Annotated in this window: 42 protein-coding genes, 1 tRNA gene and 3 pseudogenes (2 of these 46 cut by a window edge); 30 read left to right on the plus strand and 16 right to left on the minus strand. The window is 37.2% G+C overall.

The window, feature by feature from the left end; translation table 11 throughout:
• Positions 1–723, minus strand: partial view of a hypothetical protein gene (locus tag MSHOH_RS11735; protein WP_162197632.1) — the 5' portion only. The gene continues 372 nt to the left of window position 1, outside the view; only the first 723 of its 1,095 coding nucleotides appear in the window; its start codon is at positions 721–723; its stop codon lies off the left edge, out of view.
• Positions 724–1,222: 499 nt separating this feature from the next.
• Between MSHOH_RS11735 and MSHOH_RS11740 the strand changes: the two are divergent.
• A pseudogene (locus tag MSHOH_RS11740) lies at positions 1,223–2,402 on the plus strand (IS256 family transposase).
• Between the two features lie 103 nt (positions 2,403–2,505).
• Here the strand turns inward: MSHOH_RS11740 and MSHOH_RS22835 are convergent.
• Positions 2,506–2,958, minus strand: a complete 453-nt coding sequence (locus MSHOH_RS22835; RefSeq protein WP_082089335.1) for a Fur family transcriptional regulator — start codon at positions 2,956–2,958, stop codon at positions 2,506–2,508.
• Positions 2,959–3,210: 252 nt separating this feature from the next.
• Between MSHOH_RS22835 and katG the strand changes: the two genes are divergently transcribed.
• The 13 genes from katG to MSHOH_RS11800 all read left to right on the plus strand — a co-directional run bounded on the left by katG (position 3,211) and on the right by MSHOH_RS11800 (position 14,692).
• Positions 3,211–5,406, plus strand: coding sequence for a catalase/peroxidase HPI (gene katG, locus MSHOH_RS11745; RefSeq protein WP_082089490.1), 2,196 nt, complete (start codon positions 3,211–3,213; stop codon positions 5,404–5,406).
• Positions 5,407–5,741: 335 nt separating this feature from the next.
• Complete coding sequence (locus MSHOH_RS11750; protein WP_048139852.1) at positions 5,742–6,026, plus strand: ferritin family protein; 285 nt, start codon at positions 5,742–5,744, stop codon at positions 6,024–6,026.
• Positions 6,027–6,651: 625 nt separating this feature from the next.
• Positions 6,652–7,056 carry a pyridoxamine 5'-phosphate oxidase family protein gene (locus MSHOH_RS11755; protein WP_048139853.1) on the plus strand — a complete coding sequence of 135 codons (405 nt, stop codon included), beginning with the start codon at positions 6,652–6,654 and terminating at the stop codon, positions 7,054–7,056.
• Positions 7,057–7,323: 267 nt separating this feature from the next.
• The gene (locus MSHOH_RS11760; RefSeq protein WP_048139855.1) at positions 7,324–7,533 is read left to right on the plus strand and encodes a hypothetical protein; all 210 of its coding nucleotides are present in this window, start codon (positions 7,324–7,326) and stop codon (positions 7,531–7,533) included.
• Between the two features lie 100 nt (positions 7,534–7,633).
• A complete protein-coding gene (locus tag MSHOH_RS23790) occupies positions 7,634–7,741 on the plus strand; it encodes a CTP-dependent riboflavin kinase (RefSeq protein WP_239450942.1) in 108 nt (35 codons plus the stop codon).
• Positions 7,738–8,478 (plus strand): 3,4-dihydroxy-2-butanone-4-phosphate synthase, encoded by a 741-nt coding sequence (gene ribB / locus MSHOH_RS11765; RefSeq protein WP_048139857.1) that lies wholly within the window; start codon positions 7,738–7,740, stop codon positions 8,476–8,478. The genes MSHOH_RS23790 and ribB overlap by 4 nt, the downstream gene beginning before the upstream one ends.
• 551 nt (positions 8,479–9,029) lie before the next feature.
• On the plus strand, positions 9,030–10,046 hold the full coding sequence (locus MSHOH_RS11770) for an epoxyqueuosine reductase (protein WP_048139859.1): 1,017 nt from the start codon (positions 9,030–9,032) through the stop codon (positions 10,044–10,046).
• A 31-nt stretch (positions 10,047–10,077) separates the two neighbouring features.
• Positions 10,078–10,707, plus strand: a complete 630-nt coding sequence (locus MSHOH_RS11775; protein WP_048139861.1) for a DUF3786 domain-containing protein — start codon at positions 10,078–10,080, stop codon at positions 10,705–10,707.
• A gap of 114 nt (positions 10,708–10,821) precedes the next feature.
• Positions 10,822–11,400 (plus strand): TetR/AcrR family transcriptional regulator, encoded by a 579-nt coding sequence (locus tag MSHOH_RS11780; RefSeq protein ID WP_048139863.1) that lies wholly within the window; start codon positions 10,822–10,824, stop codon positions 11,398–11,400.
• Between the two features lie 112 nt (positions 11,401–11,512).
• Positions 11,513–12,313: a DUF1638 domain-containing protein gene (locus MSHOH_RS11785; protein ID WP_048139865.1), complete on the plus strand. Its 801-nt coding sequence runs from the start codon at positions 11,513–11,515 to the stop codon at positions 12,311–12,313.
• Entirely contained in the window at positions 12,298–13,197 is a 900-nt protein-coding gene (locus MSHOH_RS11790; RefSeq protein WP_052730833.1) for a DUF1638 domain-containing protein, read from the plus strand. The genes MSHOH_RS11785 and MSHOH_RS11790 overlap by 16 nt, the downstream gene beginning before the upstream one ends.
• 522 nt (positions 13,198–13,719) lie before the next feature.
• Positions 13,720–14,064, plus strand: a complete 345-nt coding sequence (locus tag MSHOH_RS11795) for a DUF2115 family protein (RefSeq protein WP_052730834.1) — start codon at positions 13,720–13,722, stop codon at positions 14,062–14,064.
• 418 nt (positions 14,065–14,482) lie between these two features.
• The gene (locus MSHOH_RS11800; protein WP_048139867.1) at positions 14,483–14,692 is read left to right on the plus strand and encodes a hypothetical protein; all 210 of its coding nucleotides are present in this window, start codon (positions 14,483–14,485) and stop codon (positions 14,690–14,692) included.
• Positions 14,693–15,227: 535 nt separating this feature from the next.
• Here the strand turns inward: MSHOH_RS11800 and MSHOH_RS11810 are convergent.
• Entirely contained in the window at positions 15,228–15,665 is a 438-nt protein-coding gene (locus MSHOH_RS11810) for a GNAT family N-acetyltransferase (RefSeq protein ID WP_048139871.1), read from the minus strand.
• A gap of 266 nt (positions 15,666–15,931) precedes the next feature.
• Between MSHOH_RS11810 and MSHOH_RS11815 the strand changes: the two genes are divergently transcribed.
• Positions 15,932–17,044: a phosphoserine transaminase gene (locus MSHOH_RS11815; protein ID WP_048143417.1), complete on the plus strand. Its 1,113-nt coding sequence runs from the start codon at positions 15,932–15,934 to the stop codon at positions 17,042–17,044.
• A 253-nt stretch (positions 17,045–17,297) separates the two neighbouring features.
• Here MSHOH_RS11815 and MSHOH_RS23795 read toward each other — a convergent pair.
• From MSHOH_RS23795 to MSHOH_RS22840, 5 genes and pseudogenes are all read right to left on the minus strand, one after another.
• Positions 17,298–17,497, minus strand: a pseudogene (locus MSHOH_RS23795) (IS5/IS1182 family transposase); the annotation flags it as partial.
• 217 nt (positions 17,498–17,714) lie between these two features.
• On the minus strand, positions 17,715–18,899 hold the full coding sequence (locus MSHOH_RS22175; protein ID WP_052730835.1) for a hypothetical protein: 1,185 nt from the start codon (positions 18,897–18,899) through the stop codon (positions 17,715–17,717).
• Positions 18,900–19,555: 656 nt separating this feature from the next.
• Positions 19,556–19,738: a hypothetical protein gene (locus MSHOH_RS23800; RefSeq protein ID WP_158024139.1), complete on the minus strand. Its 183-nt coding sequence runs from the start codon at positions 19,736–19,738 to the stop codon at positions 19,556–19,558.
• 332 nt (positions 19,739–20,070) lie between these two features.
• On the minus strand, positions 20,071–20,391 hold the full coding sequence (locus MSHOH_RS11825; RefSeq protein ID WP_048139873.1) for a hypothetical protein: 321 nt from the start codon (positions 20,389–20,391) through the stop codon (positions 20,071–20,073).
• A gap of 20 nt (positions 20,392–20,411) precedes the next feature.
• Positions 20,412–20,894 (minus strand): annotated as a pseudogene (locus tag MSHOH_RS22840) (transposase).
• Positions 20,895–21,381: 487 nt separating this feature from the next.
• Between MSHOH_RS22840 and MSHOH_RS11835 the strand changes: the two are divergent.
• Positions 21,382–21,672, plus strand: a complete 291-nt coding sequence (locus MSHOH_RS11835; RefSeq protein WP_158024141.1) for a hypothetical protein — start codon at positions 21,382–21,384, stop codon at positions 21,670–21,672.
• A gap of 280 nt (positions 21,673–21,952) precedes the next feature.
• Here the strand turns inward: MSHOH_RS11835 and MSHOH_RS11840 are convergent, their stop codons facing one another.
• Both MSHOH_RS11840 and MSHOH_RS11845 read right to left on the minus strand, forming a co-directional pair.
• Positions 21,953–22,420, minus strand: a complete 468-nt coding sequence (locus MSHOH_RS11840) for a universal stress protein (protein WP_048139877.1) — start codon at positions 22,418–22,420, stop codon at positions 21,953–21,955.
• 474 nt (positions 22,421–22,894) lie between these two features.
• Positions 22,895–23,506: an orotate phosphoribosyltransferase-like protein gene (locus MSHOH_RS11845; protein WP_048139878.1), complete on the minus strand. Its 612-nt coding sequence runs from the start codon at positions 23,504–23,506 to the stop codon at positions 22,895–22,897.
• A 623-nt stretch (positions 23,507–24,129) separates the two neighbouring features.
• On the opposite strand from MSHOH_RS11845, the gene MSHOH_RS11850 reads away from it, so the two are divergent.
• From MSHOH_RS11850 to MSHOH_RS11875, 6 genes are all read left to right on the plus strand, one after another.
• Positions 24,130–24,750, plus strand: coding sequence for a DUF106 domain-containing protein (locus tag MSHOH_RS11850; protein ID WP_048143419.1), 621 nt, complete (start codon positions 24,130–24,132; stop codon positions 24,748–24,750).
• A 394-nt stretch (positions 24,751–25,144) separates the two neighbouring features.
• Complete coding sequence (locus tag MSHOH_RS11855) at positions 25,145–25,492, plus strand: hypothetical protein (protein WP_239450943.1); 348 nt, start codon at positions 25,145–25,147, stop codon at positions 25,490–25,492.
• A gap of 1,762 nt (positions 25,493–27,254) precedes the next feature.
• Positions 27,255–28,040 (plus strand): helix-turn-helix transcriptional regulator, encoded by a 786-nt coding sequence (locus tag MSHOH_RS11860; protein ID WP_048139880.1) that lies wholly within the window; start codon positions 27,255–27,257, stop codon positions 28,038–28,040.
• A gap of 77 nt (positions 28,041–28,117) precedes the next feature.
• A complete protein-coding gene (locus MSHOH_RS11865) occupies positions 28,118–30,751 on the plus strand; it encodes a histidine kinase dimerization/phosphoacceptor domain -containing protein (RefSeq protein WP_239450944.1) in 2,634 nt (877 codons plus the stop codon).
• 3 nt (positions 30,752–30,754) lie between these two features.
• Entirely contained in the window at positions 30,755–31,159 is a 405-nt protein-coding gene (locus tag MSHOH_RS11870) for a response regulator (protein WP_048139882.1), read from the plus strand.
• 621 nt (positions 31,160–31,780) lie between these two features.
• Positions 31,781–32,311 carry a response regulator gene (locus MSHOH_RS11875; protein ID WP_048139884.1) on the plus strand — a complete coding sequence of 177 codons (531 nt, stop codon included), beginning with the start codon at positions 31,781–31,783 and terminating at the stop codon, positions 32,309–32,311.
• A gap of 217 nt (positions 32,312–32,528) precedes the next feature.
• On the opposite strand, the gene MSHOH_RS11880 is transcribed toward MSHOH_RS11875, so the two are convergent.
• Positions 32,529–34,787, minus strand: coding sequence for a DUF3160 domain-containing protein (locus MSHOH_RS11880; protein WP_082089338.1), 2,259 nt, complete (start codon positions 34,785–34,787; stop codon positions 32,529–32,531).
• A gap of 197 nt (positions 34,788–34,984) precedes the next feature.
• On the opposite strand from MSHOH_RS11880, the gene MSHOH_RS11885 reads away from it, so the two are divergent.
• A complete protein-coding gene (locus MSHOH_RS11885; protein WP_048139887.1) occupies positions 34,985–36,166 on the plus strand; it encodes a chymotrypsin family serine protease in 1,182 nt (393 codons plus the stop codon).
• 113 nt (positions 36,167–36,279) lie between these two features.
• Here the strand turns inward: MSHOH_RS11885 and pap are convergent, their stop codons facing one another.
• Positions 36,280–37,791 carry a polyphosphate:AMP phosphotransferase gene (gene pap, locus MSHOH_RS11890; protein ID WP_082089339.1) on the minus strand — a complete coding sequence of 504 codons (1,512 nt, stop codon included), beginning with the start codon at positions 37,789–37,791 and terminating at the stop codon, positions 36,280–36,282.
• 2,642 nt (positions 37,792–40,433) lie between these two features.
• Positions 40,434–40,898 (minus strand): hypothetical protein, encoded by a 465-nt coding sequence (locus MSHOH_RS11895; RefSeq protein ID WP_048139889.1) that lies wholly within the window; start codon positions 40,896–40,898, stop codon positions 40,434–40,436.
• Positions 40,899–41,351: 453 nt separating this feature from the next.
• Between MSHOH_RS11895 and MSHOH_RS11900 the strand changes: the two genes are divergently transcribed.
• The 4 genes from MSHOH_RS11900 to MSHOH_RS11915 all read left to right on the plus strand — a co-directional run bounded on the left by MSHOH_RS11900 (position 41,352) and on the right by MSHOH_RS11915 (position 44,219).
• Positions 41,352–42,227, plus strand: coding sequence for a DUF2971 domain-containing protein (locus MSHOH_RS11900; RefSeq protein WP_048139890.1), 876 nt, complete (start codon positions 41,352–41,354; stop codon positions 42,225–42,227).
• Positions 42,228–43,135: 908 nt separating this feature from the next.
• On the plus strand, positions 43,136–43,468 hold the full coding sequence (locus MSHOH_RS11905; protein ID WP_048139892.1) for a DUF2551 domain-containing protein: 333 nt from the start codon (positions 43,136–43,138) through the stop codon (positions 43,466–43,468).
• Positions 43,469–43,503: 35 nt separating this feature from the next.
• Complete coding sequence (locus MSHOH_RS11910) at positions 43,504–43,905, plus strand: hypothetical protein (RefSeq protein ID WP_048139894.1); 402 nt, start codon at positions 43,504–43,506, stop codon at positions 43,903–43,905.
• A gap of 241 nt (positions 43,906–44,146) precedes the next feature.
• A tRNA-Gln gene (locus MSHOH_RS11915) sits at positions 44,147–44,219 on the plus strand.
• Positions 44,220–44,699: 480 nt separating this feature from the next.
• Here the strand turns inward: MSHOH_RS11915 and MSHOH_RS11925 are convergent.
• Positions 44,700–46,013 carry a HEPN domain-containing protein gene (locus MSHOH_RS11925; RefSeq protein ID WP_048139897.1) on the minus strand — a complete coding sequence of 438 codons (1,314 nt, stop codon included), beginning with the start codon at positions 46,011–46,013 and terminating at the stop codon, positions 44,700–44,702.
• 1,685 nt (positions 46,014–47,698) lie between these two features.
• Between MSHOH_RS11925 and MSHOH_RS22185 the strand changes: the two genes are divergently transcribed.
• Together MSHOH_RS22185 and MSHOH_RS11935 are read left to right on the plus strand one after the other, a co-directional pair.
• A complete protein-coding gene (locus MSHOH_RS22185; protein ID WP_052730837.1) occupies positions 47,699–48,622 on the plus strand; it encodes a hypothetical protein in 924 nt (307 codons plus the stop codon).
• Between the two features lie 662 nt (positions 48,623–49,284).
• On the plus strand, positions 49,285–49,692 hold the full coding sequence (locus MSHOH_RS11935) for a DUF1699 family protein (RefSeq protein WP_048139899.1): 408 nt from the start codon (positions 49,285–49,287) through the stop codon (positions 49,690–49,692).
• A gap of 366 nt (positions 49,693–50,058) precedes the next feature.
• Here the strand turns inward: MSHOH_RS11935 and MSHOH_RS11940 are convergent, their stop codons facing one another.
• Positions 50,059–50,583: a hypothetical protein gene (locus MSHOH_RS11940; RefSeq protein ID WP_048139901.1), complete on the minus strand. Its 525-nt coding sequence runs from the start codon at positions 50,581–50,583 to the stop codon at positions 50,059–50,061.
• Positions 50,584–50,999: 416 nt separating this feature from the next.
• Positions 51,000–53,900 carry a disaggregatase related repeat-containing protein gene (locus tag MSHOH_RS11950; RefSeq protein WP_394297770.1) on the minus strand — a complete coding sequence of 967 codons (2,901 nt, stop codon included), beginning with the start codon at positions 53,898–53,900 and terminating at the stop codon, positions 51,000–51,002.
• Between the two features lie 1,554 nt (positions 53,901–55,454).
• Here MSHOH_RS11950 and MSHOH_RS11955 point away from each other — a divergent pair.
• Positions 55,455–57,671, plus strand: the 5' portion of a protein-coding gene (locus tag MSHOH_RS11955) for a glycosyltransferase family 4 protein (RefSeq protein WP_048139910.1). Its footprint extends 165 nt past the window's final position; only the first 2,217 of its 2,382 coding nucleotides appear in the window; it begins with the start codon at positions 55,455–55,457; the stop codon falls past the right edge of the window.

Below are 57,671 nucleotides of genomic sequence, written 5' to 3' on the forward strand. Positions count from 1 at the left end.
AGCTAAAAAATCTCCGTTCAGATAGAAATTGAATATCATGTAAGAGATTATACCCAGAGGAATTAATGAGAGATAAAAGAGCGGAAGTATCCTGTCCCTATATTCTTTAAAATTTTTTAAATATCCTTTTTCTTTTAATAGTGGCATGAGACCTTCGTAAAGCAGAGGCAGGACGATAAGGACACCAACAGATCTTGTTAGAGACAGAAAGAATCCAAATATACCTGCAAGTTGCCATTTACCTGTTCTGGCATAATAGAAACACATTAGGGCGAGGGCAAGATATAGAGATTCGGTGAAAACTCCTGATAAGATAAACGAAATCGGAAAAAGAAGTAGATATTTTACCGATCTGAAGGCACTGCTTTCATCAGAGTCAAGCCTGACAAGTTTGTAAAGATAAATACAGGCAACTATTAAAGAAAAGTTGGATATTATAACACCGGCAGTATACTGGTTTCCTATAATCGAGCCCAGAAACCTCATAAGTAAAGGATACAGAGGAAAAAATACAACATTTGTCTGAAACGAAATTAATTCATCCAGAGGTCTTGCAGTATAGCCATTCTGAGAAATGTCCAGATACCATCCCGTATCCCAGACCCCCCATATGTCCAGCCAGACATTATTAGTCCAGATACGCTGATTCACAAAATGTGATGCCAGAAGCCTGCGAGAAAACTCTCCTATTATGCTCAAAGCTATTCGTGTGCCAAAAAACATAACTAAAATATATAAAATATATTTCATTTTAGGGGCACTTAATCTGGACTTAAAGAATGACATTTTACCCATCTTGTATTATTTTTTGTTTAATGCCGTAGCTGTTTTAACAACTATTTTAAATGTAAATTTTTTAAATAAAGATAAAATGAAACTTAAAAAAATGAAATTAATATGAAATGCAAATCCTTTGCATTATAAGCCTGTTTAGGCTCTCATTATTTATTCTAATGTAATTATATATTCCAGTAAGGTGATCGTATAGAGAAATAAAAGATTTTTAAAATTTTTAGATGACAAATTACTTAGAAACCTAAGGCTTAAAATCTTTTATTTCTCTATATAAATCTTTTGATTTATTTATTCACAGTTTTAATTTATTTTTAAAAGCTAAAAGCACCAAAATCAATAAAAGTACCAAATCAATAAAAATACCAAACCAATATATTTATTCGATATCCGGCAACCGGCAGTGTACCGAAAGTTCTGTAAAATATGATTGACTCTATATCCTTTTCCTTTCACCACAAAAAAAACAGGATGCAGAGTCAATGGTTAATGTCGTCTCATTTATAAAAGATTATCTTTTCGATCAGGAAGATGGAATTCGCCAGTTAATTACCTGGTTTTTAAACCTTGTAATGGAGGAGGAAGCCCTCCTCCAATCTGGTGCAAAACGTCATGAGAGGACTGATTCTCGCAAAGCTAGTAGAAACGGTTACAAACCCCGTACTCTCCTGACCAAGTATGGAGAACTTGAATTATTAAAACCTCAGTTCCGTGAGTTTCCCTTTGAAACAGAGGTTTTTGAGAAGTATTCAAGAGTTGAAAAGGCCATTTTAGCTGCCGTGAGTGAATCTTATCTCCAAGGTGTTTCCACCCGAAGGGTGGATAAGATCATGACTGCTTTAGGAGTAGAGGGAATCTCAGCCTCTTCTGTTTCCAGGATTACTAAAGAACTTGATCAAAAGGTTGAAGAGTTCTTATCAAAGCCAATAGAACACGAAATTCCTTATCTGTTTATCGATGCGACTTATCTCAAAGTGAGAGATGGACTTCACTATGAAAATAAAGCTCTTTTCATAGTTGCCGGAGTCAGGGACGACGGTTATCGTGAGATTCTTGGAGCAAGATTAGCAGACAGTGAAGACTCTCTATTCTGGCAAGATCTATTCGAAGACCTTAAAGTAAGAGGGTTAAGAGGTGTCAAGTTAATTGTTTCTGATGGTCATAAAGGAATACAAAAAGCAGTTAGAGAGTCCTTTGTTGGATCAAGCTGGCAAATGTGTCATGTCCATCTGATAAGACAAGCCCTAAAAAAGGTTCCAAAAAAGAAGCAAAAAGAAGTAGCAGATAAAATAAAAGAAGCATTGGTAGACCGTCAGAAGTTACAGGAATTGATTAGAGAACTGGATAAAATGGGATATAAAAGCGCAGCTGATACACTTGAAAGTTTCCAGTATGATGTAATGAATTATATGCAGTTCCCGGAAAATCATTGGAGAAGAATAAGGACAACAAATATCATGGAGAGAACTAACAAGGAGATAAAAAGAAGAACTAAGGTAGTAGGGGCATTCCCGAGTCAGGAATCAGTATTGAGACTACAAGTCTCAATACTGATTGATATTAATGAAGAGTGGATTACAGGAAATAAGTATTTAATAATGGAACAGTAATCAAAAAAGAAGAGGAAAAAGGTATAGAGAATTTTACAGAAATTCAGGCACACTGCCAATGCTTTTCTGGTAGTCGAGTAATTACCCAACAATTTTTCCTTTTTTATTTGTCACATAAACTTTTTTTCCGTCTGCAGTTGCTGCAAATGCCAAATATATCAAAATTCCATTCTCCAGCAGAAAAATCTGCTTCATTTGACATCCGATCCACAATTTCAGAAATCATCGGGTCTGTGCAGTCACTGATGCTTTTGCACTGGAGGCAAACTAGATGAGCGTGTGGCTCCATATTGGAATCAAATCTGGTCTGATCTTTCTCTAAATTCAATTCTTGGATCAAACCTGCTTCTTTCAATATTTGAACAGTTTTATAAACTGTTGCAAGACTGACTGTTGGATAGACTTTCTTGACTTCGTTATAAATTCTCTGAGCCGTTGGATGGGCATGATTATGGAGAACAAATTGACCGATCGCTATTCTCTGGGGCGTAGCCTTGTATCCTTTTCCGCGGAGAGCTTTGATTATAGATGAGCCTGAGTCCTGAAGGCTATTCATAACTCATTATTATGTAATAATCAATATTAAATAGATATCCATGGTTATAGAATCTGATTACTGAACTGGAAGAATTTCTTCAATGATAGTAAAAGACATAGCAAAACAGCATGTAAGAATTTCAAGCTCCTGTAAAGAGGACTGAAATTAATCCCTCTGGGAGTCATCACTCCATTTTTCCGAGGGAAGACAAGATTAAAGAGATTGCATAGAGTTTTGGCCTTGAATTTTTAGTCAATGGGAGATAAGGTTATGACTGACGACAGAGAGAACTCTTTAATGGATAGAGCAAACAAAATGGAAACTGGTAGAGGCACGTCTAATCGTGACTGGTGGCCTAACCAGTTGAAGATCGAGATCCTGCACCAGCATTCCTCCAAGTCCAACCCGATAGGCAAGGATTTCAACTATGCGAAGGAGTTCAAGAGTCTCGACTTGGGGGCTGTGAAGAAAGATCTCAAGGTGCTAATGACCGATTCTAAGGAATGGTGGCCAGCGGACTTCGGCCACTATGGTCCTTTGTTCATTCGCATGGCGTGGCACAGTGCTGGCACTTACCGCTCCGGTGACGGCCGAGGCGGCGGCGGTAGAGGCCAGCAACGCTTCGCACCGCTTAACAGTTGGCCGGACAACGTCAACCTAGACAAAGCGCGTCGCCTGCTCTGGCCTATCAAGCAGAAGTATGGCCAGAAGATTTCATGGGCCGACCTCATGATTCTTGCGGGCAACGTCGCCCTGGAAACGATGGGATTCAAAACGTTTGGTTTCGGAGGCGGTCGCGAGGATGTCTGGGAGCCGGATCAGGACGTCTATTGGGGCTCTGAAGACATATGGCTGGATGATAAACGCTATTCAGGTGAACGGGATCTTGAAAATCCGCTTGCTGCCGTTCAGATGGGACTGATCTATGTCAATCCGGAAGGTCCAAATGGCAACCCGGATCCGATCGCAGCGGCCAAGGATATCCGCGAAGTTTTCGCTCGCATGGCCATGAACGACGAAGAGACCGTTGCGCTCATAGCTGGTGGTCATGCTTTCGGAAAAACTCACGGTGCCGGCCCTGCGTCCCATGTTGGGTCTGAGCCAGAAACGGCCAGTATCGAAGAGCAAGGTCTCGGTTGGAAGTGCAGTTTCGGCACCGGCAAAGGCTGTGACACGATCACCAGCGGCCTGGAGGTCACCTGGACCAACACGCCAACGAAATGGAGCAATAACTTCTTCAGGATCCTGTTTGGCTACGAATGGGAATTGACTAAGAGCCCGGCAGGTGCGTATCAGTGGCAACCGAAGGATGGTGCAGGCGCAGGCATGATTCCGGATGCCCATGACCCTTCACAGCGTCATGCGCCAAGCATGCTGACCACTGACCTTTCCTTGAGGTTTGACCCCGTTTACGAAAAGATTTCAAGGCACTTCTACGAGAATCCTGAAAAATTAGCTGACGCATTTGCCCGTGCATGGTTCAAGCTGACGCACCGTGACATGGGTCCGCGTGCACGCTATCTTGGCCCGGAGGTCCCTGCCGAAGAGCTCATCTGGCAAGACCCCATCCCCGCAGTCAATCACAAGTTGATCGATGAGAAGGACATTGCCTTTCTCAAGAGCAAGATACTTGTCTCAGGGCTGTCGATCTCACAACTGGTCTCTACCGCTTGGGCATCGGCATCCACTTTCCGAGGCTCCGACAAGCGTGGCGGTGCGAACGGTGCACGAATCCGCCTCGCCCCTCAGAAGGATTGGGAAGTCAACCAGCCATCCGAACTGGTAAAAGTGTTAAACACTCTCGAAGGCATCCAGAGCGAGTTCGACAGCATGGCCTCTGACGGAAAAAAGGTCTCGCTTGCTGACCTGATCGTTTTGGCTGGTTGTGCAGGTGTCGAGCAGGCTGCAAAGAATGCTGGTCACGATGTGACGGTTCCCTTCTCGCCAGGGCGCATGGATGCTTTACAGGAACAGACCGATGTGGACTCTTTCGCCTTACTCGAACCGATTGCTGATGGTTTCCGCAACTATCTTAAGACCCAATATCCCATACCAGCTGAAGAGTTGCTGGTTGATAAGGCGCAACTACTGACACTGACCGCACCAGAGATGACGGTGCTTGTTGGCGGCATGCGAATGCTGAATACCAACTTCAGACAGACCCCTCACGGTGTTTTTACCCAGAAGCCGGAAGCACTAACCAACGACTTCTTCGTGAACCTGCTCGACATGGGTACGGAGTGGAAGGCGGTACCGGACGCTAAGGACATATTTGAAGGACGCGATCGCAAGACTTACGAAGTCAAGTGGACCGGCACGCGTGTCGATCTCATCTTCGGTTCAAACTCCCAGCTCCGGGCTCTGGCAGAAGTCTACGGAAGCGCGGATGCGCAGGAAAAGTTTGTCCAGGACTTCGTGGCGGCCTGGACCAAAGTAATGAACCTTGATCGCTTCGATCTCGCCTGATCGTAGCATAAATGTCTTCAACAAAAAGTGTTCGAGGATCTATTAAAATAAAGAAAACTATCCTCGAATTTTCTATTTTTTATCGCGGAATCGCCCATTGATTGGCATTTACTTTAACTTTTAGATTACCTGATTGTTATGCGAGATCCCTATTTCCTTAAGTTAACAATCTCTATTAATCAACTGACTAGCTCATTCCAAGACCTAATTCTTCCTGAATTCGAGCTTCTACTGGTTATTCGACTGAAACAAAAGTTTTAACAATTAAATAAGTTATCATATTCAGAAAAATATTTATTACTTTATATACCTATTAAAAAGAAGGAGTAAGTAATATGTTATCTCAAATACCGATCGATCTTAAAAGTATATCTGCAGAAGACCTTGATAAAGAAATTCTCAGAGCTGGGATCATAGCCGAGCTTGATGCCATAAACTTATATGAACAGATGGCAAACCTGACTAAGAATCCAGATATCAGAGCCATCCTCCTGGACATTGCAAAGGAAGAAAAAACTCATATAGGTGAGTTTCAAGCCCTCTTGCTCAGGTTTGACCCCCAGCAAAAGAAAGAACTTGAAGAAGGAGCTGAAGAGGTAGAAGAGGAGTTATCCAAGTAATTCCTCTTCTATTCTTTATTCTACTTAGATCTCAGTCTGGGATACAAACAGGATATGAATTCCTATAAATAAGAAATCAGATGCTTGGACATTGGTTCAGGATAAAAGAGGTAAGGTAGCTGTTTTTAATTGAGTGCAGAGGCTCTGTGCTGTTAGATAAAAAATGGCTCTGCGTGCTATGCCCCTTTGCTTACAGTGGTATGCGTCAGGCAACTTTGATAGTCTATTCTGAAATAAATTTTCTAAAAGCTTAGAATATTGTCTGTAATAACCTTGTATGCTTCATAGGTTATGTTAAAGATCCGGCTCTTGTGCACTAACCTGATTCGAGTGTTTGAATGAAAAAAGATGGGTCGAAAGAGGGTACTATTTTGGATAGTTGAGGATGTTGCTGAGATTTTTGAAGGGTTTTTAGGTGTGAGAGGAGTATGAAGAGGCTGATGCAGGCTGGCGCTGTCGAGTAGAAATCCAAAGATTAAATTTTTTTTAGACAAAAATTGTGACTTTATAGAAACAAGCAATACTTTTTCCTTATGGGTCATTAAAGTATACAAACAATAAGATGGTGTAGAATTATGACGCTTAGGTATATTAATATAGACCGAATTACCTTATCGGTGATTTTTTGGTAAAATTAGAAGAAAAAATGAAAACTGCTTTTTCGAAAGTAAAGATCTTTCCTGTAGCTACAGCCTCAAAAGATGGAATTCCTAATGTTGTTCCAATAGGGTTCTGCCAACTCGTGGACGATGAAACTATCTGGATTGCAGACAATTTCATGGTCAAATCTCTGAAGAACCTTAAAGAAAACCCCTATGTTGCAATTTACGTATGGGGTCCAGATACAGGTGGCTGTTTCCAAATAAAGGGTAAAGCAGACGTTATTAGCACAGGAGAAAAATTCGAAAAAATGAAAGCAATTGTACATGCAGCAAAACCCGGTCTTCCTGCAAAAACTCTCATTGAAGTCAAAATTACTGAAGTTTTCCAGTGCGCTCCCGGTCCAGGTGCAGGGCAGAAATTGCTTTGATAAAAAAATAAATTATGCCCTATAAAAAGTATGATGAGATCATATAGGATTCTGTGTAGTCTTCACGATATGAGTATACTTATAGATTCAACATTAACTGAAAAGTATTCCAATTTCCTGAAGGCTTACAGAACCTTTTCTCAAGTATATTGTTCTGGATATTATATAGGATAAACTTACTAAGGCTGTGAAACCACAAAGAAGATAGAACTCCTTCAAATAGATGTTGTACTTCTGTAATCACTAAAATGTGGGAAGTTTAAAAAAATGGTAGATAATGAATTAGAACATTCTAGACCTCTAGACCCTAATACTCTCAACTATAGAAGACTGAAAATGTTAGAACGGATACGTTATGCAGTTGATAAAGGGTTTGTAAATATTTCTGATCCTCATTTAACCAAAGTTAGGACTGATCTCAAAACCTTGCTTGAAGATATAGAAACTGAAATGGTTAATAGGGACATGAAGTTATAAAATGAGTTCATACATTTGGAGGCGGGAAACGCTATCTTGTTGTCATGGGTGGTATAGAGGCCGTTATAGAGGCTTCTGAAAAAACACCTTATCCGTTGATTTGATTGAGATTATTGCACCTGTAAAGCTAAGGGATGCCCTGGATTTGAACAATGGGGACAGAGTTGTAGTACAGGTAAAAAAACAGGGTATGGAGAGCCAAAAATGAACGGAAATACGGTTTACGATTGTCTTACGTATAGAAACGAAAACATCAATCTGGCACTGGAAGCACTTCTGGCCGGAAAAATGATCCAGATCTTTGATTCGGACTCAAGGGAAGGGGAAACCGACCTCGTAATTTCTGCAAAAGCAGTCACTTATAAAGAGGTAAAGTGGATGCGAAAAGATGCAGGCGGTCTTATATGTGTAGCAGTGGACCCAGTGGCAGCAAAACAGTTAAAGCTACCTTTTATGGCAGATCTGGTCCTTGAAGCCAGCAAAAGCAGTTACGATCTTGAGGAAGTTGTGGAAAGGGAAGGAGACCTTAAGTATGACTCTCATTCTTCTTTCTCTCTATGGGTCAACCACCGCGAGACCAGAACAGGAATTCCTGACGATGAAAGAGCCCTTACTATCCGAAAAATAGGGGACATAACAGAAAAATGCCTTTCCGGAAACGGAGTTCGTTTTGGAGACGAATTCAGGACCCCGGGTCATGTGGCGCTCCTAAGAGCTGCCGAAGGGCTTCTGGATGAACGCAACGGGCAGACCGAACTTTCAGTTGCTCTTGCCCATATGGCAGGCGTTACCCCTGCAATGGTAGTCTGCGAAATGCTGGACGATTATAATGGAAAAGCTCTCTCTAAAGAAAAGGCAAAAGAATATGGTAAAGAGCATGATCTTGTATTTCTGGAAGGGCAGGAAATAGTTGAAGCATATATAACATGGAAAAGCTGTGACTGATTTTTACTTTCTTTCAGGGTAGATAAAACAAGTCACATTAAAATACATCCAAATTCGAGATCAAATTTATCCCTAGATTAGTGCAAGATCAAAGTTGTGCTGAAACAGCCCACTGCAAGCAACGGGTAGTTCGCGTCAGCCTTTCATAATTATCCCATAAGCCTGAATCTTAATGTCTGAGGTCTGAGACATCGACATTAAGATAAATTCGCTACATTACCTCGAAGGTTCATATTTAAACTAATCTAAAAAGGTTAAGGCTTCTACTTGGAATATGAAGAATTATAAGTCACTATAATAGGGTAAGGTGGCTGTTATTAATTGAATGTAGAGGCCCTAGAAGATTTCGGAGAATTATATTCTCAGGCGGTATAGAAATATAGATTCAACTTCGAAATATTCAATTTCCCCTCTAGAATCATAATTTTTCGACTGTCTCTTACTTTAATCGATATATACTTATATTAAGTATACCTACCTACATGCAGGTAGATTTGTCCAGGAGATAAATTAAATTATGAAAATTTATTATTATCAGGAGGCACAAAAAATTGAGTAGTATCAACCTATCATCATGCATAAAAGAAAAAGCCTTAGGAATAGGTTACGATTTATGTGGAATAACACCAGTTGATTTGGTTGAGGAATATTCATCACGTCTTGATGAGAGGATTAGAAATTTCCCCGAGTCACGTACATCATATGAAATGCTGTATCCTCTAGCTTTTCCTCAAAAAAATGTAGAATGGGCCAAATCAATTATTGTTTGTGTTAGAAGATATGGAAAATATAAAATTCCAAAGGAACTCGATGGCTATATAGGAAAAGCATACTTGGTTGATGGAAGATTAAAACATTCTAAGGAATATTCTTGGAGACTCGAGTTTGAAGCTTATTTAAACGGGCTGGGAATTAAATATGCTTATGGAATAGTTCCAGCTCGTTTGGCAGCAGTAAATGCCGGCTTAGGACGTATAGGCAATAACAACTTTTTCTACACGAAGGAATATGGTTCTTGGGTCTTCATTGAAACGTGGGTAATTGACAGTGAGCTGGAATATGACAAGCCAACGCGTTCATTAAATTGTCCAGATAATTGTAATAAATGCATAGATTCATGTCCAACAGGAGCTTTGAATATGCCTTTATCAATGAACTGGGGAAAGTGCATCGCTAATCTCACAAGTGGGTTAAATTCGCAGACAGAAGGATTGAAAGCCAAGATGGGAACCTGGGTATATGGGTGTGATGTCTGTCAGAATATATGTCCCAAGAATAAAAATAAATGGGAAGAAAAGGAAAATTTCATTGATCTATCAGACATTACACCACATTTATCTCTCGAAAGTATATGGAAGATGGATGAAGATACTTTCCTTGATGTAATTCAGCCTAGATTTTGGTATATAGGACAAGATGGCCTATGGATATGGAAGTGTAATGCTTTGAGAGCTATGGCCAATAGTGGAGATCAGAAGTATTATAAATATATTAAAGAAGCTGTAGAAGATCCAGATCAAAATATTCGCAATACTGCTTTATGGGCCTGTCAGAAACTTGGTATATAATACATGAATCCATTCGGAAAGTGAGTATTTTATGAATAGTGGTTATGATCAAATTTATAAAAATCTTATACTCAAACTAGACAAATGCGATTTTGTAGAGGTTGCCGAACGTCTTGGTTTGTTACTTCAGCCGAACGGAGCCCTATCTGTCAATTTTCTTGGTCGGGAATATGAGATAAGTTCTCAAGGTATTAATCCAACTGACGGCAAGCCGGTTAATGTCAACAACCGCAGTGTTCTGGCTTACTATTTATTATCAAAAGGTAAAGGCGAACCTGCGTATTCATATGTGCCAATTCATAATCTTACCGGCGTAGTAATATCATCCAGCACAAATACAAAATGGATGACCGATCCGCTTAGTAAAACATTCAGTCAAGATTATGCAACATTCAGTGAAGCTATTTGCAGATTAGGTGGGGTTTTTAACGGCAAGCTGAAATCGGGCGGCTATTCATGGCTTCTTGAAGCATTGCCTAAAATCCTCCTCCAAATCGTATATTATGAAGAAGATGCTGAATTTCCTTGTGAAGTTCAAATTCTGTTTGATAAAAATGCTTCATACTTTCTGGAGTCTGAATGTCTGGCTTTTTTAGAGGGATGTCTTGTAAGAGCAATAATCATGACAGCAAAAACAGGAGATACAGCTGGATGGGTATGATACTGATACATGTATTGTATGAGCTGCAAGATGTCTTTCATTTATACAGAGTTAGGACTAATTTTTATATGAATCAGTACTGTTCAAGTATTCACAAGAAACAAGTGTTTTCATATGACAGATATAAACCAGACCAATCAACAAATACTCCATTACGCAAGACACTTTTTGCAATGCCAGGGTTACAATGGATTTAGTTACAAGGATATTTCCCAGAAACTGGGGATAAAAAACGCTTCAATACATCATTATTATCCAAAAAAAGAAGATTTAGTTGCAGCCTTGCTTGAAGAGAGCAGAAAAAATTTAGCTGAGAATATTTTCAAAATAGCGGAATCTGGAGGGTCTGCTCGTCAGCAGCTTCAATACTATTTCGATTATTCATTAAAGGAGTTTGATGAAGGTAAAAGTATCTGCCCTCCTGGATCATTGATCCTTAATTTTGAAGGCCTTCCAGAAGAAGTTAAAAAGCAAAATCTGTTGCTACTAAATTATATACTAGATTGGATCACCAAAGTTCTCAGAACCGGTTTGGAACAGGGGGAATTCAATTTTTCAGACCCTGTAGAAGTGCGCGCAGAATTGGTAGTCGAGACATTGATGGGGGCCAGACTATTATCTAGTATCCAAGGTAGAAAAACACTTGTCAGGTCTATTTCCTTAATCAAATCTGATCTTGGATGGAAGGATTAATTTTATTTATCCACTTAGAACCTACTTATGTATAAGTAGACAAATTCGAATTATAAACAATTGCTCTAAAGAACTGAAATTCGTAAAAAATATAGATTAGGAGATGTTCATGATGCCTGTTTTAAGCATATTAAGCTGTAAAATACTTCAGGATGAGATAGTTTGGCTTATTACAAATGATTCGCAAATAAAGAGAGTTATAATCGCAGAGAATGGAAATATCCTTGAGTTTACAGAAAAACTAGATGAACAGCATATAAATTATAATATTGTTCCTTTTAAGAAATTGCCACAGATCCTTCAAAATATTGACAGGGATGAACTTACTCTTGTGGTCAATCTGAGAGAACTTGGGCTTCATGCAGCACCAAAAATATTGAAATCTGAGGTCTATCAAAATATCAGGGAAATGATACCTTTCTCGAATGGGATACTCATTTTTTACGGTCTTTGCGGAAATGTTCTGGGTAATGTTGAGGAAGATTTTTGCCTGGAAAAAGATGGTTGTACGGTGCGGATACTGAGGGATGATGAAAGAGTTGTAGATGACTGCATAGGAGCAACGGTAGGCGGTGGTGCAAACTACCTCAAATTGCTTAAAACCCATAGTAAGGAGCCTGCTTTCTTCTTTACACCGATGTATGCAAGTTCATGGAAAGAGCTTTTAAACATAAATAAACTCCATTCTAATCCTGAAAAGGCATTGAAAATGGCAAAAATGGTAAATGACCTGGCAGGATATTCAAGAGTTGCAAAAGTCAATACAGGCCTGACATATGTAAAGAACATAGATGAAAAGATCGAAGAATATGCTAAATTGTTTGGATACAGTACTTTTGAAGTTGATGGTAATCAGGAAATATTCAAAAAATGTTATCTTTCCATGAAGAAAGAAATATGCGATCATTGCTGATTAAAGAAGGTCTTTCAATGCCAGTGTTGAGTATAGTTGCCTGTGAAATGCTTGAAGATGAATTAGTATACGCTCTCTCAAAAGACCCTGAAATTAAAAGGCTGTTTGTAATAGAGAACAGAAACAGTTTCCGATTTGTAAAGAAACTAAAGTCTGAACATCTTAAACCTTTTGTGTTTTCTCCAGAGAAGTTGTATCCCCTTATCTCAGAAATCAATAGGAAATCATTTGGTAATCCTATGGGAAAGCTTTCTAACTTTCCTTTATTTAAGAAAACATATGATGTTATATTTAACAAAAAGCAGCAAAAATTAACTGTTGTTGTAAACCTTCTACGAAAAGATTTACATTCTGATATTGACCTTTTGCAATCTGAAGTATATCTGAATGCCAAAGAAATGTCAAAAATCTCGAATGGTGTTCTTTTATTCTATGGAAAATGTGGCTTTAGTTCTGAAAAAATGCAAGCAGAATTGCAAAAACTTGGTTGTCCTATTTGTTTTCTGAGGGATGAAGGAAGAAATATTGTTGATGACTGCATAAGCGTAGCATTAGGGGGGAATGAAATTTACACAAAAACGATGCTATTGGGAAATGGCAAAGGAGCCATATATGCAACACCAATGTGGCTTTCCGAACTGAATGAAACCAATTATAAATCTTCTGAATCTTACCAAAAGATCAGCAAATACCTAACCTCTCCTATGTATAGTCTTCTTTTTAAGATTAACAATCAACTCTATAAAGATGCTAATTTTCATAGAAATGCTTCTGAGTTTGCAAAAATTTTTAACATGAATATTATCAATGTTAATGGAACAATGAAGATAGCAATTAACTCTTACATGGAAGCTAAAACCGATATTTACAAAAATTTAGCCTAAAAAAAGATCATCATTCACCAAATCAAATTCGGTAATTAAATTTGATGTTTATTAATTCTAGTGTTTTCTCTGTGGGAGAAAACTTGATTTTAGAAAAAGAATTTCATAATTACAGGCTAGAATAAAACTATTTTATCTTCAAAAAGTTTTTAGATAATACTTGAGGTGAGTAAATTAATTCCAGTGAACTATTGCTTTTATTTCAGTCGAATACCCCGCTAGCTTGCTGCGGGGATGGAAAACTTTCCCAGTAACCGTTAATGAAAGTTCAATGTATCAATTTCATTTTTGGGCTGTCAATTTCTGCTCAAACTAAATTATTTAGGGTTATTGTCTACTTTAACGAAATTTGGAGCGGTGGCGCGAACATACCCCGTTGCTTGCAGCGGGGTGCGCCAGCGCAACTTTGATTAAAGAATGAATCTGATAATATATCACCTGAATATTTGATGAAGGCAAAAGAGTATGATAATAAACATATACAAGATCCTCCAGAAAGCCCCAAATATATAATCCAGCATATTGCCAGATATAATAATAGAAATATTCTCAGAGCTTCGAAATCGGAATTACGTAGATACTCTTGAAGAGATTGATCACGAAAAACTCGAAGACTTCATTCTCCGAATAAATCAATATATGGATGAAAATGTGCCCAATCAAAAAGACTTAAAAGAATATATTCGAATTATATGTACCTATTTAACCTTTAAAGCAAAGAAGCCACTGCATCCCCCAGGCATGATTATTGATGGTAACAAGAAAATATTTAAAAAAGGAGACAATTATTTTTGTCCAATGAAAAGTAAGTATCTATCAGAGGCTATGTCTTTATGTAAATATTGCGTTTGTAAGAAAATTAATTAAAACAGATGATGGTGTCGACGGTTAACCTAAAAACTTGTTTTAATGTGAGATTGCCTGTAAATGTACCTGTTTTTCAAGGTTAGAGCTATCGGACCATATGAGAAGTTTGTATATCTTCTAAAAACGTGCATGATATTCTTCGAGTAACATATCCAAAAAATGAAAGCACTTTCAAATGCTTTCATGCCAAATATAAAAAACTGTATCCCATAAAAAATATTAAAAAAGAAATCCAATATTCAAAAAATTTGTTGGGAAATAACTTGAAAGGTAATTCGCGTATTAAGTTCCTGTTTATTATGACTGAGATCGAATCTAAAACTAGGATTCACAGACCTTACGATATATCTGGGCATACAAGACGATATGATTATCTATAATAAAATTCACTTATTAATATAATGATTGGGGGTTACATATGCACAGATATAAAGTACGGTTTGAAGGACATTCTGCAAAAAAAGAACACTTCGTAGATGTAACCGAGGTTGAGGCAGAAAATGAAAAAGAAGCAAGAATAAAAGCAGAAGTTATTTCTAAAGACCCTACTCCAGAAGGATTACTGTATAAATATGGACAAGGTTCTGAACCTGTAACATGTATAATTGAAATTACGCAGCTTGACTAAAAAAATCCCTTCTGCTATAACATTAAGATAGTGTTCTATGAGAAAATTTGAAAAGTGAACTACCCCTCCCTAAACTCTTCGCGAAGCTCAGAGTTTTGAGGGAGGAGCTTCCTGAGTCACCCCTCCGCCTAATGGCGACAAGTCATACAGGCTCTTCCCCGCGTTCCGCAGGTGATGGAATTTGAATTGGAATCTATGAGCGTGATATACTTGAGATGCTTTACAGCTTCCACCTTTCAGTGGCGTTATCTCCCGATCCCTTCAGGAGTTGCCATATCCTGTTTCCAACCGCCTTGCTTGGTTCTCGCTTCAGCTTGTGGTGACAATACAGCACTATATAATGGCCTTAATAATACAAGTAAGTTAGCAGAATCAATAACAAGAGAACGTGAGGAAGTTGACGGCTTTCATCCCCCACCTGTCGCTTCGCTCCGAGGAAGGGGACTTCCCGCCTTAAAGTTAAATCATAGGATTTTTGTACTCAAGATAAGCTACGACACCGCTTTTATATTCAATATTTTTCAGCACAGTTTGCCTATTCATTGGTATATATAAATTTCTTACACGGATAATCAAAAACCGTGATAAGTTCGCCAGGCATAAAACCTATTCTTTTGTACAATTCCCGCGCTGCTTTGCCTTTTGGATCATCTTCCCGGTAGGTTATAACGGTAAAACAACTACCTTTAGGAAAAATGGCAAGCATGTACCGGATTAAGGCAGTCGCCGTGCCCAGCCTGCGGTACTGAGGGTGTACCGCGAGAAACTCAAGTTCTTTGGATTCTCTTGAAAACAGCAGGACTCCAATCAACATATCGTTTTCTTTCGCTACCAAAGCGCCCTGTTCGAGTATTCTTGTTGACAGCCCCTTTTTATACTCTTCCATGTCAAGCCCCGGAAAATTATCTTTTACGAGCTCCAGTAATTTAATCCAGCCATCGATATCGTTGCTTTGCGCAAATCCGATCTTCATAGAAACACCACCAAACTAAATTAATAACCTTAATTCCCATTTTTTGCAGGGAATATATTAAATCTGAGGGCTTTGTCTAATTCCCTTAATATAAGCATTTTTTGGTAGCTACGAACTTCGGTTCTGACCGTGCAAAAGCAGCACGAAAAGATAAATAAAAGGTACTGTTAAGCCTTCGGAGGATGGCTATAATTGCATGTTCGCCTGTAGCTGGAAAATTTCTTATCCCCCGAAGACATAACAGTACCAAAAAAGGAAAAGATAAAATGAAACCAACACGAGTTCCTAAAAATCCCTGTTTTTCTTCAGGGCCCTGTGCCAAACATCCAGGTTATTCTGTTGAAGAGCTGAAGGATGCACCTTTTGGCCGGTCGCACCGGAGCAAACCCGGCAAGGAAAAATTAGCTGAAGCAATTAAAAGAACAAGAGATATGCTTGGACTTCCTGCTGATTATCTGGTAGGTATTGTGCCGGCTTCCGATACAGGCGCTTTTGAAATGAGTTTGTGGTCTATGCTGGGATGCCGCGGGGTTGATGTCCTGGTTTGGGAATCTTTCAGTAAAGAATGGGCGACCGACATCACCAAACAGTTAAAATTAAAAGATGTACGAGTTTTTGAGGCAGAATACGGGGAATTACCGGATTTAAAGAAGGTCGATTTCAAGAATGATGTCGTTTTTGTCTGGAATGGGACTACCAGCGGAGTCAAAGTACCCAACGGCGACTGGATTCCTGATAACCGGGAAGGGCTCACGCTTTGCGATGCCACCTCTGCTATATTTGCTATGGATATACCCTACCATAAATTGGATGTCATTACCTTTTCATGGCAGAAGGTTTTAGGTGGGGAAGGTGGACATGGGATACTGATTTTATCTCCGCGGGCTGTTCAGCGTTTAGAAAGCTATACTCCTGCCTGGCCATTGCCCAAGATTTTCCGACTGACCAAAGGTGGTAAACTGAATAAGGAGATTTTTGAAGGCTCTACTATTAACACCCCATCCATGCTGGCTAATGAAGATTGGCTGGCAGCATTAAAATGGGCAGAGTCTATCGGAGGGCTTAAAAAACTTATCCAGCGGTCAAATGAAAATCTGGCGGTCTTTGAGGCATTTGTTGCTAAAAACAACTGGATCCATTTCTTAGCGGAAACAAAAGAGATAAGGTCCAGCACCAGTGTCTGCTTTAAAGTTGATTTATCCGACGAAAAGCTTAAAGCACTGATTAAAACGCTTGAGGAAAAAAAAGTTGCTTATGACATCGGTTCTTACCGGGATGCTCCTTCTGGCTTGCGCATCTGGTGCGGTGCTACCGTCGAGAAAGAGGATTTACAATGCCTCTGTGAATGGATCGAATGGGCTTATAATTCGGTTGAATGACATAATCCTTTAAGAAGGAAATAATATAGTCCTTTTTGTTATCAGCAAAGAAGAGTTCGTGAGAGATCGTTAATATCTTTTTTGCTGATAGCAAAAGATGTTTTATCCCGAAATAATTTCGCCCTTTAAATATATAAAACACTATTTATAATTGTATTGGGGGTATTCTTGTAAAACTTGTATTCTCGTAACTTCAAAATACGAACGTTTTAGGATAGAATGTTCGTATTTTAAGCAAAAAAACACTTAGAGCCTATCCGAAAAATCCTGCTGCTCTAAATGTTATCCATGAACATGCCAAATGTAGCATCTCAAGGTAATTTTCAATTTTCTTTTTCCATCTAATAAGTAGCCTTTCGAATCTGTTTGTCCAGGAATGTGTTCTCTTTACACCCCATCTTCTTGCCCTAAAACCTGGTATCTCTTTCTTATGTTTTCCTCTCCCCGGCTTTTTTCCGATATACTTCAGATTTTAAGGTTCATGTGCTAAATAGCTAAACTTTACTTCTTTTTTATAGTCAAGCCAGGTTATCCTCGTTATGCCAGATCTGGCACATCGGCATCATGTTCAAGTTTTGGAATAATCATCGAAAGCCAGGCGATGCATCTATCCCAAAAACGTTATTTTAGGACGTCTTGTTATCTAAGTGGCTATCTTTTTAGATTGCTTTTACATCCCTGATTCCTTCCTTGTTTCCTGATCAATCATATATCTCAGCCCTATAAGCGTTACCAAGTCAACAGAAAGGCCAAAGAGTCCGTAGAGCTGAATTTCGAAGAAATCAAAGACATGGACAAAAAAGATATAAATCAACACTGCGCTCTCAAGAAGACGGTAAGCTTTGAGCCTGTTTTTTCGTATGCTTAGAATTCCTGCTATAGAGAAGCCACCTGCCAGTACTGTAAAACCCAGATGGAACCCATCAATCAAGGATAGAGATGGTAGCGCCATGTCCAGGATAGTGAAGGGAAAGATTGAAGTCAGGATTATGAGAATCATAATGTAACTTGCCTTCTTCATGGTCGATATCCCTGAAACCAGGATTCCGTAAACCCCCAGGGATACTAAGGCAAAGATTGCCCAGAATATGGCATTATGTATATCCACGTTGAGGTAGATCGCTTCTATCAGGGATATCAGGGATTTTAGGAAGAAAAAGGCTATCAGGAACTGAATAAACCATGTCCTTCTGATCATCCAGCTATAGAGATTATCAGCCCTTATCTTGGCAGTAGTGTAGATCCTGGGCTCCAGACTTGAAGGAGGAGGCAGATCTGGCATCTCATCCAGGTCTCCTGAGGTCTTATCTGAGTCATTTGGGAATACCTTTTGGGTTTCTATCCTCTCAAGTACACTCCTTGATAGAAGTATCTCATATGCCTCATTGCCCTTGAGAACCGCCTCCCCGGATATCTCCAGGAAGTTGATCTGTTTTTCCTTTTCTGTGAGATAGCTTATGTTGCTTATCTTTTTGATAAAAATGAAAAGAAGAACAAAGGTAATGTAGATCAAGCCAATAGAAGGCTTGAAGAAGTAATCGTTGTCGCTTGTGATGAACTTCCCCAGTTCATCTATGAAGGCGCCAAAGCCGAAGCCGCCAAGGACTGCAGCCAGGCTCCTTGAATAGTTGCCAAGGAAGATCAGGAGGATCAATATGGAGACCAACATGAAAAAGCCTCCGACCAGTACATGAGCTATATGGAGACCGCCTCCTCCTACCTGGGGGTAACCTGTGATTTCAAGAAAGAACCTTATGGCAAGGACTGCGGTTACAGCCGTAACCATAAATACTTCCAGCAGGCTGCCGGCATATATATTTCTGGCAAGTTTTCTCTCCCACGGACCCATGATCATATTTTGTTCCTTCAAAAAATCTGGTCTTAGCCTCAATTTATGCAGTTTTCTTAAGCGCAATTAAGTTATGTTTCAAAATAGGGCCGAACTTTTCGCTTTCACCGACACCACCGTGAAACAAGAAAAACGTTCTGTCAGTTCCACGGATTTCATAATAATATATCTTGAGACTATTCATCGACATGTAGCTGCACTTCTTATTCGTTTCATTCGAGTGTTTGATCATACTCTTATTCGAGTGTTTGATCGTACTCTTTTCCTTAAGGATTTCTTATTTTCCAGTTTTTCGACGAATCTGTCGGTGGATCCCTTTCTAGCCAGCCAAGAGACTGCCTTAAATTCAAATTATTTCTACAATTGGACAAGAGGCAATGTTAACTCCAAATTCAAATCACAAATTTTTCTGGAATTAAGGTACACATAGACCTTAAGGATAATACTTATTCCCCATAGGACTTACGCATTCAAAGTATAAATTCAAGTACTGTAGACATTATGATTTAAATTATATCCTAGGTGTTTAATGTCTTAATGCTTGTTTTTCAGTCAGGTGCATAAATTCTATTCTAATTATAGAATCAGATTTAATTTTAAGAAAAGATCTAAGTCCAGCAGGTCATGGTTAGAGATGACGATGAACGGTTTCTTATCTATGTTCATCGAAACTTTGGTGGCACCGGCTGATCATATGCTGCCGTATTTACTTCATCAAGGAGCACCAGGCATTTTAAGTTGACTTTGCCGAGGACATGAGCATGCCAGGCACAGGCTGCCATGCCGCGAAGCCCGAATAGCAACACGGAATGCAGGGATGTGATATTGTCATCTCCATGCGACATTGATATAAATTTCTAAACTTTTAAGTCTGATCTAAACCGGGATGTTTCGAATCTTTACCACTGTCTTAATTCAATGGGCAAACCATCAGGATCTGAATCTTAGCTCTTGGAGGCAAAAAACAGGGCAAAATCAAAAAATCAAATTGCGAGCGGCCACCCCACCCTAAAGAGGCTGTCCGACAATTATTGATCGTAATAAAAAAGTGCTAAAAAGAAAGCAAATAAGATTTTCAAATCAAAAAAGAAGGAATTCTTTTATTACCGGAGGTAATTGTCGGACAAACTGCAAGCTAACGGGGTATTCGACTGAAATAAGTACTAACTGCTTGCCATTAATAACTTCGCTGTATATCTTGAATTAGGTCTAAGATTACAGAAATCAAGTCTGAAGTGGCTAGAGATTTATCACCAAGTTTTTCAAAATTACTTTTAAATCCTGGAGAGGCGTCTGGGTAGTAAGTATCGAAATCGTCCCAAACTTCATTCCATAGATTCTCGGCCATGTATCCAGTAACTCCAATAGGAATCGGCAGAACCCCAGCTTTCTTGCATAATTCAAATTCTTGTTTCATTCCTTCAGATAGGACAATATTATCTGAAGAGTCAAGCTTGTTTCCATAGATGAAAATAGCAATTCCGGCTTGCTCAATCATAGACTTTCGATATTTAGAGCCTATTCGAAAAGTCCTGTTGCTCTGAATGTTATGCATGCACATGCTAAATGGAGCATAGCCATGTAATTTTCAATTTTCTTTTTCCATCTAATAAGCAGCCTTCTGAATCTGTTAATCCATGAATGTGTTCTTTCCACTACCCACCTTCTTGCTCTGTAACCTGGTATCTCTTTTTTTCTTATGTTTTCTTCTCCACGTTTATTATCATACTCGAGAAGACCAGCTTTCCACATATTCTCAAATAATCCAGCTTTTTGCCACTCCTGAAATATATCATGTACGGTACTTGGGGTTCCATAAAACCGGGGCAATAATTTCCACTACCAGTACGAAGAATAAAAAATACCACTCATTATTTTCCTATCATCTTTTCTGGGTCTTCCAGCCTTCTTTTTTGGTTTAGGAAAAGGTAATAATGGTTTGATTTTATTCCAAAATTCGTCAGAAATCTCGTAATCGTAGCTGATTTTACGTTTTGTCATTACAAGATATTTCTTATTCCGGCATTACAAACAAGGAGCATTAGAGCTTGGTCTTGAAGCTGGCGAAGAGGCTCAACGAGCCGAAAAAAGAGGATATGGATTAAGGAAAAAGCTAATTTTTTGTTAAATTTGGACTCTTTTAAACTTATAATCATGCACGTCATATACATACCAATTTACACACTTCATATACTTGGTACCATTCTCGACTTCAACGAAAAATCTCTATTTTTTTATATTCCTAGAGGCTTTTTTGAATCAATTTCTGGACTCAGTTTTTGATGTTATAAAATCAAATACGTTGCAGGCAATTGAATAAATTTATCTTCGCTTACCAGCACTTTACACATAGTCCGTGAATTATAGAGATACCCAGGAGAAAATCTTTAATAAAAACCTTCTTAGCATAGGGCTTTATAGAAATCACTACTATATATTAGAGGGTGACATTATATTAGAGGGTGACATTATATTAGAGGGTGACATTATGGCAGATTTTGAATTGGGAGATGACGGTGTTTATCGAAATACCAGGATTTTCGAAGAACTTCTTAAGTTCACAAAGTTAGAGTGGGGAAATAATATAGCAATTTTAAAAGAGCTAGAAAAATTAGTGGACAATGATTTTACAGGTTGGTTTACTGAAGATATAAACGGTGAAATTTACGTAGGCATCGAACTCAATGAGTCAAGCGATCATAAATATGACGAAATCATATTCTATGATAAGAACAGAGATGATATTACAGTATTCTCGGTAATGCGAGAAGAAGCTTGATTAGAGTTTATCTAAAAAATCTCGCTACACTGAATATTAGTGCTTTGATAGCGTAGTAAAGTTTCTATTTATTTCTGAAATTCATTAAATATGTAATAGTTGTGTCTGATTTTTCATGTTGTTACTGCTACACATTACCTTACATACAATTTATCTATTTTTTGGACAGGCTCTGAATAGACCCGAAAAACCTTTTATTAACATCGTCACAAGGCTTGAAGCTGGATCTTGAGTAACTTGGACTAATCTTTGGCTAATTTATGGCTAGATATTTGACTTTTTACCTAATACACTCATCCCTTACAACCATAACAGGAACCTTCGAGTGACGGACCACGTTTCCTGCAACGCTGCCAAGAAGCAACCTGTCCAGTCCTGTCTTTCCGAGAGTGCCCATAACAATGATATCCATCTCGTTTTCTTCTGCATATCGGATAAGTTCGTCTGAGGGATTGCCTTCAAGCAGGACAGATTCCACATTGATTCCTTTCATCTCTCCTAAATTTTTTACATAATTTACAGCCTGCTGCCCTTGTGTTTTCCATGCCTCTTGTATCGACTCCCAATAAGGATTCACACCCATAAAGTAATCCCCGTCCATAGATAAGTAGGCCGTTGATACCACATAGACCGCGTAAACTGTTCCGCTACCCAATTGAGCAAGCTCTATCCCTTTGTCAACGGCCAGCCTGGAGCAGTCTGAGCCATCGGTTGCAATCACTATTTTTTTAAAATTAACAGTACCCATGTAAAATCATCAATTACACTATTTTTCGGGAAGACATATAATAGCATCGGAGTTCGTGAAGTGAAAAAGCCATAGGACTTCTTGATTGGAAACGTTTTGATTTTTGACAATATAAAAAGCAGAATAACTATTATTCAGTCCAGGCAAGACAACCTTAGCAACCTTCTTTATTAAGATTTAGTGAACAAACTTCATTGAGTTAATTCCCTTTAATTTTTGAAGTTAATCTAAAAGGATAGGGCTGTCGCTCGGTAAGGATAGATATTTTGGACATTCGGCGTATAGGCCTCGCCTTATTCTTGCCTGCTGGAAGATCAACCCCAGGCATAGGTTGACCTTCTGAGGACCCAACGCCAAATAACTCAGGTCCGTTTTTTTTCATTGTGCTTAACTATTTTCGCAAGCATCTCTATCAGTTTTGTTCCAAAATAATTATATGTTTCTTAGTTATTCTGTAACGAGCTCCAGATATTTTCAGTCTAAACGTGCAATTCTTACAAGAGACTGAATCGGAACATTATGCATCGTATCTACACCTTTTTTGTCGACAAGTACCACTACGACTCTTGGTTTTGCATCCATTTCCTTTAGCTGTTCAATCACTTCCGTACTTGTTGAACCTGTGGTAATAACATCATCAACGATAATGCAGTTTTTACCGGCAACGGATCCAAAATTTCTACTTATGATGCCTCGGTGGCCTGTTTTAACGCTTTCCTGACCTTTACGATGATAAATAGCTAGATCTGCATCCAGTTCATATGCCATCATGCTTGCCAGGGGAATACCATTGGCGGCAATGCCAACGACCACATCTACTTCGGCGTTTATCTTTTCCATAGTCTCAAGCACCATGTCGCAAAGTGCAAGCGAAACATTGTGGAGACGTTTAGCACTTTTCCCTATACTGCTCCAGTTTACAGAAATATCTTTTGGAGCTGGAGTTGTTTCTTCTTTTTTTGAACGAGTTAAAAGCCAGACAACCGTTTCTCTTGAAATGTTGAGTTCATCGGCAATCTGGGCGGTAATAAGCCCGTTGCTCTGCAGTTCCACAGCTTTCTGGATTAAATCTTCTATATCCTTCATGATTCCTATTCCTACCTGAAATTTTTGTTTGGCTATATCTACGAAAACTCTAAATTAAGACAGGGTTATAATATCAAGCGTTATATCTTTTTTTTCAGTTTAAGATCATCTTTTTTATAATTTCCTCTTTTATTAGGCACTTTTTCCATGAACTGCCTAAAATAAGGGATACCAACATGATAGAATAGATAATTCGATGATTTCTGTACTTTTGATTCATTGTTATTATACTGCGGAAAAATGAAGTAAACGATATTCGTCTTTACATAAATCCTGTGGCAAAATTTCCACTACCTGCATCTGTTATCGAGAAATTTAAAACGCATGAAGTAAGGATAGTAATACCATCTATCTCACAATAATGTAATACTTTATAATCAGCTTTTGTCTGCAGTTTTCTGAAAGCAGTGACAAGGGTAAAATCAAAAGAAATAAGTTGGGAAACTGGAATTTCCCTTACCTTCTTATCACTAAGATTTATTTACTACCTATTTTGATTTTACTGCGAAAATTAACCTAGCACTTGTAGCTTCATTTTCCTTGTTGAGATGGAAAAATCTTATTTGCTTTGCTGGAGTTTTAAAGAAAAAAATGATTCTATTGAACCTGATGGTGAAGACAACTTGGTTTCAGATACATTAAAAAAGCAGATTGATCGATTCCTGTTAACTTTCGGTTTTTCCCTTATGTTCGGGATAATGATTCTTGGACAGGAGTTCAGGCAGGCTGTGGGAGAAGTCATCAGTATTATTATGAATCCTGTACTTGCTCTGGTCGGAGAGGAGAACTTTTATCTGGTCCTTTTAGTAGCGGCGGCTATTACTGCTACTTATTCATCTCTTATCCAGAAGTATACAATCGACTGGAATCTGATGAGGAATACTCAAGAACGGATGAAGTCTTTCCAAACGGAATTCAGAGAGGCACAGCTTTCCCAAAATACCGATATGCTGAAAAAACTTGAGGATCAACGAAAGGATATGATGGAAGACCAGATGAAGATGTCCAAACAACAGTTCAAGCCCATGGCTTATATCAGTATCATTTCTGTTCCTCTTTTAATGTGGGTTCACTACTACATCAACGGCCACAAATCCGCTACTATGGTTTTTCCCTTCTGGGGTAAACAGTTGCTTACTTCTCATGCTTTTGGCCCTTTTCAGCACTGGCTTTACTGGTACTTTATTTGCTCTATAGGAGTCAGCCAACTTATTAGGAAGATATTGAACATTGGTGCAGTCTGATCACACCTCGTGGCGGGCTTCAAGGTACATTACAGAACAAGAGGATGAAAGAATATAAGGTCAAGAATAAGGAAAAAGGTTTTTAGCGTTTGCATCGTTGTAAAAAACTTTCTATTTAAACCATTAGCGTTTTTTCGGGAGAAATGAGGAATTTACCTGCTAAAATAAGAAAACGGGAAAGTTAATGGTTAACTTAAAAAACGTGTTAAAATGTGAGATTGCCTGTAAGGATGCCGTGAATATCTTGGGAATATAACGGGATAGTTCTTCTCTTTTTCGGGCAGGTTAAAAAATTATTTAGCAAAAAATTCTCATAAGGGTTCTTTGACTGCCTGAGTAATAATTATGCAAGGATTTTTACTATTATATACAAATTATAAAAAGGAATTGTTAATTGGAGGATCAATTTTGGGGGATCACAGTATGGGAAAAGATAAATCAACTGAAGAAAACATTAGTAGATGTAAATGCCCGCAGTGTTCGGTCCAAGCTGACAGTCCATGTGCACAGGATAAAATTAAAAGTTCAAGAGAAGCAATGGAATATATGCCCGCAGGAGACGTCCCATATCCGGAGTATATCCCTGGGGTGTATTGCTCAGAAGAGAAGCCACGATGTAAGGACCTTAACTTTGACAGACAATGCATTTGTGATTCGTGTGATGTCTGGAAAGAGTATGGTCTCAAAGATACAGATCCGAATAATCACTTCTGTCAGCATGGCAGAGCAACTTAATTATTAAGGGTAATGTTTTTACTCAATATTTTACTACTCAAATCGGTAACGGTTCCTAAAAAGGTGTTTTCAGAACTTGGTGGATTTCAGATTTTTTTACCGGTTGCAGGCCGGCTCCAGCCGTTCAGCCCTGAAGACCAGCCTTTTGGCAAGGAAGAGAAAAACTGAGATATTCCTTATTGTTATGGCATAAATCAACAAATTAACCAGAGACCAGCAAAACATGAGAGAATAAACAAAATTTGACTGAAAAGCCAGCTGGTATGAAGGTAAAAACTCGTCAGAAAACGAGGGAAGAGGATACTTCAGTATTTAAGCCAGTATTTGCTTTTCTTACTTTTCGGTTTGCTTTGTCCGGAGACAAGAAAAAGGAAAAACAGACTGCTTAATCAGGTTAAGGCTAATTTTTGAACCTGACCATTTAGGTCATGACATGAGCTCAGGTTTGCCATTTCTCAAGTCACTATTAGGATAATATTAGTCAAAATCCTTACTTGAGATCCTGAACACTGTCCGACCTGGCAGCCCACTAATCTGATTTTCTTCACTTACCGGAATCGCTTCTGGAGGAATTTAACTGATTTTCCCACTTTAACCGATTAATTTCCCTTTAATTCATTTCCTGACGAATTACTTCGATGAATTACCAACCCTTGTCCAAATTTAATCTAAGCCATTTTTAATAAGTTTTCCGAGTCAGACATTTCTTACTTTTTGTAAGGTATTTTATCTAATCCACGTATTTGTTTATTATTTTTCTCAGTGAGTTCCCAAACTCATATCCAACAAACTCATTGTCTATTTTGAGGTTCTTTTTGATGTGTTATGAATTTGCACATCTTCTTTCTTTGAAGCATCGGCCTTATGTGCTGGAATAATGTTTTCCCTTCTTTTTAGCCTCAAAATCATGTCAGGTTGAACCTCCTTTTCCTGACACCTTTATTTTATAGATTCAATAATATATAGCCCAACCTGTAAAGTTTCTTCAGATGGCTATGGCTGGAGAAACAGATCCTGGACATTACCTTTTCCATGAGTTTTTTCAATGGCTTTAAAAATTTCTCAGACTCGAAATTGCAGACATAAATCCTTGAAAACAGACCATAAGCGCTTGAAAAAAGACCGAAGCTCTACAATAGCAAAAAAATCCGGATCGCAAAAAAACGCTGAAAAAAGGTATTTGTTCGGAGAGCCCTGAGGAGCGCAACATTCCCACCTGTTACTCTCCTCTGGTGTATCTCTTAATGCAATTGCAGGGCAGGGAGCAGTATATGAAAACTGATCGCCATTGGATATTCGGCTACCATTCTGCTCTCTGTTTTCCCAGAACACTTCGAATTTCCGGACCGCACTGGACCGCACTGGACCGCACTTCTACATTTTGTCCGGGGAGGTTTCTTATTTTTGAGGATGCGACAGTATTTCCGGTCTTGCCATTTTTTTATCCAGAGGATTTGACTATGCTGGATAGGTTTTGTTTTTCTGTGCCTGATTACTTTTATAGTTTCAATGATATTTAGCCCAACCCGTAATGCCCTGTCAAAACTCTCAGGTAAAAGAAAGAGTAAAAAGGATATTCATCTGGTACAGGATTTTTTAATGCCATTAAATTTTTTGAATGGCTTGAAATGCTCCGAAATTGTTAAAAAATGTTAAAGGTAAAAAATATTTAATGTTAATGATAAAAACATTTAATAATATCTTCAAATTAACCGGAAATTACAAAAACAAAGATATTAATAAAAGTTTATTTATATAAGGAAATATCAATGAGCTCCTCTTTATGCGATACTATCTGGCTTTCTGAAAAAAGAAAAAACCTCCTCCTTTTGCTTATGGAAGGACCCAGGGATATCGAGCAGGTAAAGACCTCTCTCAACGTGACTTCCAAAGCGATGATGCCCCAGATTAAGATTCTGAAAAAGCAGGGGTTGATTTTCCAGAAAGGGGACACTTACGAGCTTTCCGAAATCGGAATACTGGTTGTAGGGAACATGCTCCCTCTCCTGAATACCCTTGAGGTTATTGAGGAAAACAAAGAATACTGGGCAAGCCGTGATGTGAGTGCCGTGCCTCAAGACCTGTTCATGCGTCTGGGAGAGCTTGGGGAATGCATGGTGATTGAACCTGACCTGAACCATCTCTTTGACCTCCCCAGGGAGTTTACGGAAAACCTTACAAAATCCGGGTGTATCATGAGTTCCCTTTCTTATTACCATCCTCTTTATCCTTCGCTTTATTCGAAGCTTTCAAAGAGTGAAGCTGAAGTTGAGCTCGTACTGACTGAATCCGTATTTGAGAGGCTGAAAAACGAATCTCCTGACGAACTCGGATCTCTTCTAGATTCTGAGAATACAACTGTAGTGGTCTGTAAAGAAAGCCTCAGTATTCCTACCATTGCTGTTACGGACCGTTTCATGTACCTCTGTCTTTTCGACAGACAGGGAAAATATGATCACAGAAAGGTGATGAGTTTCGATGCAAGTGCCCTTCTCTGGGGCAGGGAGCTTTTCACACACTATAAAAAATCAGCCAGGAAAGTTACAGATATTTAATGCCCCCTTAATAATCCCGGTTTTTTAAACATAATTGGTTGCCGGTTTATGCTGAGTCTTTCCTAAAAAACCCTGATTTGTGGGAGTCTGGTACTCTGAGGTTTAAAAATGTCCCCCTGAAATCTAAACTGGTTATTTTTATCGTTGTTGGAGTTTTTCTCATTCTTGCAGTATCTACAGCGGTTATAATAGGGACCGTGACCTCTCAGGAAGAAAAGCTTGCCTATGAAAAATCCATCGAAATGGCAGGTAACTATGCAAACCAGTTTGATGCCCAGATGGAGGCAAATCAGGCTGTTGCAAGAACACTTGCCCTTACTATGGCTGAATATGGGGCATCTGACAGGGAAGAGGCAATGAACATTCTTGAAAGAATCCTTGAAGAGAACCCTCAGTTAATAGGTGTCTATCTGGGTTACGAGCCTAATGCCTTTGACGGCAGGGATAGGGATTATATTAATACTTCAGGGCACGATGTAACAGGCAGGTTTGTTCCGTATTGCAATAAGATTGAAGGGCCTATGACTATTGAGCCTCTTGTCCACTACGATTCTTCTGACTATTACCAGCTGCCAAAGGCAACTGGCAGGGATATTCTAACAGAGCCTTATTTTTACGAAGGAGTATTCATGGTAAGTTATGACTCTCCCGTTTTTAAAGGTGGAGAGTTTGCAGGAATTGCAGGTGTAGATGTCCCGCTTGAGTATGTGGACGAAGTCGCAAGCAATATCCGAACTTTTGATACGGGATATGCTTTCATGGTGAGTAATACCGGTGTTTTCCTCTCTCACCCCACACAGAAAGACTGGATTGGCAAGAAAAGTCTCTCTGATTTTAACGTGAAAGAAATAAAAAGTGCTGCTTCCGATATTCGGCAGGGAATCGGTGGGCATATCGAAGTTAAGGATCCTACCACAGGCAAGACTGTGATTATGTTTTATGAACCTGTTAAAACAGGAGATTTTGCTTTCGTGCTCGTTGTTCCTAAAGAAGAAATGCTTGCCGGAGTAACTGATTTGAGGGATAGGCTTCTTATCATCTCTGCAGTCTCAATTCTGTTCATGGCTGCCCTTGCTTATATGATTGCCAGATCCATTACAAGGCCTATTGATGATATTGTTGATGATTTCAAGAATATTGCACAGGAAGCAGTCAAAGGAAAACTGGATGTGAGGGCAAATATCGATGTGGAAGTTGATTTTCAGGAGATCCCGGTAGGATTGAATGAGATTCTTAAAGCTGTGGTTGTTCCTGTCAGGGAAACCATACGGGTAACCAATGCCCTTGCAAAAGGAGAGTTAAAAGAAAGAGTTAAGGCAGATGTGCAGGGAGAGTTCAGGGAACTTGGAGACACTCTCGACAAATTTTCAGAGACTCTCAATATGATTATTGATGATTCTAATGCTGTCCTTACTGCTTTTCAAAACAATGATTTCAAGCGAGAGATCCTTGTGCACGGGCAGGGAGATTTCAAGCTCCTTACGGACGGAATTGAAGAAACCCGCAGGGCGCTTGGCCTTATTACCATGAAGCGCAGGGAAGCAGAAAAGGCTTTACTGGACTACGCAATGGAGCTGGAGCACTCAAACAAGCTTAAAGAAGAAATGGAGCGGGTAATAAACAACAGTCCAGTAATTGTGTTTTTATGGAAATATAAACCTGGATGGCCTGCGGATTTCGTCTCGGAGAATATTGTCCGGTTAGGATATGAAGTGGAAGATTTTACTTCTAAGAGGATTCTCTATGAAGATATCGTCCATCCGGAAGATCTCGAAAAGATGCATGAAGAGCTTGAAGGGAACGTGGAATCAGGTTGTGACCTCTATACTTCGGAGTACCGGATCTTTACCAAATCCGGAGAAGTCCGCTGGGTGGATGAAAGGACTTTCATCCAGAGGGACGAAAAAGGCGAGATCCACCTGCAGGGAGTTATACTTGATATAACCGAGCACAAGAAAGCTGAAGAAGCCCTTTTGCAGATCGAAGAAATTCACAAAAAAGAAATCCATCACAGAATTAAAAATAACCTGCAGGTAATTTCAACCTTACTTTATCTGGAATCCGGAAATTTTTCGGACAAAAAGGTAGTAGAAGCCTTCAAAGAGAGCCAGCACAGAGTCAAGTCTATGGCTCTTGTGCATGAAAAACTCTACCAGTCCGAAGATATGGTAAGTGTGGATTTTGCAGACTACATTAAGGATCTTTCCGATTACCTTTTCCATTCTTATTCCGTGGGCAGCGGAAAAGTCAGTCTGAGGCTCGATGTTGATAATATATTTCTCGGAATGGACACCGCAGTTCCTCTGGGCATTATTATCAACGAACTTGTCTCAAATGCCCTTAAACACGCTTTTTCCAAAGAAGAAAACGGAGAAATCTGTATTCAGCTGCACAGAAATGAAAGAAGATCTCTCTATAGAGAAAATTATAAAAATACAGAAACTCAAGTTTCTGTGAGCGAGAAAACAGACCGTACTGGTATAAGCAGGGCACAGGAGTATAAAAAAGCAGATGATAAGCTGACTCTTATTGTCCGGGATAACGGCAGAGGCTTCCCGAAAGGTCTTGACTTTAGAGGCACGGATTCCCTCGGGCTCCAGCTTGTGACTGCGCTTGTGGACCAGATTAATGGAAGCATAGAACTTGATGCCAGCAAAGGGACCGGATTCAAAATTATTTTTCAGGAGCTGAAGTACAAACCAAGGGTGTGAAGAATGGCAGAAGGACGAATTCTGATTGTCGAAGACGAACATATTGTTGCTATGGGAATAAAGCGTATGCTAAAGGGCCTGGGATATACGGTTACAGGAGTTGCTTCATCAGGAGAGGATGCCATAAGCAAAGCCGAGAGCACCTTTCCTGACCTTGTGCTTATGGATATAATGCTGAAAGGAGAACTTGACGGTGTAGAGGCTGCAAAAGAGATAAAAGAACGTTTTGATGTGCCTGTAGTTTACCTTACTGCTTATTCTGACAGCAATATTCTTGAGCGAGTAAAAAAAACAGGACCCTTTGGTTATATTGTAAAACCCTTTGATGAAAAAGACCTGCACAGCAATATAGAAATAGCCCTGCACAGGTACAGGAAAGAAAAACTTGAAGGAAGAACTGAAGAATAAAACCTGAAAAGAAAGTACAGGCTGAAAAATAAGCAATTAAAGTCCACCAGAAGCTTTTCAGCCTGGGTCATTCTTGAGTTCAACCCCAATTCAGCTTCTTAAACACTGCTTTTCTCAAATAATGGCTTTTATCTATTTTTCTGTGTAAGTTTTGCTCTTTGCCATGTAGATTCTTTTTAAATCAACGAATTTTTATAGGGTCTTCTGCAGGACTTTTGTGAAATTTTTCGGGGCTTCATTCTACAGTCTTTTTAATTTGAATATATTTTTGAGGTTAAAATTTTGAATGGCTTCAAAATATCGCATGTCTTCTGTCGTTACCTCTCTATTCTGTTCAGGATAAGAGCTTGAAATAATCTCTTCTCTTCTGTCAATACCGTAGAGGGGAGGCTATATAGAGTTACTAAGATACTCTGTATAAGATGAAATCCAGGATTGAGTCTCCGTTTTACCTTATGAATCGTCATTAAGGATACCTTTTTTAAAGGGAGGAGTAAGGTTTTGCATTCAGTGGAGAGAAAGATTGATAAAGATGCTGGTAGTCAAATCAACATCTTCAGCAGGGCAAACAGGGGAATAAAAACGATTCAGTTGCTGAAGTACAAAACGAAGGTGTAATGAATGCCAGAAGGACGAATTTTGATTGTCGAAGATGAACATATCGTTGCTATGGGAATAAAGCGCATGTTAAAGAATATGGGGTATACACTGGCAGGCGTCGCTTCATCCGGGGAAGATGCCATAAATAAAGCGGAGAGTACCTTTCCTGATCTTGTGCTCATGGACATAATGCTGAAAGGAGAGATGAACGGGATAGAGGCTGCAAAGGAGATCAAAGAACGTTTAGGCATACCTGTGGTTTACCTGACTGCCTGCTCCGAAAGCAAAATAGTGGAGCACGCCTGGAGGACGGGGCCTCTGGGGTATATTGTAAAGCCCTTTGACGAAAAGGATCTGCAGAAGAGTATTGATGTGGCTCTGCGCAGGCAGAGGATGGAAAAAAAGGAGCTTGAAAAGGGTTCTGATAATTCGGAAAGTTCTCTCGAAAAGCCTGCAAAAGTTTCTGAGAAAACTCTTGATAAATGTGAAAGAAAATTCCGAAAAGTTCACGAACCTATCGAGTACGCTGAACGATCTCAGAACTTAAAATAACTTGCCTTTTTTTAAATAATTATATCTTTATAAATAATTTTTTTCCTAACATAAATATCATCTTTTTCTCGATTAAATAGCTTTTTTCATTCTGAATAAGTCTCAGGTATTAGAAAATAACTTTTTGGGATCCATATGTTAGTCTAATTAGAAGAACCATTTGCATTTCAATGAAAAAGAAAAGATAGATATTTGTTTTCAAAAGCGGCATTACAGTTCAAACCGAGAACGTATTTGTAACTTTAGGTTTTATAAGTGTAGCAGTTTCAAGCATTTTTCTCCATTTCTCATCTGTCAATTTATCTGACATAGGTTGTTCGAACTCATAGTATGTCATCACCGGACCGGCACCTATGAGTATTCTACCGTCTGGAACCTTATATGCCATAATTATCATATCCACATACCCAACACCTTCTTCCAGAACACTACCTGAATTAGAATCAGTGTGTACATCTGTTATTATAGTGGTTTTCTGATTCTCTTCATTAACATTATCTATGGAGCCTTCAAACTCTTTTGCGAAGGACTCGATAAAATCATAGTCTTCTGCAGAAAGTTCTTCATTTTGCACTTCCTTCTCTGAAATTTCTACCAGTCTCTCAAGTATATATTCGAGACGATCTAGACGGTTGATTGAATAAGTATCAAGCACACCCATATCTCCCAGACCATTGTTTGTCATACGTATAAGAGAAAGTAGTCTATTGTAGAACTCTGGGACAGGTTCAACATAACCTGCGGCATTTTTATCTTCAGTTTCCTCGGGCATGCTTGTAAATGCAGTATAACTTTGTTTAGAATATAATACGGTATTGTGCCTTAGTTCTGTCCAAGATGCCATACATGTTACCAGCTGCTTATCCTGCCAGGCTTCGGTCTGCATGAACGTGGGATACCCTGCTCCATAATCCTTCATCAGAGGTTGCAAGGAATAGAGCCATGACCAATAAAGGTTCTTTGTCCAATCTGAGTCATTGAAAGTATTTAATTCGCCCTGCAACTTACTGAACTGATCTATATAACCAGGCATTTTGGTATCTCCCTGAGCTTCAAGATGTGCATAAGCTCTGTCCGAACCAAGAAGTGCCATCACATCCAAACTCTTGGGCATGAGCCTTCCGTCCACAGTCGGATAAATCAAGTTTTGAAACATATAAGAATCTGGGTTGGATCTCTGACCCATTAGTCTAAATCCTTTTGTTTCTTCAAGGACCCTATCAATTTCATCGGGATTAGCCTGGTCTATTCTCACAGCCCCAGTTCCTCCATAGATCTCAGGAACATGGTATGTCACAAGTTCTACTTTCAATGCTTCTACATCAAGTTCTTCGATATTATTGCTTCTTCCCATTACGGCATTAAGAGCTTCTATATATTCGTATGGTCCCAGATCATCAGAAAATCCAACATAGAATGCAGTTACTGAGTAGATCCGTTCCCACTTTTCCATGAGCTGAACATTATCTTCCATATGCAAAGCTATCAGGCTGGCTTCAAAAGTCTGTATTCTTGCCTCTTGCTTGGGGTTAGCTACTTCTATGAGATCGTCTTTAAGTAGCATGCCCATGCGGCCATGCCACATGAAAGTTCTAAAATAATTTTTTAGCTTTTCAGAGTGGGTATAATGTCCTCTTGGAATATACTGAGAGTAATCTTCTTTGTAGCTGAAAATAGGTGAAAGAGCAAATCCTTCATGGTTCTCTATGAGTGCAAGTTCTGCTTCCACATCATCTTTGACGATCTGAGGAATTTCAAATAAGTACTTGTCTGCTTCTTCAAAACTAAATTTTTCTATATTTTCTTTTGTGTAGATATCACCATTTGCAACCTGTTCAGTTTCCGGCTCGAGCAAACTCAAAGCCACTGCAAAGTAAGCTATATTCCTACGAGCAGCTTCCTTGGCATCTCCAGAAGATGTCTCATAATCTTCAATAGATTTTTTGAGTAGTTCTGAATCCATTTCCCACAGATCATCAAAAAACTCTTTTTCCTCTATTCGTCTCAGCGTTTCATCAAACTGGATGTAATATAAATGCAACAGAGAATCCGAGGTTATAACGATAGGTATTTCGTTCTTTTCAAGAGTGCTATACACTTCAGTAATAAGCTCTTCCTGAGGATTAAAAGGATTCTTTACAACGACAAAACCATTTTTTTCCAATTTGTTCCTTGCTTCATTATTAAGTTGAATTACAGAAGTAAACTCATTGTAATTTGAGATATCTTCACTTTGAAGTGGCAATTGATATTGTACTGCCTGAGTCTTAAAATCAAGTGGCTCAGGACGGTAGTATTGTTTAAAAACTAGATTGGAATTTTTGCTTTCATTATTAACTCTTTGTTCGTTTGCAACCAATCCTAGTTCCTCCATTGTAACGTTTGCAGATTTAGTATTATCTATACATCCTTCCACAAGTGTGAAAAGAAATATGAGAACTACGATTGTTTTTTTATTTGAAATTTTGATTAACATGTCTTCTCTCCAATTTTTAATGTTGAATCTGTGCAACACTATGTTTTTTTTGGAATACAAATTAACTTGCGGGTATTGATAATTACAGTTATAAATATTTTATATAGTTTAACATCTATCTGCTATATATACTTACTAACAATTTTGATTAATTTTTAATGTTAGTAAGTTAAAATGCAAAAGGGAGATGTTTACAAATGCAAAAGAATATAAAATGGATAGCTGGTAGCCTCCTTTTAAGCTTAGTCCTTATTGGAGGCGTATTTGTTGGATCAGCTGACTCAAACAACCCTGTTATTACATACGCAGTTGAAGAAGTACAGCCAATTGAAGAAAAACTTCCAGATTATGGTCCTCAAATCTATGAAAAAATTAAACAAAATAAGACTGTAGTAAAAGCAATGGGAGAAATTCCTCAAATAGAAATTGAGGAAGATAAAAGGAATTGGCTTAACATTTTAGATCAAAGTGGAAATAATTTAAAAGACCAGATGGAACCTTACGTAAAATCAGAAGGACCAATAATATCCTACGGCCTCAACTACCAAGGTTATCTGACTGTTAATATATTAGAAGAAACTGAAATTGATGACTCTTTAATCAATGAAGTTTATGATATATTCGATCAAGAAGGCAAAAAACAAGATATTCAAGAAATTCCAGTTGTATTCCAATACTCACCACCATTTAAGTTCTCAGCACGAGACAGTACTTGGACAACTTTAATTGGCGGAATAAAAGTATGTAATGAAAACAATGCTAATTCAACGCTTGGATTCGCTGTTGTTGATACAACCACAAATCAAAAAGGCTTTTTAGTTGCTGGACATACTGTTTACAGTACCGGAGGAATTGGTTCAAAAATGTATCAGCCATATAAGTCAAGTTCAAAATGCATAGGCACGGTTGATAGACTTGAGTTTGAATATGCAGATGCAGCTTTTATAGAGGATGACTACCGAAGTGTTGATAACCAAATATACTATCGAGATGTCAATCAAGTAATGGATGTTACTTCGTATGACACTAATGTACAGGTCGGAGAATATGTAAAGATGTCTGGTATAGCATCAGGATTAACATCGAGCGGACGCATTACTGATATTACCCATATACAATCTGTTTCTGGGTATCCAAATCTTTATAATCAATGTGTAGCACTTTACGATTGGGATTTTGGTGACAGTGGCGCTCCTGTGTTCCGTCTCGCTGGTACCAGTGAAGTCGAAATGGTAGGAATCCACAGTGGTTATATGGCTCAAACGCTGTATTCTCTCCCGTTAGTGGAATTTATGATGACTTGCACGTTGTCCCACTTACTTACTAATGCTATCTTTCTAGATAGCACTTTTTTCTTGAGCAATTTTCTACGAAAATAGTAGATTAAATATATAAAAAAATATTTTCCCTTTTCCACCCCTCAAAAAAGTTAGTAGGGTCAGTGAAAAAAGAATTAGCTTTTAAGTTGAATTTCTAATTAGATGATCTTTGGTCAGCTTTCCAGTTCTTTTTCAAGAGTTTCAGCTGTCGTTTTCAAAACCTTTACTCTTGAATAGCGCTTGTCCCGAGATTCTATAATTATCCAGGGTGCACCTAAAGTGCTTGTTTTCTGTAGCATTTCATCGGCTGCAATTTTATAATCTTCCCATCTGTTCCGATTCCGCCAGTCATCTTCTGTGATTTTCCAGCGTTTTTCGGGGTCATTGAGGCGGCTTTTGAAACGTTCGAGCTGGGTTTCCCTGTCTATGTGCAGCCAGAACTTAAGTATAATCACTCCTGAATCGGCAAGGATTTTTTCGAACTCGTTGATCTCCCTGTAAGCCCTTCTCCATTCTTCTTCAGTACAGAGCCCCTCAACTCTTTCAACAAGGACACGTCCATACCAGCTCCTGTCAAAAATAGTTATGTGTCCTGCCATAGGGGCTGCATCACAGAAGCGCCAGAGGTACTGGTGAGCTTTTTCAGTATCATTCGGGGAGCCTACAGGTACAACCCTGTAAAGTCGTGGGTTTAGCTCTTCAACAAGGCGGCGAATATCTCCTCCTTTGCCTGCAGCATCCCAGCCTTCAAAAATTATTAATACTGAACGTTTTTTTCTAAAAAGTTCATACTGGAGGGTTTCAAGCCTATGCTGAAAAAGCTTTTTTGATTCCCTGTATTCTTTCAGAGAAAGATTTTTTGAGAGGTCGGTCTTTTCCAGGGTTGAACCGTTAAGCGCAGGCAGATTTACGGTTGCCATATCCAGGTACTTTATTGTCTGCTGTCCCGGAGTCCGTGTCACTTTTTCAATATGAGTCTTTATTGCATGAGTTACCGTTATCATGATTTTAAGGACTGCAAAGTTTCTGTCGTTTGCTTCGATTATTGTCCATGGAGCATAAGGGACATCTGTTTTCTCGAGGATTTTTTCAACAACAGGCAGGTATTCATCATATTTTTCGATAAAATCCAGTTCTTTTCCGTTTTTCCCTTCGTATTCATCGAGAATAAGAGGAATATCCATCTTTTTGATTGCTTTAAAACGTTCTTTCTGCTCTTTTTCACTGATATGCAGGAAAAATTTGAGTATGAGGTATCCATCGTCTGCAAGCTGGCGCTCAAAATAGGTTGTTTCTTCCAGAGTTTTTTCCAGGGCTTTCTCATCTTTTTCTTTTCCGAAGAGTTCGATTACTGCTCTGCTGTACCAGCTTCTATCAAATATCGCCATTCTTCCTTTGATAGGAATCTGAGACCAGAACCGCAGCATGAAGGGCCTGAGTTTTTCCTCATAACAGGGTCTGGTCATTGTATAGAAATCAAGTCCTCTTGGGTCCAGGGGGAGTATGAAACGGTTGATATCCTCTCCCATTCCCGAAGCATGCCAGCCTTCAAAAACAATTATGATGGGTATTTTCAGTTCCCATGCCTTTCGCTGAAGCTCACCCAGCTCAAGCTGAAGCGTTTTTATACTCTTCTTATATTCTTCACTTGTAATTGCCTGGGAAAGATCAACATTTTCTAGCATACTTGAACCGTTGTTATTTTTAAAATAATTCTTATAATTTTGTCTAAAGTAATGTTAACTATGAATTCAATTTTAATATAAATTTATCTTTATTTTAAGTATATATAATGATTATGTGTATCCAATACTACTTTATTACTTTATGTATTTATGCTCAATGCTTTTTTACTGAAATCATTAATCTGCATAAAATATATATCATAAATGCCTTACGTAGTACGTCCACAAACTATTTAAAATTTTTAATATAGATTGAAAGTACAAGTAAATTGAAAAAAATAGAAAATAAAAATAAATAAGTTATGGAAACAAATAAGTTACGGAAATAAAGATAATTGTTATTAAATTTATTCTTCTCATATTATAGTTTTCACTATATTCATTTCATTGTATATTAATTACTCAGAATTTCCGATCTGAATTGTTCAAAAAATGAATAGTCAGTCTAAATATCGAAAAAGTTTAATTTCTTTTTAATATTATGCTTTTTAGACATAATTCATCTTAGATAGTCTACACCTATGAGATGAGAAACTGTTTTATAAATATAGTGCAATATTAATTACAAGAATTCAATCTTAACGCTTTTTGAATGACTATAAAATTCTCATTAATATTTACTAAATAAGTAATTATATACTATCTATCAGATGATACTATGAAGTTAGAACTTCTTCTTAATGTCCATTATTATAATCGTTTTTCATTACATATAGTGAGAGATTTGTAATATTTTGATACATATAACCTATTATCCGATAATATATATCTAAATATCAGTTATTTAAAGCAAATATCTAAAATAATAGATTTTATTAATTCTTATTTGTCAACTCTTTTTTCTGCAAACTTATAAATGTGTGATTAATTACATATTTCATAATACACTTTTTTAAATGCGAAACATTAAATTGTTTTATATTATAAAATATATACACTACTAATCTTATTTAATATATGATAAATGTCATATATATTTGAGACTTATTGCTAATTTATTAATATTTATATTCTAGTATGTAGTAATTATTGGATGTATATATGTTAAAATATATTTCTTAAAAGGTCAATTGCTAAGTACTTCATATTATAACACATATTTAACTAAAAGTATATTGAGTTATATTCATCAAAAATTCTTTATTACCGAGTTACTATATCTTTAATAATCCATTATCACGCCTACAAATTATGTATTATGAAGTGCTTTCTTTTTTAAGGCATATTAAAAATAAACTTATTCATTAAAATACATATTTTTTTAAATTGATTGGTAAAAATTTGTTGCTGGTTAACTTTTAAAAATTCATTGAACACATTTAGAATATTATTTGTGATGTTGCATTCTATAAGCATATATTTATATTATACTTTTTTGGCCAAATAGGGTAGACTACTCAGTCAAAACTTCAGTAAAAAAACATAGGAAAAAAATTGAAACATAATCTATTTTTCTGCAGTATTTGACTATAAATAACAATATTTCATTTATTTTTTAAAATTTTCTCATTTATTTGGACTAAAATAATGCGTTTTCTTATTCTTATAGTATATAGTAACTCTTTTTACATCAAGTGAAATTTTCTGTATAACCCCTAATTTTGTCAAGTCGGCTATTCTATAGACTATATGAATAAATACATTATGGCCGAACACCGCAACATTAAATAGAAAACAATACTAAGGAAAAAAGATTCTGAAAATAAGAGATATTATTCATAGACACTATATGAATACTTGTTTCTAAAGCTCCTGCATAGTGCGCAGGATCTGGCTCAAAGTTAAGTTATGAAATCAAAAATAGCAATATGCAAAAAAGTAATTATTAAGTCAAACAAATATTAAAAAATTGCGGATTTGTTAAGTAAGAAGGCTCCATATATTTGCAAAAAGAGTCAAGAACTGAATTCAAGATTTGTACTAATAACTTAACTGGCACTGATAAATTAACTTCAAAACTCAGTTGAAAATATGAGCCCGCTTTTAAGTGAAGTCACCTTTCTTTTCAAACTATTATGTTTTCTATCAAATTCTTTACACTTTTTTTACATATTTATATAATTATATATACGATGATAAAAAATTATTTTTATGATACTATTATTATATATTGAAATTTTCATCAAATACTCTACACTACATAAATAAAAACTATGCTAAAACACATACGTAAGAAATAGTGATATATGGCTATATAAAGTCGAATCACACTTTAATTACTACTGGTAGTTTAAATATAGGAAGACTAAATAAATAATTTTTTTCTATGCTATTCCTAAATGTGTCATTAAATAGTTACACAGCTCGTAAACTGTTCTCTAATTCCATACATTCTTATTTTCATTTCCTCGTTAAACCAGATCTCATTATTGAACATATAATATTATGTTTTGCCATAATAAACAGAATGACTTTCTATAAATATTTATTTTTTAGAGGATTTCTGTTCAGAATATTCGGATTCAAACTATAATATATATTTTTCTTTGAACTAAATTCTGTTACCTGCGCTTCTTCAAATAGTATATGGATAAAATAGCTTTAATTAAAAGTGGCTTAATAGTGTTACCTATATTTTATTCTGTTTTTAGTTTGTTTCCAGCGGAGTCTACAAAAAATAAGAAACTTCTCATGTAATAAAATTATAAATCCAGCTTTAGATTAAAAATTTCTTCAAACAGTCTGTATTTTTTGCGAGCCCTGTACAGGTACTGACGAACCGGAGTTTTGTCTTTAGCCCGAGCAAAAAGAGCTTCGATTTCTCCTTTCGAAAAAACAGCTTCAAGCTTTTTTATGGGAATAGCCTCAAGTTCTTCCCAGCTGTCAATTACAGGGTTGCTTATAGGTATGGGGATTGGAAGAAGCGTTACGCTGGCCTCGTCTACCCAGTTCCAGTCAGAATCATATATATTTGCATAGAAGGCACCGCACGATGTACACTTTGTTACTACTGTTATATTCTCCCCAGCCAAGTGATAGCTAAGGCTAATAAGAGTGGAGTCGCAGCTAGTACAGTTTCCAATCTCGTTTTTTTCCAGGCTATACGCAGATGTTCGTTTTTCTTCGATGTAAAGAGCTTTTTCATTGAGGTCGTAACTATATTCCATGTTATCCGCTCCTGATTAGGCCTGAAATCCCGGAATGCAAGTTTTTATTTCAGGGATGGGTTAGTTTCTTCTTTGATTTTTACTGTCTAAGGTAATAACCCTATTAATATTGATCGGGTATAGATAGTCTTCGTTTTTGAGAGGTATTTTTCAAATTTATAATCGAAAAACATACTTTTTCTTTTAGTTTGTATTACTATTATATTTTTAACATCAATTTTCTGCTTAATAGCTTTATGTTGGCAAAATCACAATCAGAAGGAATGTAATAAAAATAAGTTACATGAAATTTACAAAAAATACTAAATTTTTAATCTAATGTGAGCCCATATTTGTTTGCATTTTTTTATTTTACATTACATGCAGAAATTCGGTTAGAAGACAATTTCATAATAATACCTTATATCGATTTATTTCAAAGTATTTTTATTGAATGTTATCTTTCTGTATACCATGATTAATGAAACAATGGACGAAAAATTATTTTATAAGTACCAATCAATAAATAAATACTTTTTTGAAAACCTATCAAATAATCAATTATTCTTTCATGATCCCACAGAATTTAATGATCCTTTTGATAGCAAAACCGCTCTCTGTAGAAAAGGCAGTAGGGAAGAGTGGATCGCTTATTATGCAGCAAATAAATGGGAAAAGGAAAAGATTGAGAAGAAGATTGAAGATGATCTAAAAAATGGAAAGTCAGTGAAACAGGGAGAGAAAATTGTATCTTATTTAGATACTAATTCTGGCATTCTGCCCAGAATCTGCTGTTTGAGCACAAGAAATGATAGTATCTTGATGTGGAATCACTATGCCAATTATCACACGGGAGTATGCCTCTGTTTCAGACCTAAAAAAAGTCTATGCGCTGATTCCAGTTCTGGAAAAATAAATGACATCTATAGATTGACCCTGGGGTCAGAACTTGCTGAGCTCAGGGAAGTAAAATATAAAGATGAATGCCCAGGTGAAGTAAATATACTAAACTTAGACCGAATCGAAGTCGGAAAGCAAGTTTGGGAATGTTTTCTGACCAAATATCGTGAATTGCAATACGAAAAAGAATATCGTATGTTACTCTTCAAGAAATATTTTCACATGGAATATGTAAAAAAGTATGAGAAAAACGAGCTGGATGGTATTATTTTTGGATTGAAAATAAAACGCAACGATGCTCAGAACATTTATGATATGGTTTGCGAGCAATATATAGACGAAAAGAAAAAAGTTAAGTTTTACAGAGCTAAATACATAAAAGGTGAGTATGCTATCAAAATTGAAAAAATCGAAGAAGAATATATGAAAAGATATCTGGAATCATTATAGTAAATATCAAGTAACTTGTTTCGATTACAGTTCTTCCGAGTCCTGTTATTATTTTTCAGTATCACTTTCGGGAAAATTATGTTAAAAATTAGAAAGTGTCACTAATTGAAAGAAGCTACTAACCGAAAGAATATTCATATAAATATTACTTTTGCTTTTGAGGAGGAGATCTGGAGTTCAAAACCAAACTTATTATATTTTTTAGACTTATTATATTTTTTAGACTTATTATATTTTTTATCTCCTCTATCTTTTATAACAAAAGTTTGCTGACATTTATTAAACGATACATTTTTAAATAGCTTTTTTATATGTAATCAGCTCACTTAAATAAAGGCAATTCTGTGAAGGAGAAAGAGAGGGCAAATTCTGAAAAACAATAACATCTTCAAGTTTACTTGTATTTTTCAGGACTCTGAATTAATCTCCAGAATACTTTGGCCAAACAGAAAAACAGGACATACGTTATATCAATCAAATAAATTTAGTCTATTTTTAGGAGTTGAACACAAACTTAATATATATGTTCGTAAGAAAATAATAATGTTGTTAAGTAAATATATTATGTAAGTATTCAAACTTTTAGCAGGAATTTAAAGGCTTTTTCAGCTTTGAAGAGAGTACAAAGCATTATCAAACAGAGTAATTAAAAACAAAAATATAAGAGTTATATCTCCAGGCAAGACGATTCCTAGGAGAATTCCAGGAGCATAGATGGTGGAAATGGATAATAAAAAGTGATATATTGGAGAAGGAATATATATACACAAAACTGAACTTGAAGCAAAGTAAAATTGCCCGAAGAGCAGGAACTTTAATATCCATTCCCATCAGAACGAATAAATTTACAAACCTATATATAGAGCTATAACTGACATAGTTTACTACATCAGTAAAGGTGGTAATTTATGGTATCCATCCGAGCTAAAATTAAATCCAGATTAGAGAAATTCCTTGAAGTTGATTCCAATGGATATCGAAGGGCTATACTGTGTATCTTCATCAAGGTAAAGAAAGCAACTATTGACGAGCTGCATGAAATGCTTTCAAGTAAGTACAACGTATCAAGAAACACGGTAGCATCCATGGTAGGATACATTCATTCCAAACTTGGAATTCTGAGAGCACACAAGGAGTCCTACAAAACCCCTATGATCTATCTTTTAAGAGAAGAGTATATAGATCTGCTTATGAAGATAGTTGCTTCACCTACAAAGACAATTACTGATTCCACAGCCTGAAACTATCACTTCAAGCCATAATTGCCTGATATAAAATGTCAATTGTGAAAAACGCACCAAGAACAGCAACCACGATTGTTGTACGTTCAGACGCCAATACCCGTGTGAGTCACTCAAGAGATCCATATTATAATCTTATGAGGCGTATTTTCCAGGAAGATTCCACTGCTGTCCGGGGCCAGAAGTTCCTGTCAATGGTTGAAGAGCGGCAGGCTGCAGGTAATGCCATCCGAACTGATGAGTGGAAGACCGTTCTGGAAGAGCTCCAGATAGGTCGTGCCTCTTTTTATGCAATGCGCAACAAGCTACTTGGGGCGGGGCTCATTTCCATTAAAAATAAAGAGTACCGGCTTTCCGGCCAGTTTTCAAAAGATCTTATTGATATGGCTCGCTGGTGGTGGACCGCTGTCCTCGATCAGTCCGAAGAAAGCCTGTGATAAACATAGAAAATAGTTCTTTTTTGATCCAATGATCCAATTATCATTATTTTTCTCAAATCGAACTTCATGACTAAATTTCTTTTCGATAATTTATTCTTACCCAATCTTTTTATTACACGCCTTTAATGACCTTTGACAAATCCAGAGGTATTCACCCGAAAGCTATATATATAAAATCCTCCTTTAGAAGATACGCTTCAGGGCGCAAGAATCAAGCCCCACAGCGAAAAATCATCGAAGCCCGGTAGTGTAGTGGTCAATCATGCGGGACTCTGGATCCTGCAACCTCGGTTCGAATCCGTGCCGGGCTATACCTTCCTTGAATGTAATCCTATCACTTCTATTTAAGAAGTTAGGTAGTGCTAATTTCTGTTTTTGTAGAGTTTAATACTGATTTAATACAAATTATTTTTTTCTCGAATAAAAATTATGCGTTTTCCTAACTTGAATTAATACTGATTGTGTAATTATAACGTTGCGGCATGTCTTATAAATATCAGATTAAGACATTACTTGAAGAGAACATATATTCGACTAATTCGGGTACTGCTTCTTTAGAGATCCCAAAAGAATCTGATAATGCCTTTTCGAGATCTTCGGGCAATTTGTCCGCAGATAGCAGTATCTTTTTATTTCCTTCGCGAGTGCCCCTAGCGTTAAAGTTTCAGTAACTACTATGTTGTCAATTGAATACTTGTGAGCTTCTTCTTTTCCGCTAAAAAACTTATGATCCAATAATTCTATTACTACATTCAAATACAGGACTTGTCCAGAGTCAGAACTAACGGTTTTTATGTACATTTCTTGTGGTTCATATCATCTAAATCTTGAATGAATTTTTCAAAATCTCCATTTCGTTGATTATTTTCTCTAATTAGTTTTATTAATACACTTCTTGCATATATACTGGCTGATTCTGTTAATCTCATCTGTAATGCCATATCTTCAAGTTCTTTCTCGGATTTTTTGCCGAGAATCCTGCCTGTATGAACAACCTTACTTCTCAAGTCATAAATTTTTATAATTTCTTTTCTTATTTTCCGCCTTCTACCAACATCAGTTTCCAAGAATAAAGAACAACGATCAGTTATTTTTTGAGTTACTTCGGAATCTTCTCTATTCAGTTTCAAGCCTGCCTCCAAAATAGTAACGTAATGAAGGAATTTCGCTGAGAGAAGACTTGTATTCAAAGCAAGTCCATACCAATATAAACAGTCTTTTACTACATCGCTTATTTTCAAAGCACAACCTATTTGGCTATTATTTGAAAGACTGTTTATTCCGTTTTTCACTAGGTAATCGTAGATTTTAGGACTCAAATCTATGCATCTCTTTTCATTATTTTTTACCGATATATTACCGTACTTTTTTGTTACATTAGTCGAAATAATTTCATAAGCAATTTTTTCTTGCGTATCTGACATAGATATCGGTCTTTTAATACTAATGTTTAAATTTGGAAAATAGAGCCTTAATAAATTAAGAGACAAATTAAAATTATCAATAGCTAATTCTTCCGCTTTTAATTGATCGCCTGCTGTAACATCTGTGTATATGCAGTGCGATAATTCCCAGTTAGAATAATGAGGTCCTAATAAATCCCGTTGTAATGAATTGATACTAACAGATAAGTCCTCTGGCTTCATTAGTTTTAAAGTACAATCAAATAACTCCTCTGGCTTCATGAATTTCAGAGTGCTATCCATCAACTTAAAAACAGCACGTTCCACAAATCTTACATTTTCGAGCTGAGCAATAACCCGCCAGTTATTTTTAGAATCGTCTATAAAGTTTGTATATAATTCTCCAATATACTCATTAGCTCGGGAGTGGTCACATAATATTTTATGAAGCAGCTCAAATAATTTTTGTTCTACATACTTTGTTGAGAAACTTCCATTAAAATCCTCATAATAGACTATCTTAGTTATAATATCATTAAAATCTGTCACTTGGTTAGATAATACAATAACCTCAATTGGGGAATTAAAAAGGGAAAATGATTTTTCATTCCCTTCCTGACATCTTCTATTATTGCGAATTAGATGAATAAAATTATTTATATCTGGCTTAATCTTTCCTATGAATTGATCTTTTTTATTCATAAAAATAGCATAAAAACAAATAATATTAACTTTTCTAAATTTATTTATTATTCCATGATGTGTGCTCGCATGTCAAAAAATAATCTCTCTTTAGTTCTGATTTTATAAATAAGATTAAAAATTTTTAAGCATTAAAAAAGAATCAAAATAAGTTATATTTATATACTACTTCTTTTTCATGAAAAATATTTGTGTATATTCTCTTTTTGGTATGTTTGTTTTCCATTGAGAATATTTTTTTATAGCAGCTAAAACTAATGGCTTGTCAGCTAATGGGAGCTTTGAATTTTTTGAAACCAAATCTCTAAATTTGTACTCTGGCTTCGCATAATATTATTTTCTAAATTTTTTAATAATTAAATAATAAATGACAATAATAAAAAGTATTGTATATATTTCAGGGATTCCCAATTCGGTGAAGCTTTTAAAAATTAATGTTGGAGACATTCTTTTAAAAATGCTTTAATTTGTTATGAATTTTTGCGCAGGCTCCGTCATGGGAAATTAAAAACAGTAAATATTGAGGTTTTGCCATTTTCTTTAAAATTACTTATTTATCAATAGATGGTTCTAGAGTATTATTCACAATTAACACTGTTTTATTTGCCAGACATTCTGCTGGAGTTTGGTAATATATTGAAAGTTCTGTAAATTCTTATCTACTCATCCTTTATGCTTATTTTCATTAAGACCCTAATATATACAAAGGAGAGTTAAATTTGTCTTATTATGGGAACACATATTCTTGGCAATATTTTCCAGGTATATGAGTGTCTTAGATTGAATTTCAAATAAATCTGGTAGGCTCCTAACAATTGCCAGTGTGAGAGTGTACGTGTTGTAGGATAAAGTCCGTGTTGTGGATATCTTGTAATTACGGAATGTGGGAGAGTTATCACTGCCAAATGATAAAGAGGATATGATACTCTGTAAAAATAAAATAGTCTTATAAAATCATTTTTGATTATATAATCCATTTCACATTTCTTCTGATAATTTGAAGTTTTTAGTATTTGCTATCCCCTCTTCTATTTCCTTATCGGTAGAGTATATTTCCTTGAGTCGATTAATTATTTCTCGCTTAGAACCTATCCGAAAAGTGATTACTTACCGTAATTCTTACAATGTGCAATATGCAAAACCGGAACAGTACTATGATATGAATCTACTGTGCCTTTCAACATGTATTACTGATTTTTCAAATAGGCTCTAAGTTTCATTAGTAAATGAGCCTATCCCAAAACCAATTTTGTTCCCAAATAGTGAGAGTTTAAAATTATTTTTCATTACTGAGAACTCGGGTGATCATCCTAAATTCGAGATTTGAGACGCAATTTTGAGTTTTGGGATCAGCTCAATGTTTTATTAATAAAAGCTAATTTCAAAGAATTTATATATTTCATTTATAAAAATTCATGACTTTTTATAGAAACATTGAAGTACTTTGAACACTATTATTTTATGTACGAAGTTTAGAGATTTTTAATCCCTAAACGCTACTGCGCATTAAATCAGGGAGGGGTAGAGCCTTAATATAATACCTTGAAGAGGAGATTCTATTTCTTTTCTCCTAAGCATTCAGGATAATAAAGAGCTCTGGAGACTTTTTCATTATTTTACAATCTTCCCAACTCTTATCTAGCTTAATACTTTTTAAAAAAATCTATAAAGTGGAGTTGTTTTTCATGCAAGAAAAGATGAAATCTCTTTCCGCATCAAAAAAACTGCTAAATTCTGCAGCTATTATCTTAGCATCCATACTGACTTTGTTGTTTTTCTCTCTTACAGCCACGGCTGGGGAATGGAATGTTGTCCCTTCAAACCCCTACCTTGGTGATAATTTAGTGATAACCGGAAATGCCAATCCTAATCAAGAACTTACAGCAGAAGTTTCATATGAGAAAAACGTGATCGCATCTAAAGGAGAATATGAGTATACTGTCAAGGAAGTTAAAATTCCTAAAGGAAATAATAACCTCTTCACTGTAAGGGCTGAGCAAGTGAAAAACCTGAACATCAAGGTAAAAAAAATTGTAGGGTTTACTCTTAGCAAAAATGCTATTGACGGAGTCGCTACTGTTTCTCAATCAAGAGTACCTCCTTTGACTTATAGAGTTGAAATGTATGGAGACGCTTTGGAAGAAGAATCTAATGTAAAGCTCAGGATTACCGCTTGCCAAAAAATCACTGCTGATTCGGAAGGAAACTTTAGATATGAATATGATACCAGTAAGATGCCTGAAGGGGATTACAAAATAACAATAGGGGACACTTCAAAAATCATAACTCTCAAGAAATGGCATTCTTCTTCAAGCCACTCAGATAATCCTCGTCTGATTACACTGAAGCCCATCAAAACTCTAGATGACACAACCGGAGGGAACATTCAAGAAGAAAACAATCCTGAAGGAGAGTTCGAAAAAGAACCGGAGAAAGATACAATAAATGTACCCGATACAATAAATGTACCCGATAAAAACATTAACAAAACTCAAACTCAGTTAGAAAAACCAGCTGAGAAAAAACCAATACTTGTTATAAGCCTCATTGCCTTGGGAATTATTTGCATCCTTCTTTGGATCTATTACACGAAAAAACAGGAGAGATAAAATTTTGATCAGAAGTAATCGGAAGAGTGAGTCTACTACTATTGAAGTTTTCAGGAAGCTTCTTCTGAGCTTTCCTGTTTTTCGAGAATAATAGAGGATTCCGATAAACCCAATTTTTTGACAGGTTCAAAAAATTGAATAAAATTTTATACACTTATATGGTGCTACTGCAGCTCTTTACTGAGCAACTTTTACTGAGAGATCTTTATGGATTGATAGTCAACAATTCTCATTTAAGTTTCCATTGCAGACGAGTTTTGAGATCAAGACTAGTTTTCATAAATAAGAGGGTCAGTTAAAACGAAAATTCCATCATCTGAGAACCAAAGTTAATAATTAAATTCTTTATGTAATGCGAAAAGATCTGCAACACATAAAACGAATAATTAACTCAGTTTTACTAAATATATTTATGCTGAAAGACTGCAAAATTTGTAGTAAAAGCTAAAAAATAACCCATATAATACGGTTTTTACCTATTATAAGACTCCTTTATGCTTACTCCAACGCATAATAAAAGTAAAAGATCTAATATACTATCTAAATAATGTTAGTTAAATGAGATAACTATTTATAATAAGTATATGTAGTATATAATGCAGTAAAAGCATGAAATAAGTTACTAAGTAAAACATAAGAAAGCTTTACAGTGGGGGAAAAACATGAGAATAAGAGTGGTTAGTTCAAGAGAAGAAATCTTTACACTCAATCCGAATGAGCGTCTTGTTCATCTGGCTTTCAGACCTTCTAACAAGGATATCTTTGGATTGGTAGAGACATGCCCTAAGATTGAGGTGATTCAGTTACCCAAATCTTACAGGCGTACGGTATCAAAGTCCATAGAAATGTTCCTTGAAATGCAAAGGATTCAGCTCCTTGAAGGAGATGTCTGGGGACACAGAAAGGATATTAACGAATATTACAGCATCCCATCCTCAGTGATTGAAAAAATTAAGGAAATGAAAATCGAAGGCAGACCAGCTAAGGAAATCGAAAAGAAGGTTTCAAGAGAAAGCAAACTGAACCCTGAAATGATTGCTTATATTCTAACAAAAGAAACTCCTGCCTGATCGCACAGGAAAGGTATGACCCTTTAGACTCTGCTGGAGATTAGACTTTACAGATCATCGATTCCACAATTCGATTCCACAATAAGTCTCTAATCTCCGGTAAACTCTCCTTTTAGAAGAAACTACACAATTAAAAATATATATTTGGTTTTTAAAAATAAATTAAGGTCAAATTTCAGCAGCATTTTGCGGAAATAAAAAGTATTTGATAAAAAGACTAAGTTTAACTCTTAGATTCTGCTTTTTTATCAATTTTTTTCAATAATATCGGTTTTAAGAGTTTTTGCTCTTCAGCGCATTGTTTCAAGATCAGGCATATAAAGTAAAGAGTTCCTTGATTTTTGATATGCCTGACCAAGATATCTTTCAATTATTGATAGCTTTTTCCCACAGTTCCATTTGCCCAATATTGTCTTCTCCCCATTTTTGTTTTGTTTCTTCACTCCACTGGAGTCTATATTCTCCTATCATGGATTTTGGAATTGTGAAAACCTTTGCTCTGGTATTTCTGGGAGTATTACATCTTAACCATTTATACTGATTTATGTTAGTATCATATACCAGACAGTAATCAAGTTTAAACGCGCTTGGAATCTCAGAAGACTTATAGTAAACTTGCTTTGGGCCTTCCTTTAATTCCTTTCCTAGTTTTCGGCTTTTGCTGGCTATTTTTACTTCTTCTTTTCTTATATCTTCCAGATATCTTAGGCTTCTTTCAACTTCACTTTTAAATATAATCAAATGCCATTTCAGGGATAGTGAATAGTTTTTTCTTAAAAGTTCATTTAATTCGGCTATTAAAGCAGAGTCATTTGTTGTGTTTTCAATTTCATCCATCAGTTCTTTCATTCTGCTTAGATTCGCCTTCTGTCTTGCTTCACTTGTTACCATAGATATCGCCAACATCTCAATTATAGTTTAACTGTATATATATAACATGATGTTCTTAAATTTTTTCATCAGTTTGTGTAGAATTAACCCGGTTTCTACAAATGATATAATAAAAGAGAAGAAAAGAGGCTTAATTATTAGAGAGATTTACCAAAAGGGAGATTTTACCAAAATCTTCGGAAAAATGGTTGTTGAGAAACTAAAGAGTCCTCACCTGAACGCGAACTTTGCAAAACATATCAGTACTTACGTACCATTTCCTCCTGCATTTGAGGGTTAACTGGCGGAAAACCCTGGTGCATTTTAAAAAGGTTGTTGAAAGAGTGTGAAGATTGAAGGTAAACGATCACTCTTTTATTCTCATATCTTCACTCTGCAGAACCCTTCCTAAAATTAAAAGTTACTCTAAGTTGCGGTTATGATCTCAGACTCAATTTCGGGCGCTGATTCTCACTTCCTGCCTCAGTGCTGTAAAAGGCAATGTAATTATTGTTTTCCGTGCGGGCTTTTATGAAAATTCCGGTATTTTTGTATTTTCCACTTATATATTCATTTACGAGATCCGTTACATCCAGTTCGTAATATCTGTTGTCAGGATGGATGCTGCCTTTAATGGTGAGTGTAGCATACGGAGTGCTGCCCTGCAAGACACCGTTTTTATCATACCAGTCTCCTCCAGCATTTTTCCAGGCAACGTTTTTGTCCCGCTTATTCCAGCTTACGTAGTTTGCGTTCCAGGAAGAAGCCGGTCTGTAAATCTCAATCAAAGTATCCTGAGGCCTTGAGCTTCCTGCAGGATAATACCAGTAGAGAGAAAGAGTTGCATTACTAACTTCGGTAACGTCATCGCATTTACTCAGGTCAAACCACATTACGTCCCTGTACCTGACACTATTCATCCCGCCAGCATCAATAAAAGAGCTTGCCTGATAGACTACCTCAGGAGATGCTTCACGCAGGCGGTTATCTTTTGCCCCGGTAATGGTTATGTTCAGGACCGGATCTACAGAGGATTTCTCATTTACGGCAAGTATGGGTTTCTGGTTCTCGTTTCCGGCTTCGGAACTGTAAAAAGCTATGTAATTATTACGTTCAATCCTTCCTTTAATGAGGAATCCCGTGTTTTCGTACTTACCGCTTGTATATTCTTTTACGAGATCGGTCACGTTCAGTTCGTAGTATCTGTTATCTGGAAGGTTGCTACCTTTAAGAGTTATCGTGGCATAAGGTGTGTTCCCCTGCAAGACACCATTTTTATCGTACCAGTCTCCGCCCGCGTTTTCCCATGCAGTTCCCTTATCCCTTTTATTCCAGCTTACATAGTCCGGATTCCAGGATGAAGCAGGCCTGTAGACTTCGACCACTGTGTCTTCCGACCTTGTGCTTCCTGCCGGATAATACCAGTAAAGAGAAAGGGTTGTATTATCGATTTCTTCTGAGGTTGCGTACTCGCTCAGGTCAAACCATATTACATCTCTGTACCTGACACTATTCATTCCACCTACATCAATAAAAGAAGTACTCTGGAAAACAGTATCAGGGGAAGCTTCACGCAGGCGATTATCATAGAGCTCTCCTATTCTCGGGGAAGAACTTTCCTGTTTGACAACGCTCAGGGTTGCTGTAGTCAAGGCACTTAGCTCTCCATCGCTTACCTCAAAGGTTACTACATAGGTTCCTTCCTGTCCGGCAGTCGGAGCCCAGCTGAAAAGACCTGAACTGCTGTCTAAAGTTGCGCCTGCGGGAAGATTTGAAGCGAAATAAGTAAGGGTATCTTCGTTTTCATCCGATGCACTAACTGTAAAGGTAAAGGCTTTTCCAATCTCAACAACGGCATTCTGGATTGACTTTATCACAGGAGCCTGATTGTTTGCTGTTTGTGTTCCGGATTTTGAAGCATACTTAGTGTTCCCGAAAGCCCCTATGTTAATCCTGCCTCCATTGTTCTGAGGTTCTGCAGAATAGTCCGAAAGGCTATACCCTGCATCAATGCATGGGGAACTTGTGCTGTCAGTCACCCAGCTTTTTCCGTTCCATCTTCCTGCTTTTGATTTAAGATGATAGTCATGGTTACTCCTATCAGCGTACTGCGGGTCTGCCTTTATATCAGAAGATGAAGCCTGGACATTTTTGTAGTCTCCACCTGCGTTTCCGTAAAAGCAGTTGTTCTGCAGGACAAAAGAATGTGTACCTGTTAATTCATTGGACACTGCATACCCGATTCCACCCGAAGAAGACCTGGAGTTTGAAATTATATTATTTCTCAATGTAATTACATAGCCTGAACCGGAGGGGGCAGAAGAATACACGTTTTTCTGTACGATGCCAGCTCCGTAGACTCCGTCAATAACATTGTTTTCAATGAGTGCATTGAATCCATCTGATATGATTCCTCCTATTATGATACTGCTTGACTTGGTCCCTGTATCATAGATCTGGTTATGATGAACGTGGACATTTGTTGTGGATGGTGAATAAGAGCCTGCTCCAAAAATCCAGATCCCTACACGGGCAGTTTTGTATATTACATTATTATATACTTCAATATCATCCATTAAAGGAGAATTATACTTCTGGATTTCAATTCCTGCACCCCCAGAACCGTCAGATGTAATTACATTGTCATGCAGACTGGCTTTGTTTGTGTTATAAAGCCTGAGTCCGCTGTTTGTCCTGCAGGTTATTGTGTTATTGTAAGCCTCCACGCCTGAACAGCTACTGGCATAGAGGCCGTCGTGTCCAAGCAGATATATCCTGCTGTTATAGAGCTTTATGTTAGAACAGTTATCTGTTTTCAAGCCGTCTCCGTGGTTATTGGTCAGACACATATCATACACACTTATGTTCTGACAGTTTCTCAGGTGAATAAGGTTATAATATCCCTTACCACTTTCGACATTGGTATTTCCTTCCCGGTTTCCGTCAATTGTAAAGCCTCTAATGGTAATATCGTGACTGCCTGAACTTCTTTCCTTTATCATTGGCTTTGAAACTTCCCAGTTAGCATTACTGACAAGTTTTATTTTTGCACTCGAATCCCCCTCAAGAATAGTATTGCTGCCTATCAAAAGGGTTTCGTCAATGACATATGTGAACGGGCCCTTTAGATGAACAGTTGTATATGCAGAATTCTCGGCCACGAACTTGAGAGCCTCATTTATCTGTATATGGTCGTCTTTTCCATCACAATTAAAGTCACCGCTACCGTCTCCTGCAACATATACAACCAGTGCCGAACTAGCACATAAAGCGGCAGGAACATTTGAGAAGGCAAGGCAAATTACAACAAAAAATATTACTAATTTTCGATTCAACAGAGTTATCACCTTAAATTTCTATCAAATAAAATTTTGTATTTGATAATTAAAAAAAATGTACAGTGATTGAAATTTGTTAATCTTCAAATCCGAATCTGACCAATATCCTTTTTTCATTTCACATTCGGAAGCCATACTCTCTTCTGAATGCCATAAACTCAAATCTCGCAGACAGTAGACAGTATACACTACCCGAATATTTGATGCTCAGAAGAATTATTAAAATGAGTCCTGACCAGAGGCTATTGTGTTGGTTTTTTGATTAGATAAATAGTACAGGACCATTCTTTCCAGGATTTAATCTCTTGCTTGAACTGGCTCTCCCAGCTGCAAACAATATAAATAGATTGTGTTTATCCCCCTAACTTAATTGACTAAGTTATATTGTACTTTATACATTATATTATAAAAATATTTGCGAAATTCATCATTCAAATTTGGGCAGATTGAAAAAAAGAAGTAACACCGAAGCACAACTACTGAAATCATTAGACTGAGAATCTAAAAGCTTAGGGTAGTGAATAAAAGTCAACCAATTTATAACCCGAACTCTGGAGAATTTCAACTAAAAAAGATTTTTTAGGAGCAATAAGGGTAATCCCCGCCATTAAAATGACGGGATACAGCCGTCAACTTAATAAAATAACCTTTATTCAGGTAAAGTTTCATTATTCCTTAATATGCCTAAAGTAAACCGTTATAGAATCTATCCTGCAAAGTCACAGATTACAAAGCTTAATTCTACTTTGAAGTGCAGGATGCATATCTTAACGCAAATGTTTAGATCATGCTATACCATTTATCTCATATCTACTAAAAACATTAACATCAGATTTATTCAGATAAAAATCAATATGAATAAAAAAGTGATTCATACTAAAGATCTTGGTTAAAAAACATAATTAAAATGGTTTCACTGCCTGTTGGAGCAGAAAGAGATAGATGAATGAAATATAATTGCTATGATTGCGTATTTTTCTCATAACCTTTTGTTAAGAAATCGCTATAGCTGTCTCCTCAGTTATAATATTTTATTAAAGGCATATCAATTTTTTTAGCTAACTAATATAATTATATTTATAAATAGTATTAAATATTATCGAATACAATTGTTAATACAATTGTTATATCAAATCAGTATTCTGTTACTCATTTTGCTAAATTTTAGTAATTGAGTAATCCGGTGGGAGTTGTGAATTTATCGCTCTCTACTGGTAAATTGAGCGATTAGTGGCCAATGTTCTATAATACCTGACTATGTGTTTTAGACTTTAGACTATATGTTTCTTAGGCAGTTGCGCGTTTTACAATAAATATATATATATATTAAATATAATACGGTAATAAACTTTGTGGATATAGTCTTTGCACAAATACTAAAGCTGATCTATATTGATTTAAGAACACAATAAATTAATGAAAACTATAAAATAATTAAAACAGGGGAGTAAGGCTTAATTAAGTTCTGCTAAGTGGGAGCATACTCAATTAAGTTTTTTAAGTTCTGTTAGTTGGAAGTACGACCCTGATTGCTCTATATTTGGGGGGAAATAGTTGAATAAGCAACTGAAAGTTTTGTTCATAGGAACTTATGTTCCAAAAGAATGTGGGATTGCTACATTTACTTTTGATCTTTTGAATTCAGTATCCGGGGTGCATGACGATATACATTGTGAAGTCATTGCCCTTAATGACCCGTCTGAAACCTACAACTATCCGGAAGAAGTCGTTTTTCAAATAGAAAGAAACAAACTCGAAGACTACCACCGGGCTGCAGATTTTATAAACCAGTCCGATGCGGATATCGTGTGTCTTCAACATGAATTCGGGCTTTTTTGGGGAAATGCAGGCGATTATATCTTCACTCTCCTTTCAGGAATAAACAAGCCTGTGATTACTACAATGCATACTGTCATCAGGGAACCGGAACCTGAATACCGTGCATCCACGGAAAAACTGATCCGGTACTCAGAAAAGCTGGTTGTAATGAGCCAGACTGCGGTCGACATGCTAAAAGACGTTTATAAGGTTCCGGACGAAAAAATTGAGGTCATTTTTCACGGCTTACCTGACTATCCGTTTAACAACTGCAGCAAGTATAAACGGATGCTGAATCTGAAGGGTTCTCCGCTTATCCTAACCTTTGGCCTGCTGAGCCAGAACAAAGGTATCGAAAGTATGCTTGAGGCTCTTCCTGAAGTTGTAAGTCAGTATCCAGACCTTATTTACCTTGTACTGGGCGCTACCCACCCTGTGGTCAAAAAGCATAATGGGGAAGCCTACAGAGATTACCTTATGAAACGAGTTTCAGAACTCGGGCTTGAGAACAACGTGGTATTTCACGATAAGTTTGTCGAAAAAGAGGAACTCTGCACTTATATCCTTGCCAGCGACATTTACGCGTCTCCTTATCTTTCCAGAGAACAAATAGTAAGCGGAGCCCTGACATATGCCATAGGCATGGGAAAAGCAATAATATCCACTCCTTACTGGTACGCCCAGGAAATGCTTTCCGATAGCCGCGGGATACTCGTGGACTTCGGAGATACGGACGGTTTTAAAAATTCTCTTTTGTATCTGATCGAAAATCCAGACGAGTGTAACAATATGCGTAAAAAAGCATACGATTTTGGCAGAAAAATGACCTGGAAAAACATAGGTAAAGAGTATAATACTGTCTTTACCAAGGCTTTGAAGAACTACAATACCTATCCCAGAATACAGAATAGATTTAACTTTCTTCCAAACCAGCTTCCTGAAGTCAAACTTGATTACCTTAAACTGCTGACCGATGATGTGGGCATTATCCAGCACACCAATCTGGGTGTACCTGCCAGACACCATGGGTACAGTACTGATGACGTGGGCAGAGGACTTGTTGCATTAACTCAGATTATCGATAGTCAGGAAAAAGCCGAAGAGCTCTGGAAACTGATTACCACATATATGAGTTTCCTTGAACATGCCCAGACAGATTCCGGGCACTTCCATAATTTTATGAATTATAGAAGGGAATTTCTGGATAAGGAAGGCAGTGAGGATACTCTTGGGCGTGCAATTTACGGGCTTGGACACGTAGTAAGCTGCCCTTATATGTCAAAGAATATACGTACATTTGCACACACGCTTATCAGCAAATCAAAAATGCAGATGGAAAAACTGAACTACCCGCGAGCAAAAGCCTACACAATGTGCGGACTTTATGAGATGCTCAGAGCAGGCGTGGGTGCAGATGACTTTGAATCTACGTTTATTTCCCGCAGGGACACTGTCAGGTCCATAGATGCCCTTGTGGACAAGGATACCTTTCAATCCATATTTATCAGCCATGCAGACTCTCTGGTTGATCTTTATGAGACTAATCATAAAGAAGGCTGGAACTGGTTTGAACCCACGGTCACATACAGCAATGCAAAACTCAGTGAATCCCTTATACTGGCATATAACTATACCAAGAACCGGACTTACAGAAAAGTCGGGCTTGCAACTCTGGATTTTCTTACAGATATCCAGTGGAAAGGAGATTTTTTTGACATTGTCGGGAACCAGGGCTGGTACTCCTGCGATGGCGAAAAACCTATTTTTGACCAGCAGCCCATAGAAGCAGGCTACATGACTCAAGCTTATGTTTCTGCTTATGAGACGGTCCGCGAGAGAAAATACCTGGAGCTTGCAAGGTACTCTTTTGAATATTTCCTGGGCAGAAACCGCCTTCGAACTCCTATGTATGACTCTTCGACAGGTGCAGTCTGTGACGGGCTCAACTGCGAC

The sequence above is a fragment of the Methanosarcina horonobensis HB-1 = JCM 15518 genome, assembly GCF_000970285.1.
GTDB lineage: Archaea > Halobacteriota > Methanosarcinia > Methanosarcinales > Methanosarcinaceae > Methanosarcina > Methanosarcina horonobensis.

Bases quoted from the DNA above. Each gene is read 5' to 3' on its own strand.
- MSHOH_RS22175 (WP_052730835.1), bottom strand. From the start codon at position 18,899: ATGATCATGGGTCCGTGGGAGAGAAAACTTGCCAGAAATATATATGCC.
- MSHOH_RS11910 (WP_048139894.1), top strand. From the start codon at position 43,504: ATGTCAATTGTGAAAAACGCACCAAGAACAGCAACCACGATTGTTGTA.
- MSHOH_RS11935 (WP_048139899.1), top strand. From the start codon at position 49,285: ATGAGAATAAGAGTGGTTAGTTCAAGAGAAGAAATCTTTACACTCAAT.
- MSHOH_RS11925 (WP_048139897.1), bottom strand. From the start codon at position 46,013: ATGAATAAAAAAGATCAATTCATAGGAAAGATTAAGCCAGATATAAAT.
- MSHOH_RS11810 (WP_048139871.1), bottom strand. From the start codon at position 15,665: ATGAAGATCGGATTTGCGCAAAGCAACGATATCGATGGCTGGATTAAA.
- MSHOH_RS11840 (WP_048139877.1), bottom strand. From the start codon at position 22,420: ATGGGTACTGTTAATTTTAAAAAAATAGTGATTGCAACCGATGGCTCA.
- MSHOH_RS11790 (WP_052730833.1), top strand. From the start codon at position 12,298: ATGCGATCATTGCTGATTAAAGAAGGTCTTTCAATGCCAGTGTTGAGT.
- MSHOH_RS11750 (WP_048139852.1), top strand. From the start codon at position 5,742: ATGTTATCTCAAATACCGATCGATCTTAAAAGTATATCTGCAGAAGAC.
- MSHOH_RS11940 (WP_048139901.1), bottom strand. From the start codon at position 50,583: ATGGTAACAAGTGAAGCAAGACAGAAGGCGAATCTAAGCAGAATGAAA.
- MSHOH_RS22835 (WP_082089335.1), bottom strand. From the start codon at position 2,958: ATGAATAGCCTTCAGGACTCAGGCTCATCTATAATCAAAGCTCTCCGC.
- MSHOH_RS11875 (WP_048139884.1), top strand. From the start codon at position 31,781: ATGCCAGAAGGACGAATTTTGATTGTCGAAGATGAACATATCGTTGCT.
- MSHOH_RS11835 (WP_158024141.1), top strand. From the start codon at position 21,382: ATGGCAGATTTTGAATTGGGAGATGACGGTGTTTATCGAAATACCAGG.
- MSHOH_RS11905 (WP_048139892.1), top strand. From the start codon at position 43,136: ATGGTATCCATCCGAGCTAAAATTAAATCCAGATTAGAGAAATTCCTT.
- MSHOH_RS11825 (WP_048139873.1), bottom strand. From the start codon at position 20,391: ATGATTGAGCAAGCCGGAATTGCTATTTTCATCTATGGAAACAAGCTT.
- MSHOH_RS11885 (WP_048139887.1), top strand. From the start codon at position 34,985: ATGCAAAAGAATATAAAATGGATAGCTGGTAGCCTCCTTTTAAGCTTA.
- MSHOH_RS11895 (WP_048139889.1), bottom strand. From the start codon at position 40,898: ATGGAATATAGTTACGACCTCAATGAAAAAGCTCTTTACATCGAAGAA.
- MSHOH_RS22185 (WP_052730837.1), top strand. From the start codon at position 47,699: ATGCAAGAAAAGATGAAATCTCTTTCCGCATCAAAAAAACTGCTAAAT.
- MSHOH_RS11785 (WP_048139865.1), top strand. From the start codon at position 11,513: ATGCCTGTTTTAAGCATATTAAGCTGTAAAATACTTCAGGATGAGATA.
- MSHOH_RS11880 (WP_082089338.1), bottom strand. From the start codon at position 34,787: ATGTTAATCAAAATTTCAAATAAAAAAACAATCGTAGTTCTCATATTT.
- MSHOH_RS11800 (WP_048139867.1), top strand. From the start codon at position 14,483: ATGCACAGATATAAAGTACGGTTTGAAGGACATTCTGCAAAAAAAGAA.
- MSHOH_RS11870 (WP_048139882.1), top strand. From the start codon at position 30,755: ATGGCAGAAGGACGAATTCTGATTGTCGAAGACGAACATATTGTTGCT.
- ribB (WP_048139857.1), top strand. From the start codon at position 7,738: ATGAACGGAAATACGGTTTACGATTGTCTTACGTATAGAAACGAAAAC.
- MSHOH_RS11815 (WP_048143417.1), top strand. From the start codon at position 15,932: ATGAAACCAACACGAGTTCCTAAAAATCCCTGTTTTTCTTCAGGGCCC.
- MSHOH_RS11900 (WP_048139890.1), top strand. From the start codon at position 41,352: ATGATTAATGAAACAATGGACGAAAAATTATTTTATAAGTACCAATCA.
- MSHOH_RS11775 (WP_048139861.1), top strand. From the start codon at position 10,078: ATGAATAGTGGTTATGATCAAATTTATAAAAATCTTATACTCAAACTA.
- MSHOH_RS23800 (WP_158024139.1), bottom strand. From the start codon at position 19,738: ATGTCGCATGGAGATGACAATATCACATCCCTGCATTCCGTGTTGCTA.
- MSHOH_RS11760 (WP_048139855.1), top strand. From the start codon at position 7,324: ATGGTAGATAATGAATTAGAACATTCTAGACCTCTAGACCCTAATACT.
- pap (WP_082089339.1), bottom strand. From the start codon at position 37,791: ATGCTAGAAAATGTTGATCTTTCCCAGGCAATTACAAGTGAAGAATAT.
- MSHOH_RS11780 (WP_048139863.1), top strand. From the start codon at position 10,822: ATGACAGATATAAACCAGACCAATCAACAAATACTCCATTACGCAAGA.
- katG (WP_082089490.1), top strand. From the start codon at position 3,211: ATGACTGACGACAGAGAGAACTCTTTAATGGATAGAGCAAACAAAATG.
- MSHOH_RS11860 (WP_048139880.1), top strand. From the start codon at position 27,255: ATGAGCTCCTCTTTATGCGATACTATCTGGCTTTCTGAAAAAAGAAAA.
- MSHOH_RS11845 (WP_048139878.1), bottom strand. From the start codon at position 23,506: ATGAAGGATATAGAAGATTTAATCCAGAAAGCTGTGGAACTGCAGAGC.